This is a genomic window from Amycolatopsis sp. NPDC003861 (assembly GCF_053605405.1).
In genome coordinates, this window is the sequence record NZ_JBSGJD010000059.1 from 1 (window position 1) to 40974 (window position 40974).

Here is a 40974-nt window from a genome sequence, read left to right on the forward strand (position 1 = left end):
CCCCGCCGCCCCCCCCCCCCCGCCCACGACGCCCGGCGCGCACTAGGAACACTTGATGACCCGCTATGTCCTGCGACGGCTGCTCCAGCTGATCCCGGTGTTCTTCGGCACCACGTTCCTCATCTACGTCCTGGTCTGGGCGGTCCCCGGCGACCCGTTCTCCGGCAAGTGCGGCCAGGCCGCCTGCCCGGCGTCCTACGTGGCCCAGATGACCGAGAAGTTCCACCTGAACGACAACATCTTCGTCCAGTACTTCAAGTACCTCGGGAGCCTGTTCACCGGCGACTGGGGCGAAACCTTCAACGGCACGTCCGTCGGCGAGCTGATCGCCACGTCCTACCCGATCACGCTGCGCCTGGCCGTGATCGCCGTGGTCATCGAAGCGGTCATCGGGCTCACCGCCGGCGTGCTGACCGGCCTGCGCGGCAAGGGTTTCCTCGACAACCTCGTGCTGGTCTCGACCACGTTCCTGATCTCGCTGCCGGTGTTCGTCACCGCGATCGTGCTGCAGCTCGCCCTGGGCAGCAACGGCCTCGGCTGGATCGAGGCGAGCGTGTCGGACAACCCGAGCGTCGGCGAGCTCATCGTGCCCGGCATCGCGCTCGGCAGCTTGTCCATGGCCTACGTGGCCCGGCTGGCGAGAACGAGCATCGCCGAGAACCGCCGCGCCGACTACGTCCGGACGGCGATCGCCAAGGGCCAGCCGCAGAGCCGGGTCGTGCTCGTCCACCTGCTGCGCAACTCGGTGATCCCGGTGCTGACGTTCCTCGGCACCGACCTCGGCGCCCTGATGGGCGGCGCGATCGTCACCGAAGGCGTGTTCAACATCAACGGCCTCGGCGGGCTCATCTTCCGCGGCATCCAGAACCGGGAGAGCGCCACCGTCGTCGGCGTGGTCGTCCTGCTGGTGCTGGTGTACCTGCTGATGAGCCTGGTCGTCGACCTGCTGTACGCCGTTCTCGACCCGAGGATCCGCTATGACTGACCCGAACCTGGTGGGCGGCGGCGGGGCCGACGCGGCCGAACTGTCCCGTGTGGACGATTCCGCCGCCGGCCCGCAGAAACCCCGCAGCCTGTGGAGCGACGCTTGGCGGCAGCTGCGGCGCAAGCCGGCGGTGCTCGCCTCGGCAGTGATCATTCTGTTCATCGTGCTGATCGCGATCGCGCCCGGCCTGTTCAGCTCGCGGGACGCGGGCTTCAGCGACCTCGCGCACGCGAACGAGGGCCCGTCCGCGGACGCCTGGTTCGGCTACGACAACCAGGGCCAGGACGTCTACGCCCGCACCATCTACGGCACCCGCGCGTCGGTGCTGGTCGGGCTGTTCTCCACGCTGGTGACCGTGCTCCTCGGCTCGGTGATCGGCATCATCGCCGGCTATTACGGCCGGCTCGTCGACAGCCTGCTCTCGCGGTTCGGCGACATCTTCGCCGGCCTGCCGTTCGTGCTCGGCGCGATCGTCATCCTGACGACGTTCAACGCGCCCGGCTCGAACCCCGGCGCGGTCACCATCATCGTCCAGGTGGTCTGCTCGATCGCGGTGCTGAGCTGGCCGGTGGGGATGCGGATCATGCGCTCGGCGACGCTGGTGGCCAAGCAGCTCGACTACGTCAAGGCCGCGCGCGGGCTCGGCGCGAGCACCCCGCGGATCATCTTCCGGCACCTGCTGCCGAACACGATCGCGCCGGTGCTGGTGTACGCCACCATCGCCCTCGGCGCGTTCATCGGCGCCGAAGCGACGCTGGCCTACCTCGGCATCGGCGTGCGCGCGCCGGTGATCTCGTGGGGCGTGCTGATCGCCGACTCGCGGGACTACTTCCGGAACGACCCGCACATGCTGCTGTTCCCCGGCGCCTTCGTCACCCTGACCGTGCTGGCCTTCGTGATGCTGGGCGACGGCATCCGCGACGCGCTCGATCCGAAGTCGAGGTAAGTCCTTGTCCGACAACGAACTCCTGCTCGAAGTCGAAGACCTGCACGTCGAGTTCCGGACGGCCGACGGCGTGGCCAACGTGCTCAACGGCGTGAGCTATTCGGTGCACGCGGGCGAAACGCTGGCCGTCCTCGGCGAATCCGGCTCCGGGAAGAGCGTCACCGCCCAGACGGTGATGGGCATCCTCGACATGCCGCCGGGCGTGATCACCAAGGGCGCGGTGCGGTGGCGCGGCGAGGACCTGCTGACCGCGTCCGAGGACCGCCGCCGCGAGGTGCGCGGCAGCGAGATCGCGATGATCTTCCAGGACGCGCTGTCCGCGCTCAACCCGGTGTTCACCGTGGGCTTCCAGATCGAGGAGCAGCTGCGCGTCCGGCTCGGGATGTCCAAGAAGGACGCCCGGAAGCGGGCGATCGAACTGCTCGACACCGTCCGCATCCCGGCCGCCGAACGCCGGATCAAGGACTACCCGCACCAGTTCTCCGGCGGCATGCGCCAGCGCGCGATGATCGCGATGTCGCTGGCGCTGGACCCGGACCTGCTCATCGCCGACGAGCCGACCACCGCCCTCGACGTCACCGTGCAGGCCCAGATCATGGACCTGCTGGAGGAGATCCAGGCCGAGCGCAAGATGGGCCTCGTCCTGATCACGCACGACCTCGGGGTGGTCGCCGAGGTCGCGGACCGGATCGCGGTGATGTACGCGGGCCGGATCGTCGAGCAGGCCGACGCCGTCGAGCTGTTCCGCGCTCCGGCCCACCCCTACACCGCCGCGCTGATGGACTCCCTGCCGCGGCTCGACCTCAAAGGACAGACCCTGGAAACCATCAAGGGCCTGCCGCCCAGCCTGCTGGACATCCCGCCCGGCTGCCCGTTCCACCCGCGGTGCAAACGGGCCGAAGCGAAGTGTTCGGAAGAGGTCCCGCCGCAGCACGCGATCGGCTTCGGCCGCACGAGCGCGTGCCACTTCGCCGAAGAGGTGGTGAGCTCCCGTGCCTGACCCCATCCTCTCGGTCACCGACCTGAAGAAGTACTTCCCGGTCCGCACCGGGATCCTGTTCAAGCGCACGATCGGCCAGGTCAAGGCGGTCGACGGCGTCTCGTTCGACCTGATGCCGGGCGAGACGCTCGGCGTCGTCGGCGAGTCCGGCTGCGGGAAGTCGACGCTCGCCCAGGTCCTGATGCGCCTGGAGGAGCCGACCGGCGGCACCGCGAAGTTCGAGGGCCGCGACATCTTCGCCATGCGCGGCGCCGAGCTGCGGAAACTGCGCCGCGAGATCCAGATCGTGCTGCAGGACCCGTACACCTCGCTCAACCCGCGGATGACGGTCGGCGACATCGTCGGCGAGCCGTTCGAGATCCACTCCGAGGTCGCGCCCAAGGGCTCGCGGGCGGGCAAGGTGCGGGAACTGCTCGAAGTGGTCGGGCTCAACCCCGAGCACCTCAACCGCTACCCGCACCAGTTTTCCGGCGGCCAGCGCCAGCGCATCGGCATCGCGCGGGCGCTCGCGCTGCGGCCCAAGGTGATCATCTGCGACGAGCCGGTGTCCGCCTTGGACGTCTCGATCCAGGCGCAGGTGATGAACCTGCTCGGTGACCTGCAGGGCGAGTTCGGCCTGTCCTACGTCTTCATCGCGCACGACCTTTCCGTGGTGCGGCACCTGTCGAACCGGGTCGCGGTGATGTACCTCGGCAAGGTCGTCGAGCTCGGCACCGACGAGGAGATCTACGAACGACCGTCCCACCCGTACACCCAGGCGCTGCTGTCCGCGGTGCCGGTGGCCGACCCGGCCGTGCGCGGCCGCCGCCAGGTGATCCGGCTGACCGGCGACGTGCCGAGCCCGCTGGATCCCCCGTCCGGGTGCCGGTTCCGCACGCGCTGCTGGAAGGCCGAGGACCGGTGCGCGACGGAGGTGCCGGAACTGGTGCCCAGGACCGACGGGCACTTGTCAGCTTGTCACTTCGCCGAGCAGAAGTCGGTTGTTCCGTAACAGACGTTTGGCCGTTGTACGCGCATTGTCCGATCTATACGGTGCAGGAACCGCTTTCCGCGAGGAGGAGAAACGTGAAGAGACCCAGGCTTCTGGCCGCGGTGCTGGCCGTGCCGCTGTTCGGCGCGGTGTCCGCCGTCGCGGTCCCGGCCGCGTCGGCGCAGCCCGCGCTGTCCGGCCCGGCGACCGAGTTCACCGTGCTCGCCAAGGACGTCCAGAGCATCGGCAGCGCCCAGCAGGCGATCAAGGCCGCGGGCGGCACGGTCCTGGAGACCAACACCGCGGTCGGCCTGATCAGGGCCAGCGCGCCGGCCACCGGCTTCACCGAGCGCGTGGCCACGAACCGCGCGGTGTTCGGTGCCGCCAAGGCCCAGTCCATCGGTTCGGTGCCGCGGACGGGCAAGAAGACCAAGGGCGACGCCGGCGTCGAGAAGGAAGGCCGCGGCGGCGCCGCTTCGAAGAAGGCCGCCGCGAACAAGGCCGTCGGGATGGACCCGCTGGACGACCAGCTCTGGGGCCTCAAGTCCGTCCGCTCGGACCTCTCGCGCACCAAGCAGGCCGGCAGCAAGCAGGTCAAGGTCGGCGTCATCGACACCGGCATCGACGGCACGCACCCGGACATCGCGCCGAACTTCGACCTGGCCGACTCGCGGAACTTCACCCGCGACATCCCGACCGACGTCAACGGCGCCGAGGTGGACGGACCGTGTGAGTTCCGCGGCTGCGTCGACCCGGCCAACCACGACGACGGCGGTCACGGCACGCACGTCGCCGGCACCATCGCCGCCGCGGCCAACGGCTTCGGCGTCTCCGGTGTCGCACCGAACGTGACGCTGGTGAACATCCGCGCCGGCCAAGACTCGGGTTACTTCTTCCTGCAGCCGACCGTCGACGCGATCACCTACGCCGGTGACGCGGGCATCGACGTCGTCAACATGTCCTTCTACACGGACCCGTGGCTGTACAACTGCACGGCGAACCCGGCGGACTCGCCCGCCGAGCAGGCCGAGCAGCGCACGATCATCGAGGCGACCCAGCGCGCGCTGAACTACGCGCACCGCAAGGGCGTCACGATGCTGGTCGCGCTGGGCAACCAGCACACCGACCTGGGTGCGCCGCAGCCGGACACCACGAGCCCGGACTACCCGGCCAACAGCACCCACCCGCGCACGGTGGACAACTCGACCTGCCTCAACCTGCCGGTCGAGGGCAACCACACGATCGGCGTGAGCGCGTTCGGGCCGTCGCAGAAGAAGGCGGACTACTCGAACTACGGGCTCGAGCAGATTTCGGTCTCGGCTCCGGGCGGCTTCTTCCGCGACTACTTCGGCTCCCCGTGGTACCGGACGCTCGAGAACGAGATCCTTTCGACGTACCCGAAGAACGTGGGGATCGCCGAGGGCAACATCGACGCGGACGGCAACATCACGCCGGACGGCGTCACCGCGGGTGTCCAGAAGGCGACGGCGGCCGACGGCCGGGTCGGCTACTACCAGTGGCTGCAGGGCACGTCGATGGCCACCCCGCACGCCACCGGCGTCGCGGCGCTGATCATCTCGCAGTACGGCAAGAAGTCCCACGGCGAGTTCGGCATGGACCCGGACAAGGTCCAGCGCGTCCTCGAGGGCACGGCGGCGAAGATCGCCTGCCCGGTCCCGCGCACGGTGGACTACCTGAAGGAGGGCCGCACGCCCGACTTCACCGCCACGTGTGAAGGAGACCCGTCGTTCAACGGCTTCTACGGCCACGGCGCGGTCGACGCCTACGCGGCGGTGACGCGCGGCTCGCAGTACCTGAAGTAGGGAATACCGGACGAATCCGCCCCGGGAAGGCAACCTTCCCGGGGCGGTTCGCGTGTACGACGGGACCGGGGGGAGTTCCGTTGATCGTTCGTGAACCGGCGCTGCCGGTGGACCCGAGGCTGCCGGGTGAGCCGACGGTGCTCGAGGTGGGCTGGGCGCGGCTGTGGCTGGGCAAGCGCGGGGTACGGGTGTGGCTGCCGACCCGGCTGCTCGCGCTGCGCCTGGGCGGGCGTGCGATCGGTGCCCGGGGAACCCCCACGTACGCGATCGTCTTCGCGGTGCTGTGGCCGTTGGGCGTGCTGTTCTTCCACGAGGTGGACCTGCCGGGAAGGGCCGCCGGCATGGCCCTGCTCTTCGCCGCGTTCCAGATGGTCCGCTGGCGCCGCACGCAGAGCCGCGAACAGCTCGCGGAGCGCTTGACAGGTGGTGGCGCCCCGCTCCCGCTCCGCGTGGCGGCGAAGCAGATCGGCTGGTGGTACCTGAGTTCGACGGCCGTCACGTTCGTCGGCGGGGCGGCGCTGTGCGCCGCGTCGTTCCTGACCCGGCCGCAGTTCACCTGGAAGCACTGGTACTCGCCGGCCGCCGAAATCGGCGCGCACACGCTCGCGCTGGCGGCCGGCGCCGCCGCGACCGTGCTGGTGCTCGGCCGGGCGCTCCGCGCACCGGTGCTCGCGGAGGACGAGGCGTCGCGGGCGGTCGACCAGGTGCTGCGCGCCGAGGACGTTTACCGGTTCGCGCCGTGCGCCGTCTACGCCGTGCTGGCGCTGCCGGTCTTCGTCGTCGACTGGGCGATCCCCGGCTGGCTGGGGTGGTCCGCGCTGGCGTACCTGGTCACGGCCGTCGTCCTGCAATTGCTGGGGTGGGCGGTGGTCCGCCACTGGTACCGCCGGCTGCCGCCCGGCTTCTACGGCCGCTAAACCATTCCGGCGCTCCGGGCGTGTACGGCGGGACAGGGGAGGTTCGATGGTGGCGGTGACAGCGTGGACGACGCTCGCCGAAAGACAGGGGGCGCGGGCGTGGCTGGCCCGGCACGGCGTGCCGGTGGGCGAGCCGACGCCGCTGCTCGCGGTCCGCGTCGGGGCCCGGGAGCTGGCCACCCGGTCCTATCAGGCCTTCTGGGTCCTTTCTCCGGTGGCCAACGTGGTCGCCTTGTTCCCGCCGGTCCCGGTGCTCGCGCGGTACCTGGTGGTCGCCGTGGTCTGCACCGCCTATCCGCTGCTGATGTGGCGCCGGGTGCGGCGGGCCGACCGCGCCGCCGCCCGGCTGGTTCCCCCCGGCGTCCGGCTGCCGTTCCGGGAGGCGGCCGGGCAGGTGGGCCGCTGGTACCTCGCCGCGATGGGGGTGACGTTCGGCGGTGGCGCGGTCCTGTGCGCGGTGATCGCTGCCCACCCGGCGGGCTGGGCGGCGGCCCTGGTGCTCGGCGGCGCGTGCTCGGCGCTGGTCCTCGAGCGGGCGCTGCGTGCCCCGGTGCTCGCCGAGGACACGGCATCGGCGGCCGTCGACGCGGCCTTGCGGGCCTACGACACCCGGGCGTTCATGGTGCCGTTCCTGTTCACGTTCCTGCCCTGGATCGACCTGTCCGCGGACTGGCCGTGGCCCCCGGCCCGGATCGTCCCGGTGGTGGCGTACTTCGTCCTGGCCGTGGCGGTCTACGCCCGTGCCGCGGTCGAGTTCCGGAACCGCAGGCTGCCGCCGGGCCACTACGGGACGGTGACCGCGTGACGGCGACGGTGGTGACGGAGGCGGAGCGGGTGGCCGCCGGACGCTGGCTGGTCAAGCACCGCGTCGACGTGCCGACGATGACCGACCTGCTGGCCCTGCGGCTCGGCTTCCGCGCCGGCGCCCGCCCGCCCGGCACGTGGCGGTGGGTCTGCCTGGCGGTCCTGGCGTACGTGGCCGCCACGATCGGGTTCCTGAGCCTGACCTTCCTGCCCGGGGTCCGCGGCGCGGAGCTGGCGGACGGCTCGTTCCTCTACTTCCTCCTGGTGATCCAGCACCTCGGCTACTGGCTGCCCGCGCGGGTCCGCGACCGCCAGGCGCTGGCCCGCTTCGGCACGCTCGGCGGCCCGCCGCGCACCGAGCTGACCGGCTGGTTCCTCGTCGTCCCGTTGATCACCTTCGGCGGCGGGGCCGCGCTCGCCGTGACGATCTTCGCCACGACGCCGTTCCGCACCTACGCGGCCGGCTGGCTCCTGCTGCTGGCCCTGGGGGCGGCGGTCACCACCGCGATCGTCACCGACGTCCTCCGGCGTCCGGTCATCGCGGAGGACGAGACCTCCCGGGCGGTGGACACCGCCGTGCGGCTGCACGACCTGCTCATGGCGATGCCCGGGATCTACGCCCTGCCGCTGCTGCTCGAACCGCTGACCGGCGACCACGCGCAGCCGCCGCAGTGGCGCCCGTGGCTCGTCGGCTACGCCCTGCTCGCGATGGCGGCGCAGGTCGTCGTGGGTGTCGTGCAGTGGCGGCGGCTGCGGGCCGTGCTCAGCGGTTCGACGCCTTCTTGACGAACTTCGCCAGGTCCTTCGACTGCTGCACCCGCGACGGCTCGTGGATGTACATCATGTGGCCGGCCGGGTAGTACGCCGTGTCGATGTTGTCCCGCAGCTCCTCCGGGATCTGCAGGTGGGCCAGCACGTGCTCGGCCGCGTAGTACGCCGTCGCGCCGTCGTAGTGCCCGAACGCCACGTGGACGTTCAGGTGCGGGTTCGCGCGCATCGCCGAGCTCAGCGAGTCGACCACCGACACCGAACGGCCCTCGAAGTCCGCGTACGACCACGCCTTGAACGTGTCCTCGCTGATGAGCTCGTACGGCAGGTCGTTGGCGTACCCGAGCTCCGCCCGCACGTAGTGGTTGAACGCGGCCGCGTACGCGCCGACCACCCGGGAGATCGACGGGTCGTCGCTCGAGTGCTCGCGGCCGCCGTCCGGCTCCCACGTCGTGAAGCGGCCGTCCATCCGGCCGACCACCAGGCCGCGGTCGCGCAGCAGTTCCGTGAAGAACCGGACGTGCTCGATCCGCAGGTTCACGCGGTCCACATAGGACTCGGTGAGGCCGGTCAGCGACGCCAGCGTGGCCACCGCCTCGGTCCGGTCCTGAGTGGACAGCCGGGCGCCGCGGGACAGCGCCCACGGCAGGTCCTTCGCCGCGAAGTCCTCGGCGTCGGCGAGCACGTCGTCGAGCGGGCGCTCGCCGTGCAGGCCGTGGTAGTGCGCGATCGCCGCGTACGTCGGCACGTACAGCGAGTACGGCAGGTCGTTGCCCTCCGTGAACCGCAGCGTGCCGAGGTCGAGCACCGACGAGATGAGCAGCAGGCCGTTCAGGTACAGCCCGTGCCGGTCCTGCAGGTGCGCGGCCAGCCCGGCGGCGCGCAGCGTGCCGTACGACTCGCCGGCCAGGAACTTCGGCGACAGCCAGCGCTCGTGGCGCGAGACCCACAGCCGGATGATCTCGCCGACCGACTCGATGTCGCCCTTGAAGCCGTGGAAGTCCTTCGTCTCGCCGCCGTCGGACGCGCGCGAGTAGCCGGTGGACACCGGGTCGATGAAGACGAGATCGCTGTGCACCAGCAGCGTCTCGGGGTTGTCGGCCAGCCCGTACGGCGGCGGCACGAGGTCGTCGACGTCGCCCGAGAGCACCCGCCGCGGCCCCAGCAGGCCCATGTGCAGCCAGATGCTCGACGAGCCGGGCCCGCCGTTGAAGGCGAAGGTCACCGGCCGCGAGCCCGGGTCGGCGTCGTCGAGGGTGTAGGAGGTGATGAACACCTCGGCCTTCGCCTTGAAGCCCTCGGACTTGCCGTCCTTGACGATCTCCTTGCGGAGCACGACCCGGCCCGCCTTCGCCGTGTACGCGAGCTTCTTCCGCTTCACCGTCAGCGTGTGCTGGGTGGTGACGATGTCATCGGTCGGCTCGGCCGCGACCTCGGTCGCTTCCGCGGCCTTCGGCTCGGTGGCCTCTTCGGGGGTGCTGTCCGCCATGGCCCCAACTTAGTCGGCGCGAACGGCGGCCTGTGGCAGGGTGACCTGGTGCACACCGAGGACTGGCCGTCGACGGCCGAGGAAGCGCTCGCCGTGCAGGAGCGGCTCCGCGGCCGGGTCGACCTCGCCGACGACTGCCCCGAGCGGCCGCCGACGGTGACCGGCCTCGACGTCGCCTACGACGGCGCCGGCGGCATCGCCGCGGCGGTCGTCACCCTCGAGACCGCCGGGCTGACCGTGGTCGAGGAGCGGACGCACCGCGCGAAGGCCGTCTTCCCGTACGAGCCGGGCTTGTTCGCCTTCCGTGAGCTGCCGCCGCTGCTGGCCGCGCTCGAGCGGCTGGACCACGAGCCCGACGTCCTCGTCTGCGACGGTCACGGCCTCGCGCACCCGCGGCGCTTCGGCCTGGCCTGCCACCTCGGGGTGCTGACCGGGCGGCCGGCGTTCGGCGTCGCCAAGACGCGCTTCGTCGGCACGCACGCCGAGCCCGCGCCCGCCCGCGGATCGTCGGCGCCCCTGGTGGACGCCGGTGAGGAGGTCGGCGCGGTGCTGCGGACCCGCGACGGCGTCAAACCGGTGTACGTCTCGGCCGGGCACCGGATCGACCTCGCCCACGCCTGCCGGCTGACGCTGGCCCTGACCCCGCGGTACCGCCTGCCCGAGACCACGCGGCACGCCGACCGGCTGTCCCGGGCGGCGCTGCGATGAGGTCCCTGCCCGAGCTGGACGCGGCGGTGGCCGGCTGCCGCGCCTGCCCGCGGCTGGTGGCCTGGCGCGAGGGAGTCGCGGGCGCCAAGGCGGCGTTCCGCGGCGAGGACTACTGGGCGCGCCCGGTACCGGGCTTCGGACCGCCGGACGCGTCGCTCGCGGTCGTCGGCCTGGCGCCCTCCGCGCACGGCGCCAACCGCACCGGCCGGATGTTCACCGGCGATCCATCGGGTGATTTCCTCTTCCGCGTCCTGCACGAGGTCGGGCTCGCCTCCCAGCCGACGTCGACGGCGATCGGCGACGGCCTGGAGCTGTACGGCACCCGGCTCGTTTCGCCCGTGCGGTGCGCGCCGCCGGAGAACAAGCCGACGCCGGCCGAGCGGGACACCTGCCGCCCGTGGCTGGCCGAGGAACTGGCACTGTTACGTCCGACACTGCGGGCGATCGTGGTACTGGGGGCGTTCGGCTGGCAGGCGTTACTGCCCGTGCTGGACGCGGCCGGCTGGGCGGTGCCGCAGCCGCGTCCGGCGTTCGCGCACGGGGCCGTTTTGAAGCTGGACGACCTGCGGGTTTTCGGCTGTTATCACGTCTCGCCGCGCAATGTCCAGACACATCGCGTGACCCACGCCATGGTGGCCGACGTCTTCCGCGCCGCGACCTCGGTGACAGGTCCGAACTGAATCGTTACGGAAACCGCAGCGACGCTGGTCACAGCCGGATGGGGCCCCCGAGCGGGGTCGCGGCGAAGGTGTCACCATGAGGACATGGCTGCTGCGAAGTCGAAGTCGGAACCGACTCGGATCCTCGTCCTCGGTGGTGGGTACGTCGGGCTCTACACGGCGTACGGCCTCCAGAAGATGCTCCGGGCCAACGAGGCCTCCGTGACCGTCGTTGACCCGCAGCCCCACATGACCTACGCGCCGTTCCTCCCGGAGGCCGCGGCCGGCGCGATCGAGCCCCGGCACGTGGTCGTGCCGCTGCGGCGGGTGCTGAAGCGCTGCCACGTGCTGACCGCGCGCGTCACCAAGATCGAGAACGAAAAGAAGTCCGTCACGGTCGAGGCGGCCGACGGCCACATCGAGCAGCTCGGCTACGACATCCTGGTCGTCGCGCTCGGCGCCGTCGCGCGCATCCTCCCGATCCCGGGCCTGGTCGAGGAGGGCATCGCCTTCAAGACCATCGGCGAGGCGATCTACCTCCGCAACCACATCATGACCAAGCTCGACGAGGCGGCCAGCACGCTCGACCCCGAGCTGCGCAAGCGCCTCCTGACGTTCACGGTGGTCGGCGGCGGTTTCGCCGGCATCGAGGCCCTCGCCGAGCTCGAGGACATGACCCGGTTCGCGGTGGAGAACTACTACCCGAACATCAAGACCTCCGACATCCGCTGGGTGCTCGTCGAGGCGGCCGGCCGCATCCTGCCCGAGGTCCGCGAGACCTTGGGCGTGTACACGGTCGAGCAGCTGGAGAAGCGCGGCATCGAGGTCTACCTGTCGACGGCGGCGAAGTCGTTCGAGAACGGCCACGTGGTGCTCTCGGACGGAACCGAGTTCGACACGGACACGATCATCTGGACCGCGGGTGTGAAGGCCAACCCGGTCCTGGCCAACTCCGACCTGCCGCTGGACAAGCGAGGCCGCCTCGAAGCCACGGCGGCGATGCAGGTGGTCGGCCACCCCGACGTCTGGACGGCGGGCGACAACGCGGCGATCCCGGACCTGTCCCGAACGGAAGAGGACCCGACGGCGACCTGCCCGCCGAACGCCCAGCACGCGGTCCGCCAGGCCCGCTTGCTGGCGAAGAACATCATCAAGGTCCTGCGTGGCGGAAAGCCGAAGGACTACTTCCACAAGAACCTGGGCGCGGTGGCCAGCCTGGGCCTCCACAAGGGCGTGGCGGACGCGCTGAACCTGAAGATCAAGGGCTTCCCGGCCTGGCTCTTCCACCGCGCGTACCACCTCAAGGCCATGCCGACGTGGAACCGCCGCATCCGCATCCTGTTCGACTGGATCCTGGGCGGGCTGTTCCGCCGCGAGGTGATCTCGCTGGGCCAGATCAACAACCCGAAGGACGAGTTCGCGCGCGTGTCGAAGTCCTGAGGTCCGGTGCTGGCAGCCCCTGGTCGTCGTCGGCCGGGGGCTTTCGGCTTTTGAGGGTCGGGCGTGTTCGGGGTTCGCGGCGGGGTATCGCCTAGAGTGTGGGTGCCCCCGTAGCCCAATCGGCAGAGGCAGTCGACTTAAAATCGACTCAGTGCGGGTTCGAGTCCCGTCGGGGGCACCACGCGGACCATCAGATGTTGAGGTACCAGCGCTGGTTGATGCGACCCGCATCGCAGGTGTGGAGTGTGTCAGCTGGTCGCCGCGGATGGTTCAGCGCTGGGCCGGGTCGTCGCCGTTGCAGTCCGCTCCGGTGATCCGGCCGTGGTCGGCGGTGGCGCACAGGTCGGTTCCGGTGTTTCAGCGGAGGTTCACCGGGCCGGCGTCGATCGGGGTGCGGAACAAGACGTACGGGTACTCGCGCTCGTCCTTGCCGCCGCGGTACTTGTCCTGCCGGTGCAGCTGGTTCGCCGTCACGTACAGGTAGCCGTCCGCCACCGACATCGTGTCCGGCCACAGCAACCGGGGGTCGTGGACCACGGTCTCCCAACGGCCGTCCGGGTGGCGGCGGTGGATGGCGTTGTGCTCTCCGTCGGTCACGTAAAGGCGGCCCTGGTCGTCGGTTTCCAGGCCGTCTCCGGCGCCGCCCTTGTCGCCTTCGTCGATGATCGTCGCCGCGACCGCCTCGTCGTCCACGTCTCGGTTGATCAGGGCGTCGGTCGAGACGCTCCACCAGCGGCGGGACGCCAGGCAGCAGTAGTACAGGCGGGCGCCGTCCGCGCCGATGGCGATGCCGTCCGCGCCCATCCGGATCGGGCTGGTCGTGCCGTCTTCCGAGCGCTCCACGAAGTCGCGGCCTTCGACGACCATGCGCAGGTCCGGGGGCTCTTCGGCCTTGGTGCTGGGGTGGTCGTGCAGGCGCCGCCAGGATTTGCCGGTGTTCAGGTCGACGACGATGATGCCGTTGGGGCCCTGGTCGGCGGAGTCGGTGATGAACGCGACCCCGCGGCCGAGGTCGAAGCGCACGTCGTTGAGGTACGTCGTGGGCAGGGCGACGTCCTCGGGGAAGAGGATCGTCGCCACGACTTCGTCGCGCTCGAGGTCTACGCGGACCAGCTTCGGGCCGCCGTGGGCGGTGGGCTGGAACAGCGGGCTTCCGGTGTCGAGGAGCCAGAGCCGATCGGCGGGATCGACGACGATGCTCTGCACCGAGACCAGGGCGGCCGGGTCGGTGTCGCTCGCCGCGTCGTTGAACTCCTGGCCGGGATACGGGACGAGGTCGCCGTCGCGGAGTTCGGCGACGGTGAAACGGACGTCGTCGCCCCATTTCGGGAAGTTGACGAAGACGCGGCCGCCGCGGGACACGCTGACCCCGGTCGGCATCGGGCCGGTGAATTCGTGCACGACTTCGAGTTCGCCGAGCGGCTGGTCGGTCGCGGTCATCACGGCTCCGTTCGATGGGGGACCGTTGCCGCGTACCCGGCCGGCGCGGCATCAACCGCTTCGCCGCGAAGCGCGTACCGGCCACCGCGGCGGGTACGCGGATGGCTTCCGGCCGAAGGAGGAGCAGTGAAGGCAGTCGTCTGGCACGGCATCGGGGACATCCGCATCGACGAGGTGCCCGACCCCAAGATCCTCGAACCCAGCGACGCGATCATCCGCGTCACCCGCAGCGCCATCTGCGGCACCGATCTGCACCTGGTCCGCGGCACGATGCCCGGCATGCAGCCGGGGACGATCCTGGGGCACGAGGCCGTCGGGGTGGTGGAAGAGGTCGGTCCGGCCGTGCGCGGGTTCTCACCCGGTGACCGCGTGGTCGTCACGTCCACGATCGGGTGCGGCACCTGTTCGTATTGCCGGGCCGGGTACTTCGCCCAGTGCGACACGGCCAACCCGAACGGGCCGTCGGCGGGGACGTCGTTCTTCGGCGGCCCCGAAACGACCGGCCCGGTCGACGGGCTCCAGGCCGAGTACGCCCGGATCCCGTTCGCGATGACCACGCTGGTGCGCATTCCCGACCCGGTGAGCGACGACCAGGCGATCCTGGTCTCGGACATCTTCCCGACCGCCTGGTTCGGCGCCCGGCTGGCCGGGGTCGGCCACGGCGACAGCGTGCTGGTGCTGGGCGCCGGCGTGGTCGGGCAGTTCGCCATCGCCTCGGCCAAGCGGCAGGGCGCGGGGCGCGTGTTCGTCGTCGACGGGCTGCCGTCACGGCTGGACAAGGCCCGCGGGCAGAACGCCGAAACCGTCGACTTCAACCGCGAGGACCCGGTCGCGGTGGTGAAGGAGCTGACCGGTGGCATCGGGGTGGACCGGGTGATCGACGCGGTCGGCGTCGACGCGCAGCGGCCGTCGGGCGGCCCGGCCGCCGAGAAGCTCGCGGAGCAGGCGGAACAGTTCGATCAGGAGCGGGCGCTGGCCGCGCCGGACGCCTCGCCGTCGGGGGAGCAGTGGGTGCCCGGGGACGCGCCGAGCCTGGCCGCGCGGTGGGCGGTGGAGGCCGTCGCGAAGGCGGGCAGCATCGGCGTGATCGGCGTGTACCCGCCGGGCTTCGACCGGTTCCCGCTGGGCGACGCGATGAACCGCAACCTGACCGTCAAGCTGGGCAACTGCAACCACCGCCGGTACGTGCCGCTGCTGCTCGGCCTGGTCGCCTCCGGCGCGGTCGACCCGCTGGCGTTCATCACCCAGCACGAGGAACCGGCGAACGCGATCTCGGCGTACGAGACGTTCGACCGTCGCGAGGAAGGCTGGCTCAAGACCGTCCTGGACGTCTCCGCTTGACCGTTCCACCGGCGCCGGTCACGGTCCGCGCCGGCCGGCCGGTGCTCACAGCCGGGGCCGGCTCTGCTCGTCGCGGACCGTGACCCACTGCCAGCGGGTGAACTCGTCGAGGTTGACGAACGAGCCGAACCGGCTGCTGCCCCCGGATTCGCCGATCCCGCCGAAGGGAGCGATGGTTTCGTCGTTCACGGTCTGATCGTTGACGTGCACCATGCCGGCGTGCAGCCGGTCGCCGACCGCGCGGGCGCGAACGGCGGATCCACTGTGGACTCCGGCGACGAGCCCGTACGGGGTGGCGTTGGCGAGGCGGACGGCTTCGTCGTCGTCGGTGAAGGTGGTGACGACCGCGACCGGGCCGAAGATCTCCTCGGTGAACGCCGGCATGTCGGGGGCGACGCCGGCGAGCACGGTCGGCCGGAAGAACAAGCCATCGTGGCGGCCGCCGGAGGTGACTTTCGCGCCCGCGTCGACCGATCGCGTCACGACCGATTCGATGTGCTCGGCCTGGCTGGAGTTGATGACCGGCCCCAGGTCGACGTCCTCGCGGGGATCGCCGACCCGCAGGCCGTCGGCGATCCGCGTGAGTTCTTCGACGTAGGCGCCGGCGATCTTCTCGGCGACCAGGTGGCGGCCCACGGCCATGCAGACCTGCCCCTGGTGGACGAAGCTGCCGAAGGCACCGGCGGCCGCGGCGGCCGGGACGTCGGCGTCGTCGAGGACGACGAACGCGTTGTTGCCGCCGAGTTCGGAGACGAACTTCTTGAACCCGGCGGCCGCCGCCTTCGCCAGTTCGCGGCCGACCGGGGTCGAGCCGGTGAAGGAGATCATGTCGATGTGCGGGTCTTCGGCGACGGCGTTGCCGAGCTCGCTGCCCTTGCCGGGCAGCATGTGCAGCACCCCCGCGGGCAGGCCGGCTTCTTCGAAGAGGCGGGCGATGACGACGCCGCAGCAGATCGCGGTGTCGCTGGCGGGTTTGAGCACGACGGCGTTGCCGGTCGCCAGGGCCGGGGCGACCGACCGCATGGCCAGGATGAGGGGGAAGTTCCAGGGCGCGATCACCGCGACCACGCCGAAGGGGACGCGCCGGGCCATGCTGGTGCGGCCGGGTTGCGTGGTGGGCAGCAGTGTGCCCCACGGTGCGCTGGCCAGCGACGCGGCTTCGTGCAGCTCGTCGAGGGTGAGGTTCAGCTCGAGTTCGACGGCGGTGGCGGTTTTCCCGGCTTCGCGGGTGAGCCAGCCGGCGATCTCGTCGCGGTGCTGTTCGAACAGGGCCGCGGCGCGGCGCAGGACGGCGGCGCGTTTTCGGTAGTCGGCGTGCGCCCAGACTTGCCCGTGTTCGGCCGCGGTGGCGGCGGAGCGGGCGACGTCGTCGGCGGTGGCCGTGCCGACCTGGCCGAGCTCGTCGCCGGTGGCGGGCTCGGTCGAGGCCGTGGTTGCGCCGGTGGAGGTCCATTCGCCGGTGAACACCCGGCCGGACCAGCGGTCCCGTTCGTCGAGCAGTCCCACGTTCCGTCCTCCTGGTCAGTCGGCGATGCCCTTGGCCTGGTCGATGTAGGTCTGCCGCTCGGGGGTCACGCGCAGGATGACGCGCTCGGACTTGATGTTGTCCGGTGGGTAGTCCTCGCCGGTGTACTTGCGGGACAGCCGGTCGACCTGGCGGCGGGCGCGTTCGCCGTTCTCGACGCCGGTCACCTGGCCGCGGACCTCGGCGTAGCGGTAGGGGTTCGCCTCATCCCGGATCAGCACGGTGATCCGCGGGTCGCGGGCGACGTTGTGGGCCTTCACGCGGTGGGTTTCGGTGTTGAGCACGATCTCGCCGTCCTCGACGTCGACCCAGATCATCTGGGTCTGCAGCCGCCCGCTCGGCAGCACGGTGGTGACCGCGGCGAAGTTCTTGCCGGTGGCCAGCTCTTCGGTTTCGGGCAGCAGGTCCGGGCCGTCGGCGGTGCGTGCGGGCACGTCGTGCTCCTTCCGGTCAAGGGCGGCGCGCACTACGCCGCGCTGGGCGGCTACCCGCGCGAGTGGGTGGCAAACGGAAGTCGTTTGCCCGGTCCTTCGCCGGGTACGCGAACGGGATGTCTGTACAAGCCGTGGTGATGGCGGAATTCGGTGGTCCGGAAGTCCTGAGGCTGGAAGAGGTCGACCGGCCCGAGCCGGGGCCGGGGGAGATCCTGGTCCGGGTGTTCGCGTCGGGGACGAACCCGGTGGAGGCGAAGATCCGGCAGGGGGTGGCGATCCCGGACCTCGAACTGCCGGCCGTCCTGGGCGGTGACGTCTCGGGTGTGGTGGAGGCGCTCGGCGCCGGCGTGACGGAGTTCGCCGAGGGTGACGAGGTTTTCTACACGCCGGAAATGACGTCCCGGTCGGGCGGCTACACCGAGCTGAACGTCGTGGCCGCGGCCATCGCGGCACCCAAGCCCCGCGGGCTCAGCCACGTCGAAGCGGCGGCGATCCCGCTGGCCGGGGGCACGGCGTGGGAGGCGATCGTGCGCCGGCTCGCCGTCCGTCCCGGTGAGACGGTGCTGGTGCACGCCGGTGCGGGCGGGGTCGGCACGTTCGCCGTCCAGTTCGCCGCCGCGGCGGGCGCCCGGGTGCTGGCCACGGCCGGCCCCGACAACCAGGACCTCCTGCGTGACCTGGGCGCGGTCCCGATCGACTACCACGCCGCCGACCCGGTCGAGGTGGTGCTGGAGCACACCGGCGGCGCCGGGGTCGACGCCGTGCTGGATCTCGTCGGCGGGGAGAACCTGGTCAAGAGCTGCGCGGCGACCCGCGCGTTCGGCCGGATCGCGACGGTGCTGGCGCCCAAGGGCGAGCTGAGCCCGCTGTACCAGCGCAACCAGCAGCTGCACGGGATCATGCTCACCCGCGAACGCCGTCGCCTGGAGGAGCTGACCCCGGTGTTCGAACGGCGTCAGGCCCGGCCGGTCGTCGACGAGGTCCTGCCGCTCGACCAGGTGCGCAAAGCGCACGAGCGGCTCGATTCCGGGCACGGCCGCGGGAAGACGATCCTCGACCTCACCTGATCGGGGTTACCGCGGGACAAGCCGGGTAGCCGCGCCGGACATGCGGTGATCGATGGGAGCCGAGATGAAGGCAGTGGTGTACCGGGGTCCGCGCCAGGTGGAAGTGCGCGAGGTACCCGATCCGGGGATCGAGCAGCCGACGGATGCGATCGTGAAGATCACGACGACGAACATCTGCGGCTCCGACCTGCACATGTACGAAGGCCGGACCGCGGTCGAGGAGGGCAAGGTCCTCGGCCACGAGAACATGGGCATCGTCGTCGAGATCGGCGCGGGCGTCACCCGGGTGAAGGTGGGCGACCGGGTGTCCGTGCCGTTCAACATCGCCTGCGGCACCTGCCGGAACTGCCTGGAGGGCTGGACGTCGTTCTGCCTGCGGGTCAACCCGGCCGAAGGCATGGACGGCGCCGCGTACGGGTACGCGAACATGGGCCCCTACGACGGCGGCCAGGCCGAGTACCTGCGCGTGCCCTACGCCGACTTCAACCTGCTCGACCTGCCCGCAGGCACCGAGTACGAGAACGACTTCACGATGCTGTCGGACATCTTCCCGACCGGCTGGCACGGCACCGAGCTGGCCGGAATGCGCCCGGGGGACCGGGTGGTCGTGTTCGGGGCCGGTCCGGTGGGCCTGCTGGCCGCGCACAGCGCGGTGATCCGCGGTGCGGCCGAGGTCTACGTCGTCGACAAGGAACGCGACCGGCTGGCCATGGCCGAGAAGATCGGCGTGCTGCCGGTGGACTTCAGCGAAGCGGACCCGGTCGAGCAGATCATGGCGGCCACCGGCGGCCAGGGCGCGGACTGCGGGGTCGAGGCCGTCGGCTACCAGGCGCACGACCACTCCGGCCAGGAACACCCGGAGCTGGTGCTGGACAACCTGGTCAAGTCGGTGCGCTCGACCGGCGGCATCGGTGTCGTCGGCGTCTACGTCCCGCAGGACCCGGGCGCGGCGACTGAGGGAGCGAAGGAAGGCCGGATCGGGTTCGACTACGGCACGCTGTTCACGAAGGGCCAGCGCATGGGCACCGGGCAGTGCCCGGTCAAGCGGTACAACCGGCGGCTGCGCGACCTGATCATCACCGGCCGGGCCAACCCCTCGTTCCTCGTGTCGCACGAACTGCCGCTGGAGCAGGCGGCCGAGGGCTACGAGCGGTTCGACCACCGCGAAGACGGCTGGACCAAGGTCCTGTTGCGGCCGTGATCCCCCGATCGGGCTGACGAAAATCCCCGGTATTCAGCTTTTATATCGCTGTACCGGGTGAATTGCCACAATTGTGCGTGCCCGGAAAACGGGGGTGCGTCACGGCGGTGAATGCGGTGTCGTTATGGTGAAGCTGCCGAATCGGCGGGATTGATCGTCGGTGGTGGAACAGGCGGGACTGCGAATCGTGACCAGGCGGGAAAACGACACGGCGAAGGCCGGTCGGTTCCTGGTGCGCGCCCTCGTCGTCGTCGGGGGCGCGGCCGCCGCCTGTGCGCTTGCGTGGCTCACGGCCACCGCGTCGGCCAGCACCGTCACCCAGGTCACCGACGGCCCGCTCGGGATGGCTGCCCCGGTGCTGCCCGTGGTGCCCGAATTGCCGGGCGTGGACCCGGCTCGGCTGGCCGACCTGGTGAAAAGCCAGGTCCCCAAGGCCATCCCCGCGGCCGTCGCCGCCGTCGGGCGAATTGCCGCGGCGGGGCCGACCGAGCTCGACAGGCCGGTCGAAGGTCCTCGCGACCACGCGGAAAAAGCGAGTCCCAGCGCGGCGAGGCCGGTCGAAGCCGCGCCCGCGCTGGTGGACAGCGTCCCGCGCGAGCGACCGGCCGGCCCCGCGCCGGCGATGGTCCCGGTTCGCGTCGTCACGACCACGGGACCGTTGCCGGCCGACCTCCAGGCCGAGCACGGCGGGAATACTCCCGGCGGACGATTGTGGCCGCCGCCCTGCTCGATTTCGGCCAATGCCGGTCCCGCATCCGGGCAGGATCGCGGTTACGGCGATGTCGTGCTGCCGGATTCCGCACCCCGCGCGCAGTCGGTGCGCTGCCGGAATGGTGCGCCGCACCGTGGTGTGGTGTCCGCGGAAATCCGGCCCGGCGTCACGCCTGATTGATCCGCCTCGTTTTTCCGCGGACCAATCACCCAGTCTTGCTCGAAGGAGTATTTGTCATGCGCATTCACACCAAGCGAATCCTGCAGGTCGCCCTGGTCAGCGGCGGCCTCCTGCTGGTCGGCGCCGGGAGCGCCGCCGCGGCCGGCGTGGAGCTGCCGCAGCCGGCCCAGGCCGTCGACGCGGTGCTGCCCGTCGCCCAGGCGCTGCCCGCGCCGACCGTGCGGTATTCGGTGCCGGCGTCCCTGCTGCAGCACGTCCCGAGTGCCGAGGTCGACGGCGACCTGACGGAACCGGACCTCAACGCGCCCCTCGGCAGCGAGCTGACGGCGACCGGCCTGCCGACGCTGCCGCGGACGGCGAAGTCGGGCCGGGCCATCGGCGACGGGCTGCCGCTGCTGGGCGGGCTCCTGCCGAACGTCCAGGGACTTCTCCCCGCGATGCCGAACCTGAACCAGCAGGGCGCGGGCTCCCTCCTCGGGCCGGCGACCTCCCTCCTGCACCAGTAAGCCCCCGCGCTCAGGGCCGGAAAGCAGACACTTTCCGGCCCTGAGCCGTACCTACCGGACGTTCACTGCGAACAGCGCTGGCCGCTGTTGATGCAGCGGACCACCTGGTTCATCAGGCGCTGGCCCATGACGTTGGCGAAGTCGTCGTGGTCCGAGCGGGGGTTGTGGTTCTCCTGCTCGAAGGCGTCCACTTTGTACTGTCCGTTGACCTGAACCGCCCGGGGGATGTTGTAGGTCAGCGTGATCCGCAGCTGCGGGACGTTCTTGAAGCCCTGCGGGCACCGGCCCTGCTGATCGGCGAACACGATGTGCGAGCGGTGGTTGGCGCTGTCGATGTTCTTGCCGTCCCAGCAGTTCGGGAAGGCGTGGATGCGCTTGACCTTGCTGCCCTCGGGACAGATCGGGTACTTGTCGGTGAGCCGGTCCTCGAACCCGCTGCACGTCCAGCTCGGCCGGACGTTGGCCGGCCCGTTCGTGCTCTGCTTGGCGTCGCCGTAGAGGATCCGGAGGAACTGCGGCATCGCCACGACCCGGCGGGCGCCGCCGCTGGTGAAGGTCAGGTCGGCCCGCTCGACGCGCTGGATCTCGCCTTCGTTGTCGCCGATCTCGTTGTTCTCGTCGACCCCCGGCAGTTCGGCGGGCTTGCCGGTGCTGTTGCCGCCGCCGTTGTCGAGCCCGCCCTGGCCGTTCTTCTTCAGGGCGCAGGCCGCCAGACCGCCCAGGTCCTCCGGCTTCGCCCCGGTCCGGCCGATGGCGATGGCCATGCGGTCGAGAGTCGCCTTGCGCTTGTCGCCGAGCGGGTTCAGCACGGCGTTGCGGATGTCCTGCTCCGACTTGAGGTCGCCGCCCGCGATCCGCGCGTTCGCCTCCTCGACCTGGTTGTCGAGCAAGTCGAGGTTGCGCTCGACCTCGGCGGCGGCCTGGTCGGGGACGTCGGCGAGCTTGCTGGCGACGTCCGGGCAGTCGACCTGCGTCCCGGCCTTCTCCTGCTTGGCCCGCTCGCGATCGCCGGAGACCTCCTTGGCGGGCGGGTTCTCTTCGTCTTCCTCGGTGTCGATGCGGACGACCGGCCAGAAGTACGTCGACTTGTCGCCGTTCTTGCAGGTGGTGCCGGCCTTCGCGAGGCTCTCGTTGGTGGAGTCGGCGTTGGTGGAGAGGTTGCCGACGTAGTCGTGCAGGTGCTCGGCGCCGTTGCGGACGCCGGGCTGGGCGATGAAGTTGTCCGGGTTGAAGTGCTGGTTTTCGTTGCGGCCGCAGTCCACGGTGAAGCTGCCGCGGGCGCCTTGGCGTTGCAGGGCCTGGTTGACGTTCGTGCCCTTGGGCACCTTCGTGATGTCGACAAAGAACGACTTGTCCACTTCGGACGCTCCGGCGGTACCGGTGCCGCCGGTGGTGGTGGCGACGACCAGGGCACCGGCGGCGAGCGCCAGGCCCAGGCCGAGGGTGGCGAGCTTGGTGCGCCGGGTGATGCGGTGCCGGCCCGTGGCGGGTTTTCGGGGCATGGAGTTGTTCACCTCGTTCGGTTTCCCGGGCGCGGCAAGGTGACGCGCGGCCCGGGCAGCGACCAGCGACACGTCCGGTCCGGACGTGCGGGACCCGGGGAGCGGCCGAAGTTCCGGACCTCCGGCCGCGGTCCCGACGTAGGCAGAAACGGGCATTTCGGACGAGCGGTTCAAACTGGCAAAGTGCCGTTACCGTTTCGTTACCATCGGCCCGGTCGGAGAGCTGCGCAGCCGGGTCCCGGGTTCAGAACCAGCGGCGCACGGCCTCCTCGAACGAACCCACGTCCGGCTCCCGGTCCCCGGCCCACGCGACGATCCCGTCCGGCCGGACCAACACCGCCCCGAACCCCAGGTCGTCCCGGGCCGGGCCGGTGACGTACCGGATCCGGTCCCCGATCGCGGGCAGTCGGCCGCCGAAGTCCAGCGCGACACCTCGGCCGTCGTGCAGCAGGTCGGCGAGGCGGGTGCCGTCCGTCAGCACGAAGTCCGGCGCGTTGCGCCCGGCGATGCCGTCTTCGCCGAAGTAGCGCAGCGAAGTACCGGACGTCCGCTCGAAGACGTACGTCGTGCCGTCGCGGGTGGCGAGGAGGTCGCCGAGGACCGACCGGGCCGCGCGGGAATGCGGGTCCGGGCGCATCACCGCCACTTGGGCGCGGGACCAGTCGAGCACCCGCGCGCCGACCGGGTGGCGTTCGGCCGGGTAGGTGTCGAGGAGACCCGCAGGCGCGTCCCCCGCCAGTGTCGCCGCGAGCTTCCAGCCCAGGTTCATCGCGTCGCCGATGCCGAGGTTCAAGCCCTGGCCGCCGAGCGGAGAGTGGATGTGCGCCGCGTCGCCGGCCAGCAGGACGCGGCCGCGGCGGTACGTCGTCGCTTGCCTCGCGCGGTCCGTGAAGGTGGAGACCCGGTGGACGTCGGTGAGGGTCACGTCGGTGCCGGATACGCGGCGCAGCACCGATTCGAGGTGCTCCCGCGTCGGCGGCTGCGAACGGTCGTACGCCCCGCCGTCGAAGTCCAGCACACCGAAGTGGCCCGGCTCGGACATCGTCACGTACATCCCCTGCGGGGTCACCGTGAAGCCCCGCCGGAGGACGCCGGGATCGGCGAGCGTGGCCAGCGCGAGGTACCCGGTGAGCTGCGGCTCGGTGCCCGCGAACTCGAAGCCCGCCAGCCGCCGGACCGTGCTGCGGCCGCCGTCGCAGCCGACGAGCCAGCGGGCCGGGTACTCCTCCTCGCCGGCCCGGGCGACCACGCCCGTGCCGTCCTGCGCCACCGCCGTGACCGCAACGCCACGGCGGATCTCGACGCCGAGCTTGCCGGCTCGCTCGGCCAGCACCGTTTCCACCGCTTCGAGGCTGGTCATGATGCCGTCGAGCGCCGGGCTGGGCAACCGGTGGGGCAGGCGCGCGAGGTCGACGTCCGCCGGGTCGAGCGGCATTCCGGCGAAGTGGCCGGCCGAACGGGGAACGACCGCTTCGGGCCGTTCGTCCACATTGGACGCGGCCAGCAGTGCCGGCAGCATCCCGCGGCGGTGGAACGCCTCGACCGAGCCGCCCGTCAGGCCCCGCAGGCCGAGCGGGAAGCTCCGCCACGGCGATTGCGGCTCCGGCTCCCGTTCGAGCACCAGCACCGAACGGCCCGCGAGGCCGAGTTCGCCGGCGAGGAACAGCCCGACCGGGCCCGCCCCCACGATCACCACGTCACGCATGACAAACCGCCTTCTCGAGGTCGTGCAACGTGCCCCGAGCCTGACCGCCGGCACGCACACGGCGCGCACACCGCGCTCACAAAGCGAGGCGGGCCACCGCCGATGCCGCGTCCAGCTCCCAGCCGTTCGCGTACGCCGCGGCGAATTCGTCCTCGCCGAGCGCGGCCCGGCCGCGGCTGGTGAGGGCACGGACCTGCGGATCGGTGCGGTCGTGCGCGCCGCGCAGCCGGGCGGCGGCGCCGAGCAGGACGGCCGATTCGTGCGGCCGCCCGAGTGCGTCGGCGAGGGCGGCCGTGTGCACCGCCACCAGGGACAGGATCGGCAGGTCGCGGGCCGCCAGCGCGGCCGCGTACGCCGCGCGCCCGGCCTCGGCCGCGCCGGCCAGGTCGCCCTGGGCCAGGCATAGGGCCGAGCGCGCTCCGGCGATCAGCGTCCGGGCGTGGTCGGAGGGGAACCCGGTGTCGCCGAGCAGCCGGCGTTCGGCGTCGTCGAGCAGGGCACCGGCCTCGGCCGGCTCGCCGAGCTGCACCCGCAGCCCGGCTTCCCAGCCGTCGACCAGCACCGGCAGGTCCGCCGACGACGTGCGCCGCACCCGTTCCCGGGCGGCGCCGATGACGTCCAGGGCCCGGCCGGTTTCGCCGCGCCGGACGTGCAGGTCGAACCAGCGCAGGTCGTTGTAGAGCTGGTCGCCGAGGCTGGGCACGCCGAATTCGCCCGCCAGCGCCCGGGCTTCGCGCAGGTCGGCCAGCGCGCCGTCGAGGTCGTCGTAGCGCCGCAGCTGGGCGCGCATCGGCAGCGTCGCCGCCTGGCCCCACCGGTCGCCGGCCCGCCGGAAACCCGCCAGGGCCGCCTCCACGTGGACGCGCACCCGGTCGAGCTCACCCGCGTTCTCGGCGATTTCGGCCTGGAACTTGTGCGCCAGCCCGGACAGCCACTCGTCGTCGCGCTCGGCCAGCCGCCGGAAGTGCGCGGGGGCGGTCTCGTCGCCCAGCAGGAAGAGCAGCATCGGGCCGAAGACGCGGTAGTGGCTCGGCAGGCCGGGGTGCGCCAGCAGCCGTCCGGCCAGCTCGCGCATCTCCGCGCGGTCCGCCTCGGCCTCCCGGGCGGTGAGGCCCGACAGGATGTCCGCCCGGCTGAGCAGGTGGGCGGCCCGCGCGCAGTCCCGCTCGGGAGACGGCTCGCCGGGCACCGCCAAGGCCTCGCCGAGCCAGTAGCCGGCGTCGGCGTCGCGGCCGAACATCTGCCAGTACCAGGTCAGCGCCAGGGCCAGGCCGATCGCGGCGGCGTTGCCGGTGGTGCACAGGTGCCGCAGGGCGGCGAGCGTGTTGTCGTACTCGGCACCGATGACGGCCATCGCCGCCAGCTGGCCGGGTCCGCGCAGCTCGGGGTCGTACCGGGCCGGCAACCCGGCGAAGTGGGCCGCGGCCAGGTCGCGGACCGGGCCGAGGTCGCCGGAGCCGGTGAGGCGCTCGAGCCCGTACTCGCGGATGGTCTCGAGCATGCGATAGCGCCCCGGCGCGAGCTGCAGCAGTGACCGGTCGACGAGGGCGGCGAGCAACTCGGGCACGTCGCCCGCGGGCACCGCGCCGGCGCAGACGGCGGCGGCCGACGCGGCCGTGACCCCGCCGGGCAGGACGGAAATCCGGTCCGCGACCGTGCGTTCGCGCTCGTCGAGCAGCTCCCAGCTCCACGCGATGACCGCACGCAGGGTGCGGTGCCGCGGCGGCGCGGTCCGGCTGCCGGTGGTGAGCAGCCGGAACCGGTCGGCGAGCCCGTCGGCCAGGTCGGGCAGCGACAGCGTCCGCAGCCGGGCGGCGGCCAGTTCAAGGGCCAGCGGCAGGCCGTCCAGGCCCCGCACCACGCGCACGACGTCGGCCCGCGTGGTGTCGTCGACGGCGAAGCCGGGACGCACGGCGGCCGCCCGCTCGGCGAACAACCGCACGGACGCCACTTCGCGGACGTCGTCATCGGGGCCGGGCAAGGCGAGCGGGCCCAGCGGCACGAGCGCTTCGCCGTCCACGGCCAGGGGTTCGCGGCTGGTGGCGACCACCCGCAGGCCGGGGCAGCGCGGCAGCAGCGTCGCGACCAGGTGGGCGACGGCGTCGATCAGGTGCTCGCAGTTGTCGAGCAGCAGCAGGCTTTCCCGCCCGCCGAGTTCGCTGACGAGCACGTCCGTTTCGCCTCCACCGGCGCGCCGGCGGGCGTCGAACAGCGCGCCGCCCCGCAGCCCGATCCCGGCGAGCACGGCCTGCCCCACCTTCGCCGGTTCGGTGACGGACGCGAGGTCGACGAGCCGGACGTCGTGCCGGTAGCGGCGAGCCGCCTCCAGCGCCAGCCGGGTCTTGCCGGCGCCGCCCGGGCCGAGGACGGTGACCAGCCTGCCGGTCGTGAGCAAGGCGCCGAGGCGCGCGAGGTCGTCGTCGCGGCCGAGAAAGCTGGTCAGCGGCGCGGGCAGGGGAGCGGGCCGGGGCCGGTCCGGTTCGGGCGCGGGCTGCAACAGGCGCAGGTGGCGTTCCCGCAAGGCGGTGCCCGGATCGGCACCGAGCTCTTCCGCGAGGGTTTGGCGGACCCGCTCGTACACGGTCAGCGCTTCGGCCTGACGTCCTTGTGCGGCAAGCGCGTCCATCAGCAGGGCCGCCGCGCGTTCGTGCGCCGGGTGCTCGGCCAGCAACGCGGTCAGCCGGGCGGCGGCCGGCTCGGCGCGTCCCAGCGCCACCTCGGCGTCGGCGAGGTCGGCGACGGCCTCGACCGACAGCCGGATCAACCGGGTCGCCACCGCCGGGGCGACGGCGGCGATGACCGCGGGCTCGCCCCACAACGCCACGGCCTCGGCGAGGGCGGCGCTCGCGGCGTCCGCGTCCCCGGCCCGCAGCCGTTCGCGGCCTGCCGCGGCGAGCTCTTCGAAGCGCACCGCGTCCACGGTGTCCACGGCCAGCCGGTAGCCGCCCGCGACCTGCACGAGCACCCCGTCGGCCGCGGTGAGGGCGCGGCGCAGCCGGGAGACGAGGGTCTGCAGGGCCGAGGCGGTGCCGGACGGCGGATCGTCGCCCCACACGGCGTCGACCAGCACGCCCGGCTCGACCGCACGGCCGCCGGCGAGCGCCAGCCGGACGAGCAGGGCCTGCAGCCGCGCGCCCGGCACCGGCAGGACGACGTCACCCCGGGACACCTGGAACGTGCCCAGCAGCGTGATGCGAAGCCCCTCCATGCGTCGATCGTGTCAGCGCCGCGTGCGTCGCGTGTGAGCGGCCCGCCGCAGCCTTCGGACATCGGATCCAGCAACGGAGGCAGACATGACCGAGACGCAGATTCCCTGGGTGCGCAGCTGGGGTGCGGCACCCCAATCGGCTCACGACGGGCTGGGCTCCCTCGACGACCACCCGCCGCTCGCCGGCGTGACCCTGCGCCAGGTGGTGCGCCTCAGCGGTGGCGGGCGCCGGGTGCGCGTCCGCTTCACCAACGAGTTCGGGACCGCGCCGGTGACCATCGGCGCGGCGCACGTGGGTCTCGCGGTGCCGGGCGGCGGGGTGCGGGAGGGGCGCGCGCTGACGTTCGCCGGTGCCGCGTCCGGCACCATCCCGGTGGGGGCGCCGATGCTGAGTGACCCGGTCGACCTGCCGGCGGCGGCGCTCACGGAGTTGTCCATCAGCCTCCACCTGCCCGGACGCGTGGAAACCTGTACGTGCCACGATCCCGTCCTGGACACCGGCTGGACGATCCCCGGTGACGCCGTCGCCGCTCCCGAGCTGCCGCCGGACGCCAGGGAGCTGCCGGCGCGGGCGCTGCTCTCCGCGGTCGACGTGCTCCCCGACGCGCCGGCCTCGGCTGTCGTCGTGATCGGCGACTCGCGCACCGACGGCGCCGGGTCCACTCCGGACACCCACCACAGCTGGCCGGAACTGCTGGCCGCGCGCGGCGGCGGCTTCGTCGTCAACCAGGGCATCAGTGGCAACCGGATGCTCAACGACCGGTTCGGTGCCTCAGTGCTGGCCCGCTTCGACCGGGACGTCCTGGCGACGCCGGGCCTCGGCGGCGTCGTGCTGTCCGCGGGCGGCAACGACATCGCGATCTCCTTCGCCCCGCGCGACGACGGTCCTCTCGCCGACTTCCTGAAGATGTTCCCCGGCGGGCCGGTGACGACGGACGACGTCATCGCCGGCTTCCGGCAGCTGGCGGCCCGGGCGCGCGAACACGGCGTCCGGGTCTACGCCACCACCATCGCGCCCTTCGGCGGCTCGGAGGCCTACTCCGCGGAGGGCGAGGCCGCGCGGCAGGTGGTGAACGAGTGGATCCGCACCGGCGGGGCGTTCGACGCGGTGCTGGACTTCGACGCCGTCTGGCGCGACCCGGACCAGCCGAGCCGGATCCGGGCGGAGTTCCACTCCGGCGACTTCCTGCACGGCAGCGACGCCGGTTACCGGGCCTTGGCCGAGTCTGTCGATTTGTCGCTTTTCGGCTGACACCGAACCGGGCGCCTTCTGGGGCGAAATCGGGACGCCGATCGCGGAAACGCGGCCACCATGGCGGAATGGCGTTCACCGAACCACCCGATCCGGGGCTTGCGCGTACGCTGGCCGAGCTGATCGGGCAACTGCGGTTGCTCAAGGCGTGGGCGGGCGGCCCGTCGTACGCGCAGATCGCCGAGCGGGTCAACCGGCTCTGGACGGCCGCCGGGCGCCCGCCCGGGGAGCGGACCGCCCGCACGACCGTCGCCGACTGCTTCAAGACCGGCCGGGCGCGGCCCAACACCGACCTGCTGCTGGCCGTGGTCGAGGTGCTGCACCCGGACCCGGGGTACGTCGGCGAGTGGCAGGACGTGCTGCGGGTGGTCCGCGGCCGCGCGGAGGCGGCGATCTTCGTGCAGGCCCAGCTCGGCTTGCCGGAGGCCGTCCCGCACTTCACCGGGCGCCGGGCGGAGCTCGCGCGGCTCGGCGAGGTGCTCGGCGCGGGTGGGCCGGCGGTGATCGCGGGCATGGCCGGGGTCGGCAAGACCGGACTGGCCGTCCACTTCGGACACGAGCTGGTGCGGACGGGCCGGTGCGACAACGCGCTCTTCGTGAACCTGCGCGGGTTCCACCCCGACTCCGGCCAGCCGCCGGTGGACCCGGGCGCGGTGCTCGACTCGTTCCTGCGCCTGCTCGGCGTCCCCGGCCACGCCGTCCCCGCCGACCTCGCCGGCAAGACGCGGGTCTACCAGGAGCGTTCGGCCGGGCGGCGGCTGCTGGTCGTCCTCGACAACGCCGGCAGCGAGGACCAGGTCCGGCCGCTGCTGCCCGGCGAGCGGGGCGGCCCGGTGCTCGTCACCAGCCGCCTGGCGCTCACCGGACTGGCGGGGGCCACGCCCGTGCCGCTGGACGTGCTGAGCCCGGACGACGCGTTCGCGTACCTGAGACGCACGGTCGGTGCGGCGCGGGTCGACCAGGCGCCCGGCGTGGCCCGGCGGATCACCGCCGAACTCGGGCGGCTGCCGCTCGCGCTGAGCCTCGCCGCGCTCTGGATGACCGCGCCGGCCCACCGGTCGTGGCTGCTGGCCGACCACCTGGAGCGGCTGGAGCAGCGGCGTGCGCACCTGCGGCTCGACAACGCCGTGGACGCGTCCATCAGCCTGTCCTACGACCAGCTCGCCGAGCCGGAACGGCGGGTCCTGCGGCTGCTCGCCCTGCACCCGGGCGCAGACCTGGACGCCTACGGCGTCGCCGCACTGGCCGGGACCGGCCTGGCGGAGGCGACCCGGACCGCGGACCGGCTCGTCGCGGCCAGCCTGGTGCGGCGCGGGGAGGCGGGCCGGTTCGAGCTGCACGACCTCATCCGCGCGTTCGGGATGGCGCGGGCGCAGGACGAGGACGCGCCCGCCGCCCGGAAGGCCGCGGTGACCCGGCTGCTCGACTACTACACCTTCGCCGCGGCGACCGCGATGGACCAGTACGCGCCGCGGATGCGGGACTACCGGTTCCGCGTCCCCGACCCCGGCCTGCCGATCCCGCCGCTGGCCGACCGCGAGCCGGCGACCGCGTGGCTGGACGCCGAACGGGCCAACCTGGTCGGCGCCGGCGTGCACGGGGTGCCGTCCGGCCACGCGGGCCTGCTGTCGCGGCTGCTGTTCCGGTACCTGCAGACCGGCGGCCACCTGAGCGAGGCGCTGGTCCTGCACACGAGCGCGGCGGAGTCGGCGGACCCGATCGCCCGCGGGCACGCGCTGCTGAGCCTGGCGGCCACCCACGGCCAGGTCGGGCGCTACGACGTCGCGACCCGGCACGCCGAGGAGGCACTGGCCTGCTTCCGCGGCGCCGGAGACCGTTCCGGCGAGTGCCGGGCGCTCGGCACACTGGGCGCGATCGCCTCCTGGAACGCCGATTTCGTGCGCTCGGCGGGCTTTCAGCGGGAGACGTTGTCGCTGGCGCGCGAGCTGAGCGACCGGGCGGGCGAGCGGACCGCGCTGACCAATCTCGGCTTCGTCTACGGGCGGCTGGGCTGGTACGCGGAGGCGCTGGAGAGCCACCTGAAGGCACTGGCCATGGACCAGCAGTCCGGCGACCTGTGCGACACCGGCCGCACCCTGCTCAACATCGGCGACACGCACCTGCGGTCGGGCAGCCACGCCGAGGCCTGCACGTACTTCCGCCGCGCGACGGCGATCGCCGAGCAGGCGGGCGACCGCGACCTGCACGTGGAGGCGCTGCTGTGCCTGGCGGAGGCGTCCCAGGAACTCGGCCGCACGGACGACGCCCGCACGACCCACGAGTGCGCGTTGGCGATGGCGGCGGAATTGGGCAGTTTGCACGCGGCAGCGCGGGCGCACACGGGCTTGGCCAGGGCGTTGACCGCGGTTGGTGATCCGGAGGGCGCGCGGCGCCATTGGCTGGCGGCGCGGGAGCGGCACCGGGAGCTGGGGTTGCCGGAGTCGCCGGAGATCGCGGCGGCGCTGGGTCGCCCGGTGGCGGCGGGCGGCTGACCGGCGCCGTCCGGGTTCGTCCGGGATTGCTGCCCGGGCCCCGCGCCGCCCGCAATGCTCGCAGCCGGCGCGGGGGGTGCGAACCACTTCCCACGCCTCGGACACCCACCGTCGAAGGGAGACACCATGGGGCGCCTGATCGACCGCGTGCTCAACCGGCTCGTGCCCACCGCCGAGGCTTCGGCCTGCAGCGGCGCCTACTTCTGCAACGCCCAGGGCCACCCCGGCTACTGGTACCGGTTCTGCTGCCCGCAGACCGGCTGCGAGTGGTCCAAGGTCCGCAGCAGCTGCTGAGCCGCACCGGCGACGTGCCGGGTGGTGTCCGCCCCCTTCCCCGCGGACACCACCCGGTGTGGGGGAGTGACATGGAGTACCTGCGGGCCGCCGGCACGGCGCTGATCGCCGTGGTGTTCGCCGCTTCGTCGTTCTCGAAGCTGCGGGACTTCCGCGGGTTCGCGCGCTCGGTGCCCGCGCTGGTGCCGATGCCCGCGCGGTGGGTGACGCCGGTGTCGGTGGCCGTCGTGGGCACCGAACTCGCCTCGGCCGTCCTCGTGCTGGTCACCCCGATCGCCGGTTTCGCCCTCGCGACGGCGTTGCTGCTGGCGTTCACCGCCGCCATCGCCGCTTCACTGCGACGCGGGCGGCGTGCTCCCTGCCGCTGCTTCGGCGCGACCGAATCCCCGATCGGTCCGCGTCACCTGGTCCGCAACACCCTGCTGATCTGCTCCGCCCTCCTCGGCGCGCTCGCGCCGGAGCACCTGCCGTCCGTCGCCGGGGCCGCGGTGGCCTTCGCGGCCGGCGTCGTGGTGGCCGTGCTCGTCATCGCCATGGACGACATCGCTGTCCTGTTCGCAAGGAGTTCCTGATGCCCATCGTCGTCGCCGCGCTGGTGCTGCTCGGCCTGTGCTGCCTGCTCAACCTGCTCCTGACCGTCGGCATCCTGCGCCGGATGAGGACGCAGACCGGGCAGCCGAATTCCGGTTCGCTCTTCGCGCTGCAGCCCGGTGCGGCCGTCGGCGAGTTCGCCGTCACCACGACCGACGGCGAGCCGCTCACGGCTGCCGAGCTGAATGGCACCGTGGCGTTCTTCTCCGCCGACTGCGTCGCCTGCCACGAAACCCTTCCCGGCTTCCTCGCCTACGCCCGCGCGCAAGGCCGTGACAACGTCGTCGCCGTCTTCGCCGGCGACGAGCCGGAAACCGTGCGCGCGCTCGCCGAGGTCGCCCACGTGGTGACGGCGGCGTTCGACGGCGGCCCGGTCGCCGCCGCGTTCCGCAACACCTGGACGCCCGCGCTGTACGTCGTCGACGGCGGGCGGGTGACCGCGACCGCCGGACGGGTGCACGAGCTGCCCGTGCCCGCCGGCCGGTGACCGTGGCGGAACCGGACCGGCGGATCGGCGCGGGCCAGGTGCGGGCGGCGGCCGCGGCCGCCGCCGCGCTGCTGTGGCGGTCCGGCCCGGCGCGGCTGCTGGGCCTGCTGGTGCTGACGGTGGCCGCGGCCGCCGCCCCGATCGCCACCGCCTGGCTGACCAAGCTCGTCCTCGACCGGCTCGTCGAGCGCACGGGCTCGGTCGGCGGCCTCGCCGGGGCGCTGGTGCTCACCGGGCTCGCCGTCGCCGCGCTGCCCGTGCTCACCCACTACGTCCGCGCGCAGATCGGCCGCGCGGCGAGCACGGTCGCCACCGACCGGCTGTTCGCCGCCCTCGGCCGCCAGGTCGGGTTGCGCACCTTCGAGGACCCCGCCTACCAGGACCGGTTGCGGCTGGCCCAGGAGAGCTGCGGGCGGATGCCAGAGATCGTCGACGGCGTCGGCGGCACGCTCAGCGGGACGCTCTCCCTGGCCGGCTTCCTCGGCTCGCTGCTCCTGCTGAGCCCGGCGATGACCGGCGTCGTGCTGGCCGCCGCGCTTCCTGCGCTGCTCGCCGAACTGCTGCTGTCGCGGCGTCGCGCCGCGGTCGAGTGGCGGATCGAGCGGTTCGCCCGGCGCGAGTTCTTCTACACCCAGCTGCTCACCGGCATCCCCGCCGCGACCGAGATCCGCCTGTTCGGCATCGGGGCGTTCCTGCGCGCCCGGCTGATGGACGAACGCCGCAGCGCCAACGAAGCCCAGCGCCGGATGGACGTCCGGGAGCTGTGGACGATGGGCGGGCTGACGGCGCTGAGCGCGGCCGTCGCCGGGGCGGGTCTCTGGTGGGCGATCACGTCGGCGCGCGCCGGGTCGCTCAGCGCCGGCGCCGTCTCGATGTTCGTCGCCGCCGTCGCCGGGGTGCAGGCCGCGCTGGGGACGCTGGCGTCGTCGATCGCCAACGGCCAGGCCCGGCTGCTGTCGTTCGCGCACCACGTCGCCGTGGTCCGCGCGGAACCCGACCTGCCGAGCGGGTCCCGCGACACGGTTCCCCCGCTGCGGCACGGGATCGAGCTGCGCGACGTCTGGTTCCGCTACAGCGACGAGCACCCGTGGGTGCTGCGCGGGGTCGACCTCACGATCCCGCACGGCACCGCGGTCGCTCTCGTCGGTCTCAACGGCGCGGGCAAGAGCACGCTCGTGAAGCTGTTGTGCCGCATGTACGACCCGACGCGGGGGCGGATCCTCTGGGACGGCGTCGACCTGTGCGACGTGCCGCACGCCCTGCTGCGCAACCGGATCAGTGCGGTGTTCCAGGACCACATGAACTACGACATGACGGCGGCCGAGAACATCGGGCTCGGCGAACTGTCCGCACTGGACGATCGAGCCCGGCTGGTGGCCGCGGCGACCCGCGCGGGCGCGCACGACCGGATCGCCGCCCTGCCGGAGGGCTACGACACGCCGCTCACCCGCATCTTCGAGATCGGCACCTCGGCCGGCGTGGTGCTGTCCGGCGGGCAGTGGCAGCGGCTGGCGCTGGCGCGGTCGCTCGTCCGGGAGGGCCGCGACCTGATGATCCTCGACGAGCCGAGCTCCGGCCTCGACCCGGAGGCCGAACACGAGGTGCACGCCCGCATCCGCGAGCACCGGCAGGGCCGCACGAGCCTGCTCATCTCGCACCGGCTGAGCACGGTCCGCGACGCCGACAGCATCGCCGTCCTCGAGGACGGCCGCGTGACGGAACTGGGAACGCACGACAGCCTGCTCGCTGCCGGCGGGGGTTACGCCCGCCTGTTCCGCCTGCAGGCCGACGGGTACCAGGCGGCGTCGTGAAAGTTCTCCTAGCGCTGTTGGCTTTCGGCGTCTTCGCCGTCCGCCGCCGGCTGATCATGACCACTGTGGACGGTCCGAGCATGGAGCCGGCGTTGTCGTCCGGCGACCGGGTCCTGGTGCGCCGGACCCGCCGCGCCCGCCGCGGCCAGGTGGCCCTGCTGCGCTTCCCCCAGTTGCCGAGCGGCGCGCCGGTGGGCGACCAGCTGCTGCTCAAGCGCGTGGTGGCGGTGGCGGGCGACCGCATCCCGGCGGACTGGGCCGACCCGGACATCCACGGCCTCGGCGGCGAGCTGGTCCCGCCCGGCTGCACGGTGGTCCTGGGCGACAACCGGCCGACCAGCTGGGATTCGCGCCACTACGGGTTCGTGCCGCGGGAGCGGATCGTGGGTGTCGTGGTGCGCCACGTACCCCGCGCGAACGACGGCTCGTGAGTGGTAAGGCGGGTTAGAACCCGCCTTACCACTCACGACCGGCCGCGGTCTCAGCGCCGGCCGCTGATCGTGGTCGCTCCCGCGTAGCGGGCCTCGGCGCCGAGCTCCTCCTCGATGCGGATGAGCTGGTTGTACTTGGCCGTGCGGTCCGCCCTCGACAGCGAGCCGGTCTTGATCTGGCCGCAGTTCGTGGCCACCGCGAGGTCGGCGATCGTCGTGTCCTCCGTTTCGCCGGAGCGGTGGGACATCACCACCGAGTAGCCCGCCTTGTGCGCCGTCTCGACCGTGGTCAGGGTTTCGGTCAGGGTGCCGATCTGGTTCACCTTCACCAGGATCGAGTTCCCGATGCCGCGCTCGATGCCGTCGTTCAAGAGGTTCACGTTGGTGCAGAAGACGTCGTCGCCGACGAGCTGGACGCGGTCGCCGATCGTGTCGGTCAGCTGCTTCCAGCCGGCGTAGTCGTCCTGGGCCAGACCGTCCTCGATGGACACGATCGGGTAGCGGGCGGTGAGCTCGGCGAGGTAGGCGACGTGTTCTTCGACGCTGCGCTTGCGGCCTTCGCCCGTGTAGTCGTACACCTCGCCGGTGTAGAACTCCGACGCCGCCGGGTCGAGCAGCAGGGCGATGTCTTCGCCGGGCGTGTAACCGGACTGCTCGATGGCCCGCAGCACGAACTCCAGCGCTTCGTCGGCCGAGCTCAGGTTGGGCGCGAAACCGCCTTCGTCGCCGACGTTGGTGCTGTGCCCGGCGTCGTGCAGCGACTTGCGCAGCGTGTGGAACACCTCGGAGCCCATTCGCACCGCTTCGGCGAACGTCGGCGCGCCGACCGGGCCGATCATGAACTCCTGGAAGTCGATCGGGTTGTCCGCGTGCGCGCCGCCGTTGATGATGTTCATCATCGGCATCGGCAGCAGGTGCGCGAACACCCCGCCGGCGTACCGGTACAGCGGCAGCCCGTTGGCGGCCGCGGCCGCCTTGACCACGGCGAGCGACACGCCCAGGGTGGCGTTCGCGCCGAGCCGGGCCTTGTTCGCGGTGCCGTCCAGCTCGATCAGTGCGCGGTCGACCGTTGCCTGCGCCTCGGCGTCCAGGCCCACGATCACCTCGGCGATCTCGGTGTTGACCGCGTCGACGGCCTTGCGCACGCCCTTGCCGTGGAACCGCGTCTTGTCCCCGTCCCGCAGCTCGACCGCTTCCCTGGTCCCGGTCGAGGCGCCCGAGGGCACCGCGGCCCGGCCGCGCGAACCGTCCGCCAGCTCGACGTCGACCTCGACGGTCGGGTTGCCCCGGCTGTCCAGCACTTCACGGCCCTTGACACCGACGATGGCAGTCATCGCACTCCTCGTGAGTTCGTCGAGCGGGAGCGGCGCCACGGTGAGCCGCGAGACGAGGCGAGGCTAGCAGAATTTCACTGAATCGATCCCGAGGAATTTTTGCCCCGGCGAGCGGGGAGCCGGACCGTGACGAGGAGGCCGCCGTCCGGACGCGGTGCCAGCTCCAGCATCCCGTCGTGGGCCCGGACGATGCTGTGCACGATCGCCAGCCCGAGGCCGACGCCGTCGTGTTCGTCGGTGCGTGTGCGCGCGGTCCCGCGCTGGAAGGGCTCGGTCAGCGTCGGGACCAGCTCGGGCGGCAGCGGCCGTCCGGTGTTCTCGACCAGCAGCACGCTCGCGTAGCGACGGCGTTCGGTGCGGACGGTGACCGTGCCGTCCGGCAGGTTGTGGACGATCGCGTTCTGGACGAGGTTCGTCGCCATGCGCAGGAGCAGCGCGGCGGACCCGGTCGCGTGGACCGGCTCCCCGGTGACGTCCAGCTCGATCCGCCGCTGTTCGGCCAGTGGCAACAGCGTTTCCGCGGCTTCTTCGGCGACGAGGGAGAGGTCGACGGCCTCGCGGGTGAAGTGCCGCCGGTCGCTGCGGCCGAGCAGCAGGAGGGCCTCGGTGAGGTCGATCGCCCGGGTGTTCATCGTGCGGAGCCGGTCGACGAGCTCCTCCCGGGGGTAGTCCGGGTCCTGGCCGGCGACGTCGAGGATGGCCTGCGAAACGGCCAGCGGCGTGCGCAGCTCGTGGGAGGCGTTCGCGGCGAACCGCTGCTGCTCGCCGACCTGGGATTCGAGCCGTTCGAGCATGGTGTCGAAGACGTCGGCGAGCTCGCGGAACTCGTCGGCGGGGCCGGTCAGGCGGATGCGGTGGGACAGCGAGCCGTGCGCGGCCAGCCGGGCGGCGTCGGCGATCCGGGTGAGCGGGCCGAGCATCCGTCCGGCGAGGAGCCAGCCGCCGAGGACGCCGAACAGGAGCAGGAAGCCGAGCGCGGTGGCCGCGGCGGGCGCGAACGTGCGCACGAGCAGGTACCGGTTGGGCGCGATCCAGAGCAGGTCCTGATCGTTGTCGGGCACGTACCGCAGCAGGGACACCCACACGACGGCGAGCAGCACCGCACCGGCGAGCAGGAGGAACCCGGCGTAGCTGATGGTGAGCTTCAGCCGCGCGCTGAGCCCGGGGCGCCTGTTCACGAGCCGTGAGGGTAGGCCGGACGGGATATCGCGGGCATATGCGGTTAATCCGTTGGTCACCCGCCGGGCCGTCGGCTACGGTCGGGCCGCTCCGACCGGTCCGCAGAAGGGGGCAGCATGCGCCAGATCCGCAACACCGCCGAATCCCCAGTACGCGTTGCGGCATCCGGAGTGCTCTTTGTCCTTCACTTCTCTCAACATCGGGATTCTCGCCCACGTCGACGCCGGTAAGACCAGCCTGACCGAACGGCTGCTGTTCGACACCGGCGCGGTCGGTTCGCTCGGCCGCGTCGACGACGGCAACACCCAGACCGACACCCTCGCCATCGAACGGCGGCGCGGGATCACGATCAGCACCGGCGTGGTCTCCTTCCGGGCCGGCGACCGGACGGTCAACGTCATCGACACGCCCGGGCACGCCGATTTCGTCGCCGAGGTCGAACGCGCGCTCGGCGTGCTCGACGGCGTCGTCCTCGTCGTCTCGGGACCCAGCGGCGTCCAGGCGAGCACGCGCATCCTCTGGCGCATCCTGCGCCGGCTGCGGGTGCCGACGCTGGTGTTCGTCAACAAGCTCGACCAGCCCGGCGTCGATCCCGCCGGGGTGCTCGACGACCTGCGGGCGAAGCTGTCCCGCGCGATGGTGCCGGCCGCCGAGGCCGTCCGTGACCAGGTGACGGCCGGCGCGGCCTACCCGGTGTTCTTCGGCTCGGCCATGACCGGCGCCGGCGTGCCCGAGCTCATCGCCGGCATCGTGGACTTCCTGCCCACGGCGGTGCCGGGCACCGAACTCCGCGCGACCGTCTTCAAGATCGAACGCGGCCGCGGCGGCGACCGGATCGCCTACGCCCGCGTGCACGGCGGGACGTTGCGGCTGCGTGACCGGGTGGACCTCTTTCGGCGCGCGGGGGACGGCACGGTCGAGCGAAGCCGGCGACGGGTCACGGCGATGACGCTCGCCGGCACCAAGGTCACGTGCGCGGGTGCGGGCGACCTGGTCCGGCTCTCGGGGCTCGGTGACGTCCGTGTCGACGACCGGCTCGGTTCCCCGGACGGCGTGGCGGACGCCGGGCTGTTCCCGTCGCCCGGGCTCGTCTCGGTCGTCACCGCGCGGCCCGGCGAGGAAACCCGGCTGCACCAGGCGTTGCGGGAGCTGTGCGACCAGGACCCGCTGCTCGGTCTCCGGGTCGATCGCGGCGGCCTGTCGGTGCGGACCTACGGCGAAGTCCAGATCGAGGTGCTCCTCGAGCGGCTGCGCGAGGAGTTCGGGCTCACCGCCCGGTTCGCGCCGCCGGAGCCGGTTCACGTCGAAAAGCCCGTCGGTGTCGGGGAAGCGGTCCAGTTCCTGGACCGGCTCGGCCCGGCCGATCCGGTCGCCACGGTCGGGCTGCGGGTGGCTCCCGGCGACACCGGCAGCGGGATCCGCTACGAGCTGGCCGTCGAACGCGGCTCACTCCCGCGGGCCTTCCACACGGCCATCGAGCAGACGGTGTACCGCGCGGCGGGGTGCGGCCCGCACGGCTGGGAGGTCACCGACTGCGTCGTCACCCTGACCCACTCGGGGTTCCAGCCACCGCTCAGCACGGCCGGCGGGTTCCGGGAAGTCACCGCGCGGCTGCTGGCACTGGCGCTCGCGCGGGCGCGCACCCGCGTGTACGAGCCGGTGGACCGGTTCGACCTCGAAGTGCCCGAGCACGCGGCCGGAGCGGCGCTGATCGTGCTGGCCAAGCTGGAGGCCGTCTGCGAGCCACCGGTGATCGAGGCCGGGGTCGCCCGGCTGAGCGGCACGCTCCCGGCGGCCGCGACTGCGGGCTTCCGGCGTCGGTTGCCCGCTCTCGGCCAGGGCGAAGCCGTCTTCACGGCCGAGCCCGGCGGCCACCGTCCGTGGCGGCCGTAGGGGGACTCCAGGCGGCGGAGACGCCTGCGGTCGTCGGGTGAACGCGCCGGGCGCTGTTCGGCCCCATTGTCGGCGTTGGTGATTGACAACCCGGGGCCGGGCAGCGACCGTGTGACGGCGTCTGGGAACGCTCCCAGAAGCTCACTTCGCCCAAGGGAGTGCCGATGTGGGGAAGAGCCGGGAAACGTCCTGCCGCGCTCGCGGTGGCGGGACTCGCGGTCGCCGCCGGGGTCGTCACGACGACGACGGCGGTGTCGTCCGCGCGTGAGTCGAGTGCCGCGTTCGCCTGCCGCGTCACCTACTCGGCCAACGACTGGGGAAGCGGGTTCGGCGTCACCGTCGGGATCGCCAACGTCGGCTCCGCGGCGGCCGACGGCTGGACGCTGACCTACTCCTACGCCGGGAACCAGACCCTCCAGCAGGGCTGGATGGGCACGTGGACGCAGTCCGGCAAGCGGATCACCGTCACCAACGCGAGCTGGAACGGCGCCATCCCGGCCGGCGGCTCGGTCAGCACCGGCGCGAACTTCTCCTACAGCGGCACCAACACCACGCCCACCGACTTCGCGGTCAACGGCGCCGCGTGCACCGGCACCCCGCCGACCACGGCGACCACCCCGATCACCAAGCCGACGACGACCACCTCGACCCCGCCGCCGCCCGGCCCGGCGCCCGCGCTGCACGTCTCGGGCAACCAGCTGCTCACCGCCGACGGCAAGCCCTACCGGCTGCTCGGCGTCAACCGCTCCAGCGGCGAGTTCGCCTGCGTGCAGGGCAAGGGCGTGTGGGACAGCGGCCCGGTCGACCAGGCTTCGGTCGACGCGATGAAGGCGTGGAACATCCACGCGGTCCGGATCCCGCTGAACGAGGACTGCTGGCTCGGCCTGTCCGGCACCCCCAGCGGCGCCCCCTACCAGCAGGCGGTCAAGGACTACGCGAAACTCCTGGAGGCCAACGGGATCAACCCGATCCTGGACCTGCACTGGACGCACGGCCAGTACACCGGGACGTCGTCGGCGTGCACCGACGTCAACGCCACCTGCCAGAAGCCGATGCCCAGCCGGCAGTACACGCCGGCGTTCTGGACCCAGGTCGCCACCGCGTTCAAGGGCGACGACGCCGTGGTGTTCGACCTGTTCAACGAGCCCTACCCGGACGCGGCCGCCAACTGGTCCGACGCGGCCGCCGCGTGGAAGTGCCTGCGCGACGGCGGCACCTGCACCGGCATCGCCTACCCGGTGGCGGGCATGCAGGAACTCGTCGACGCCGTCCGCGCGACCGGCGCGAAGAACGTGGTGATGACCGCGGGCCTCACCTGGACCAACGATCTGACGCAGTGGCTGGCGTACAAGCCCGTGGACCCGGCGGGCAACCTGATGGCGTCCTGGCACAGCTACAACTTCAACGCCTGCGTCACCGTGTCCTGCTGGGACAGTCAGATCGGGACGGTCGCGGCCCAGGTTCCGGTGCAGGCCGGGGAAATCGGGCAGAACAGCTGCGCGCACGACTACGTCGACCAGGTGCTGGCCTGGCTGGACGCGCACCACCTCGGGTACACGGCCTGGACGTGGAACCCCTGGGGCTGCAGCGGCGGCAACGTGCTGATCGAGGACTACGCGGGCACGCCCACCAAGACCTACGGCGAGGGGTACCGCGCCCACCTCCTGACGGTCAACCCGTGACGGGCCGGTGGTCACCGCGGCCGGCCGGGCCGCGGTGACCGCCGGTGCTCGCCCCGGCGAGGTCGTCCGTGCCAGTCTGCACGGTGGACACACCCGCTCGCCGTCACCCGGGGGACTTCATGGGCAAGCTCCTGCTCGCCGCGCTGCTCGCGGCCTTCGCGCTGGGCCCGTCGCCCGCGCCGCCACCCCGGCCGCCGG

Annotated in this window: 34 protein-coding genes and 1 tRNA gene; 26 read left to right on the top strand and 9 right to left on the bottom strand. The window is 72.2% G+C overall.

Annotated elements, in window-relative coordinates; genetic code table 11:
- The first annotated feature begins 55 nt into the window (after positions 1-55).
- The 8 genes from ACWEVN_RS17110 to ACWEVN_RS17145 all read left to right on the top strand — a co-directional run bounded on the left by ACWEVN_RS17110 (position 56) and on the right by ACWEVN_RS17145 (position 8231).
- On the top strand, positions 56-985 hold the full coding sequence (locus ACWEVN_RS17110; RefSeq protein WP_449685240.1) for an ABC transporter permease: 930 nt from the start codon (positions 56-58) through the stop codon (positions 983-985).
- Positions 978-1931 (top strand): ABC transporter permease, encoded by a 954-nt coding sequence (locus tag ACWEVN_RS17115; protein WP_449673703.1) that lies wholly within the window; start codon positions 978-980, stop codon positions 1929-1931. The genes ACWEVN_RS17110 and ACWEVN_RS17115 overlap by 8 nt, the downstream gene beginning before the upstream one ends.
- 4 nt (positions 1932-1935) lie before the next feature.
- A complete protein-coding gene (locus ACWEVN_RS17120; RefSeq protein ID WP_449685241.1) occupies positions 1936-2931 on the top strand; it encodes an ABC transporter ATP-binding protein in 996 nt (331 codons plus the stop codon).
- Positions 2924-3922 (top strand): ABC transporter ATP-binding protein, encoded by a 999-nt coding sequence (locus ACWEVN_RS17125; protein WP_449685242.1) that lies wholly within the window; start codon positions 2924-2926, stop codon positions 3920-3922. Before ACWEVN_RS17120 ends, ACWEVN_RS17125 begins: the two co-directional genes overlap by 8 nt.
- 74 nt (positions 3923-3996) lie before the next feature.
- Positions 3997-5724 (top strand): S8 family serine peptidase, encoded by a 1728-nt coding sequence (locus tag ACWEVN_RS17130; protein WP_449685243.1) that lies wholly within the window; start codon positions 3997-3999, stop codon positions 5722-5724.
- Positions 5725-5804: 80 nt separating this feature from the next.
- Positions 5805-6641, top strand: a complete 837-nt coding sequence (locus tag ACWEVN_RS17135) for a hypothetical protein (protein ID WP_452051879.1) — start codon at positions 5805-5807, stop codon at positions 6639-6641.
- 46 nt (positions 6642-6687) lie between these two features.
- The gene (locus ACWEVN_RS17140) at positions 6688-7446 is read left to right on the top strand and encodes a hypothetical protein (protein ID WP_449685245.1); all 759 of its coding nucleotides are present in this window, start codon (positions 6688-6690) and stop codon (positions 7444-7446) included.
- Positions 7443-8231, top strand: coding sequence for a hypothetical protein (locus ACWEVN_RS17145; protein WP_449685246.1), 789 nt, complete (start codon positions 7443-7445; stop codon positions 8229-8231). Before ACWEVN_RS17140 ends, ACWEVN_RS17145 begins: the two co-directional genes overlap by 4 nt.
- Here ACWEVN_RS17145 and ACWEVN_RS17150 read toward each other — a convergent pair.
- Complete coding sequence (locus ACWEVN_RS17150; protein WP_452051880.1) at positions 8209-9702, bottom strand: S10 family peptidase; 1494 nt, start codon at positions 9700-9702, stop codon at positions 8209-8211. The genes ACWEVN_RS17145 and ACWEVN_RS17150 overlap by 23 nt on opposite strands.
- A 48-nt stretch (positions 9703-9750) precedes the next feature.
- Here ACWEVN_RS17150 and ACWEVN_RS17155 point away from each other — a divergent pair, with 48 nt between their 5' ends.
- The 4 genes from ACWEVN_RS17155 to ACWEVN_RS17170 all read left to right on the top strand — a co-directional run bounded on the left by ACWEVN_RS17155 (position 9751) and on the right by ACWEVN_RS17170 (position 12690).
- Positions 9751-10410 carry an endonuclease V gene (locus ACWEVN_RS17155; RefSeq protein WP_449685248.1) on the top strand — a complete coding sequence of 220 codons (660 nt, stop codon included), beginning with the start codon at positions 9751-9753 and terminating at the stop codon, positions 10408-10410.
- A complete protein-coding gene (locus ACWEVN_RS17160; RefSeq protein ID WP_452051881.1) occupies positions 10407-11090 on the top strand; it encodes a uracil-DNA glycosylase in 684 nt (227 codons plus the stop codon). The genes ACWEVN_RS17155 and ACWEVN_RS17160 overlap by 4 nt, the downstream gene beginning before the upstream one ends.
- Before the next feature lie 84 nt (positions 11091-11174).
- The gene (locus ACWEVN_RS17165) at positions 11175-12509 is read left to right on the top strand and encodes an NAD(P)/FAD-dependent oxidoreductase (protein ID WP_310973783.1); all 1335 of its coding nucleotides are present in this window, start codon (positions 11175-11177) and stop codon (positions 12507-12509) included.
- A 104-nt stretch (positions 12510-12613) separates the two neighbouring features.
- A tRNA-Leu gene (locus ACWEVN_RS17170) sits at positions 12614-12690 on the top strand.
- Positions 12691-12866: 176 nt separating this feature from the next.
- Here the strand turns inward: ACWEVN_RS17170 and ACWEVN_RS17175 are convergent.
- Positions 12867-13949 carry an L-dopachrome tautomerase-related protein gene (locus ACWEVN_RS17175; RefSeq protein ID WP_452051882.1) on the bottom strand — a complete coding sequence of 361 codons (1083 nt, stop codon included), beginning with the start codon at positions 13947-13949 and terminating at the stop codon, positions 12867-12869.
- A 126-nt stretch (positions 13950-14075) separates the two neighbouring features.
- Here ACWEVN_RS17175 and ACWEVN_RS17180 point away from each other — a divergent pair, with 126 nt between their 5' ends.
- On the top strand, positions 14076-15290 hold the full coding sequence (locus tag ACWEVN_RS17180) for a zinc-dependent alcohol dehydrogenase (protein ID WP_452051883.1): 1215 nt from the start codon (positions 14076-14078) through the stop codon (positions 15288-15290).
- A gap of 45 nt (positions 15291-15335) precedes the next feature.
- On the opposite strand, the gene ACWEVN_RS17185 is transcribed toward ACWEVN_RS17180, so the two are convergent.
- Complete coding sequence (locus ACWEVN_RS17185; protein ID WP_452051884.1) at positions 15336-16796, bottom strand: aldehyde dehydrogenase family protein; 1461 nt, start codon at positions 16794-16796, stop codon at positions 15336-15338.
- A 15-nt stretch (positions 16797-16811) separates the two neighbouring features.
- Positions 16812-17249, bottom strand: coding sequence for a PPOX class F420-dependent oxidoreductase (locus ACWEVN_RS17190; protein WP_449685253.1), 438 nt, complete (start codon positions 17247-17249; stop codon positions 16812-16814).
- A 116-nt stretch (positions 17250-17365) separates the two neighbouring features.
- On the opposite strand from ACWEVN_RS17190, the gene ACWEVN_RS17195 reads away from it, so the two are divergent.
- The 4 genes from ACWEVN_RS17195 (at position 17366) to ACWEVN_RS17210 (ending at position 20915) form a co-directional block, all read left to right on the top strand.
- The gene (locus tag ACWEVN_RS17195; protein ID WP_452051885.1) at positions 17366-18316 is read left to right on the top strand and encodes a zinc-binding dehydrogenase; all 951 of its coding nucleotides are present in this window, start codon (positions 17366-17368) and stop codon (positions 18314-18316) included.
- Between the two features lie 64 nt (positions 18317-18380).
- Positions 18381-19517, top strand: a complete 1137-nt coding sequence (locus ACWEVN_RS17200) for a glutathione-independent formaldehyde dehydrogenase (RefSeq protein ID WP_452051886.1) — start codon at positions 18381-18383, stop codon at positions 19515-19517.
- Positions 19518-19677: 160 nt separating this feature from the next.
- On the top strand, positions 19678-20409 hold the full coding sequence (locus ACWEVN_RS17205; protein ID WP_452051887.1) for a hypothetical protein: 732 nt from the start codon (positions 19678-19680) through the stop codon (positions 20407-20409).
- 56 nt (positions 20410-20465) lie between these two features.
- On the top strand, positions 20466-20915 hold the full coding sequence (locus ACWEVN_RS17210; protein WP_452051888.1) for a hypothetical protein: 450 nt from the start codon (positions 20466-20468) through the stop codon (positions 20913-20915).
- 62 nt (positions 20916-20977) lie between these two features.
- On the opposite strand, the gene ACWEVN_RS17215 is transcribed toward ACWEVN_RS17210, so the two are convergent.
- The 3 genes from ACWEVN_RS17215 to ACWEVN_RS17225 form a co-directional block, all read right to left on the bottom strand.
- Positions 20978-22417, bottom strand: coding sequence for a DUF1996 domain-containing protein (locus ACWEVN_RS17215; protein WP_452051889.1), 1440 nt, complete (start codon positions 22415-22417; stop codon positions 20978-20980).
- A gap of 244 nt (positions 22418-22661) precedes the next feature.
- On the bottom strand, positions 22662-24122 hold the full coding sequence (locus ACWEVN_RS17220; RefSeq protein ID WP_452051890.1) for an FAD-dependent monooxygenase: 1461 nt from the start codon (positions 24120-24122) through the stop codon (positions 22662-22664).
- Positions 24123-24198: 76 nt separating this feature from the next.
- A complete protein-coding gene (locus tag ACWEVN_RS17225) occupies positions 24199-27330 on the bottom strand; it encodes a BTAD domain-containing putative transcriptional regulator (RefSeq protein ID WP_452051891.1) in 3132 nt (1043 codons plus the stop codon).
- A gap of 85 nt (positions 27331-27415) precedes the next feature.
- Here ACWEVN_RS17225 and ACWEVN_RS17230 point away from each other — a divergent pair, with 85 nt between their 5' ends.
- The 7 genes from ACWEVN_RS17230 to ACWEVN_RS17260 all read left to right on the top strand — a co-directional run bounded on the left by ACWEVN_RS17230 (position 27416) and on the right by ACWEVN_RS17260 (position 34688).
- Positions 27416-28582 (top strand): SGNH/GDSL hydrolase family protein, encoded by a 1167-nt coding sequence (locus tag ACWEVN_RS17230; protein ID WP_452051892.1) that lies wholly within the window; start codon positions 27416-27418, stop codon positions 28580-28582.
- A gap of 68 nt (positions 28583-28650) precedes the next feature.
- On the top strand, positions 28651-31074 hold the full coding sequence (locus tag ACWEVN_RS17235) for a tetratricopeptide repeat protein (RefSeq protein ID WP_452051893.1): 2424 nt from the start codon (positions 28651-28653) through the stop codon (positions 31072-31074).
- A 126-nt stretch (positions 31075-31200) separates the two neighbouring features.
- Entirely contained in the window at positions 31201-31368 is a 168-nt protein-coding gene (locus ACWEVN_RS17240) for a hypothetical protein (RefSeq protein WP_449685261.1), read from the top strand.
- Positions 31369-31439: 71 nt separating this feature from the next.
- Positions 31440-31940, top strand: a complete 501-nt coding sequence (locus tag ACWEVN_RS17245; protein WP_452051894.1) for a MauE/DoxX family redox-associated membrane protein — start codon at positions 31440-31442, stop codon at positions 31938-31940.
- Positions 31940-32446, top strand: a complete 507-nt coding sequence (locus ACWEVN_RS17250) for a TlpA disulfide reductase family protein (RefSeq protein ID WP_449685263.1) — start codon at positions 31940-31942, stop codon at positions 32444-32446. The genes ACWEVN_RS17245 and ACWEVN_RS17250 overlap by 1 nt, the downstream gene beginning before the upstream one ends.
- Positions 32443-34257: an ABC transporter ATP-binding protein gene (locus ACWEVN_RS17255; protein ID WP_452051895.1), complete on the top strand. Its 1815-nt coding sequence runs from the start codon at positions 32443-32445 to the stop codon at positions 34255-34257. Before ACWEVN_RS17250 ends, ACWEVN_RS17255 begins: the two co-directional genes overlap by 4 nt.
- Positions 34254-34688 carry a S26 family signal peptidase gene (locus tag ACWEVN_RS17260; protein ID WP_452051896.1) on the top strand — a complete coding sequence of 145 codons (435 nt, stop codon included), beginning with the start codon at positions 34254-34256 and terminating at the stop codon, positions 34686-34688. The genes ACWEVN_RS17255 and ACWEVN_RS17260 overlap by 4 nt, the downstream gene beginning before the upstream one ends.
- Before the next feature lie 50 nt (positions 34689-34738).
- Here the strand turns inward: ACWEVN_RS17260 and eno are convergent, their stop codons facing one another.
- Positions 34739-36022 (bottom strand): phosphopyruvate hydratase, encoded by a 1284-nt coding sequence (gene eno / locus ACWEVN_RS17265; RefSeq protein ID WP_449685266.1) that lies wholly within the window; start codon positions 36020-36022, stop codon positions 34739-34741.
- A 74-nt stretch (positions 36023-36096) separates the two neighbouring features.
- Positions 36097-37200 carry a sensor histidine kinase gene (locus ACWEVN_RS17270; RefSeq protein ID WP_452051897.1) on the bottom strand — a complete coding sequence of 368 codons (1104 nt, stop codon included), beginning with the start codon at positions 37198-37200 and terminating at the stop codon, positions 36097-36099.
- 178 nt (positions 37201-37378) lie between these two features.
- Here ACWEVN_RS17270 and ACWEVN_RS17275 point away from each other — a divergent pair, with 178 nt between their 5' ends.
- Positions 37379-39094, top strand: coding sequence for a GTP-binding protein (locus ACWEVN_RS17275; RefSeq protein WP_452051898.1), 1716 nt, complete (start codon positions 37379-37381; stop codon positions 39092-39094).
- A 164-nt stretch (positions 39095-39258) separates the two neighbouring features.
- Complete coding sequence (locus ACWEVN_RS17280; protein WP_452051899.1) at positions 39259-40776, top strand: cellulase family glycosylhydrolase; 1518 nt, start codon at positions 39259-39261, stop codon at positions 40774-40776.
- The last annotated feature ends 198 nt before the right edge of the window (positions 40777-40974 follow it).

What these genes read in the sequence shown, in the direction of transcription:
- ACWEVN_RS17110 (WP_449685240.1), top strand. Translation starts at nt 56, where the DNA reads ATGACCCGCTATGTCCTGCGACGGCTGCTCCAGCTGATCCCGGTGTTC.
- ACWEVN_RS17115 (WP_449673703.1), top strand. Translation starts at nt 978, where the DNA reads ATGACTGACCCGAACCTGGTGGGCGGCGGCGGGGCCGACGCGGCCGAA.
- ACWEVN_RS17140 (WP_449685245.1), top strand. Translation starts at nt 6,688, where the DNA reads ATGGTGGCGGTGACAGCGTGGACGACGCTCGCCGAAAGACAGGGGGCG.
- ACWEVN_RS17150 (WP_452051880.1), bottom strand. Translation starts at nt 9,702, where the DNA reads ATGGCGGACAGCACCCCCGAAGAGGCCACCGAGCCGAAGGCCGCGGAA.
- ACWEVN_RS17160 (WP_452051881.1), top strand. Translation starts at nt 10,407, where the DNA reads ATGAGGTCCCTGCCCGAGCTGGACGCGGCGGTGGCCGGCTGCCGCGCC.
- ACWEVN_RS17165 (WP_310973783.1), top strand. Translation starts at nt 11,175, where the DNA reads ATGGCTGCTGCGAAGTCGAAGTCGGAACCGACTCGGATCCTCGTCCTC.
- ACWEVN_RS17175 (WP_452051882.1), bottom strand. Translation starts at nt 13,949, where the DNA reads ATGACCGCGACCGACCAGCCGCTCGGCGAACTCGAAGTCGTGCACGAA.
- ACWEVN_RS17195 (WP_452051885.1), top strand. Translation starts at nt 17,366, where the DNA reads ATGTCTGTACAAGCCGTGGTGATGGCGGAATTCGGTGGTCCGGAAGTC.
- ACWEVN_RS17200 (WP_452051886.1), top strand. Translation starts at nt 18,381, where the DNA reads ATGAAGGCAGTGGTGTACCGGGGTCCGCGCCAGGTGGAAGTGCGCGAG.
- ACWEVN_RS17210 (WP_452051888.1), top strand. Translation starts at nt 20,466, where the DNA reads ATGCGCATTCACACCAAGCGAATCCTGCAGGTCGCCCTGGTCAGCGGC.
- ACWEVN_RS17215 (WP_452051889.1), bottom strand. Translation starts at nt 22,417, where the DNA reads ATGCCCCGAAAACCCGCCACGGGCCGGCACCGCATCACCCGGCGCACC.
- ACWEVN_RS17220 (WP_452051890.1), bottom strand. Translation starts at nt 24,122, where the DNA reads ATGCGTGACGTGGTGATCGTGGGGGCGGGCCCGGTCGGGCTGTTCCTC.
- ACWEVN_RS17225 (WP_452051891.1), bottom strand. Translation starts at nt 27,330, where the DNA reads ATGGAGGGGCTTCGCATCACGCTGCTGGGCACGTTCCAGGTGTCCCGG.
- ACWEVN_RS17230 (WP_452051892.1), top strand. Translation starts at nt 27,416, where the DNA reads ATGACCGAGACGCAGATTCCCTGGGTGCGCAGCTGGGGTGCGGCACCC.
- ACWEVN_RS17235 (WP_452051893.1), top strand. Translation starts at nt 28,651, where the DNA reads ATGGCGTTCACCGAACCACCCGATCCGGGGCTTGCGCGTACGCTGGCC.
- ACWEVN_RS17240 (WP_449685261.1), top strand. Translation starts at nt 31,201, where the DNA reads ATGGGGCGCCTGATCGACCGCGTGCTCAACCGGCTCGTGCCCACCGCC.
- ACWEVN_RS17245 (WP_452051894.1), top strand. Translation starts at nt 31,440, where the DNA reads ATGGAGTACCTGCGGGCCGCCGGCACGGCGCTGATCGCCGTGGTGTTC.
- ACWEVN_RS17250 (WP_449685263.1), top strand. Translation starts at nt 31,940, where the DNA reads ATGCCCATCGTCGTCGCCGCGCTGGTGCTGCTCGGCCTGTGCTGCCTG.
- eno (WP_449685266.1), bottom strand. Translation starts at nt 36,022, where the DNA reads ATGACTGCCATCGTCGGTGTCAAGGGCCGTGAAGTGCTGGACAGCCGG.
- ACWEVN_RS17280 (WP_452051899.1), top strand. Translation starts at nt 39,259, where the DNA reads ATGTGGGGAAGAGCCGGGAAACGTCCTGCCGCGCTCGCGGTGGCGGGA.